Origin of the sequence: Paenarthrobacter sp. NCHU4564, assembly GCF_052156435.1 — a bacterium.
Lineage (GTDB): Bacteria > Actinomycetota > Actinomycetes > Actinomycetales > Micrococcaceae > Arthrobacter.
In genome coordinates this window covers 1-40,620 of record NZ_JBQLIS010000029.1, presented here as the reverse complement: position 1 = coordinate 40,620, position 40,620 = coordinate 1, and the positions used below count along the sequence as shown (strand labels likewise).

The 40,620-nt window shown below is 59.8% G+C and carries 30 protein-coding genes; 24 read left to right on the top strand and 6 right to left on the bottom strand.

Annotated elements, in window-relative coordinates; genetic code table 11:
• Window positions 1-89 precede the first annotated feature (89 nt).
• Complete coding sequence (locus ACSVIE_RS20105; RefSeq protein WP_442425010.1) at window positions 90-3,191, top strand: RCC1 domain-containing protein; 3,102 nt, start codon at window positions 90-92, stop codon at window positions 3,189-3,191.
• Between the two features lie 598 nt (window positions 3,192-3,789).
• Here ACSVIE_RS20105 and ACSVIE_RS20100 read toward each other — a convergent pair.
• The 3 genes from ACSVIE_RS20100 to ACSVIE_RS20090 all read right to left on the bottom strand — a co-directional run bounded on the left by ACSVIE_RS20100 (window position 3,790) and on the right by ACSVIE_RS20090 (window position 6,901).
• Window positions 3,790-4,935: an alanine racemase gene (locus ACSVIE_RS20100; RefSeq protein WP_442425009.1), complete on the bottom strand. Its 1,146-nt coding sequence runs from the start codon at window positions 4,933-4,935 to the stop codon at window positions 3,790-3,792.
• A gap of 85 nt (window positions 4,936-5,020) precedes the next feature.
• Window positions 5,021-6,439, bottom strand: a complete 1,419-nt coding sequence (locus ACSVIE_RS20095; protein ID WP_442425008.1) for a Na+/H+ antiporter NhaC family protein — start codon at window positions 6,437-6,439, stop codon at window positions 5,021-5,023.
• A 75-nt stretch (window positions 6,440-6,514) separates the two neighbouring features.
• A complete protein-coding gene (locus tag ACSVIE_RS20090) occupies window positions 6,515-6,901 on the bottom strand; it encodes a RidA family protein (protein WP_442425007.1) in 387 nt (128 codons plus the stop codon).
• Window positions 6,902-7,059: 158 nt separating this feature from the next.
• On the opposite strand from ACSVIE_RS20090, the gene ACSVIE_RS20085 reads away from it, so the two are divergent.
• A complete protein-coding gene (locus tag ACSVIE_RS20085; RefSeq protein ID WP_442425006.1) occupies window positions 7,060-8,091 on the top strand; it encodes an asparaginase in 1,032 nt (343 codons plus the stop codon).
• A 10-nt stretch (window positions 8,092-8,101) separates the two neighbouring features.
• Window positions 8,102-8,773, top strand: coding sequence for a GntR family transcriptional regulator (locus ACSVIE_RS20080; protein ID WP_442425005.1), 672 nt, complete (start codon window positions 8,102-8,104; stop codon window positions 8,771-8,773).
• Between the two features lie 475 nt (window positions 8,774-9,248).
• Here ACSVIE_RS20080 and ACSVIE_RS20075 read toward each other — a convergent pair whose 3' ends face one another.
• The gene (locus ACSVIE_RS20075; protein WP_442425004.1) at window positions 9,249-13,370 is read right to left on the bottom strand and encodes a PxKF domain-containing protein; all 4,122 of its coding nucleotides are present in this window, start codon (window positions 13,368-13,370) and stop codon (window positions 9,249-9,251) included.
• Between the two features lie 141 nt (window positions 13,371-13,511).
• On the bottom strand, window positions 13,512-14,642 hold the full coding sequence (locus ACSVIE_RS20070) for an ABC transporter substrate-binding protein (protein WP_442425003.1): 1,131 nt from the start codon (window positions 14,640-14,642) through the stop codon (window positions 13,512-13,514).
• A gap of 374 nt (window positions 14,643-15,016) precedes the next feature.
• Here ACSVIE_RS20070 and ACSVIE_RS20065 point away from each other — a divergent pair, with 374 nt between their 5' ends.
• The 8 genes from ACSVIE_RS20065 to ACSVIE_RS20030 all read left to right on the top strand — a co-directional run bounded on the left by ACSVIE_RS20065 (window position 15,017) and on the right by ACSVIE_RS20030 (window position 23,230).
• The gene (locus ACSVIE_RS20065) at window positions 15,017-16,030 is read left to right on the top strand and encodes a LacI family DNA-binding transcriptional regulator (RefSeq protein ID WP_442425002.1); all 1,014 of its coding nucleotides are present in this window, start codon (window positions 15,017-15,019) and stop codon (window positions 16,028-16,030) included.
• A gap of 284 nt (window positions 16,031-16,314) precedes the next feature.
• Window positions 16,315-17,124, top strand: a complete 810-nt coding sequence (locus tag ACSVIE_RS20060) for a MurR/RpiR family transcriptional regulator (RefSeq protein ID WP_442425001.1) — start codon at window positions 16,315-16,317, stop codon at window positions 17,122-17,124.
• A 148-nt stretch (window positions 17,125-17,272) separates the two neighbouring features.
• Entirely contained in the window at window positions 17,273-17,974 is a 702-nt protein-coding gene (locus ACSVIE_RS20055; protein WP_442425000.1) for a tyrosine-protein phosphatase, read from the top strand.
• Window positions 17,971-18,771 (top strand): metallophosphoesterase, encoded by an 801-nt coding sequence (locus ACSVIE_RS20050; protein ID WP_442424999.1) that lies wholly within the window; start codon window positions 17,971-17,973, stop codon window positions 18,769-18,771. The genes ACSVIE_RS20055 and ACSVIE_RS20050 overlap by 4 nt, the downstream gene beginning before the upstream one ends.
• A 97-nt stretch (window positions 18,772-18,868) precedes the next feature.
• Window positions 18,869-19,825 carry an ABC transporter substrate-binding protein gene (locus ACSVIE_RS20045; protein ID WP_442424998.1) on the top strand — a complete coding sequence of 319 codons (957 nt, stop codon included), beginning with the start codon at window positions 18,869-18,871 and terminating at the stop codon, window positions 19,823-19,825.
• Complete coding sequence (locus tag ACSVIE_RS20040) at window positions 19,809-21,515, top strand: ABC transporter permease (RefSeq protein WP_442424997.1); 1,707 nt, start codon at window positions 19,809-19,811, stop codon at window positions 21,513-21,515. Before ACSVIE_RS20045 ends, ACSVIE_RS20040 begins: the two co-directional genes overlap by 17 nt.
• 33 nt (window positions 21,516-21,548) lie before the next feature.
• Window positions 21,549-22,625 (top strand): ABC transporter ATP-binding protein, encoded by a 1,077-nt coding sequence (locus tag ACSVIE_RS20035; RefSeq protein WP_442424996.1) that lies wholly within the window; start codon window positions 21,549-21,551, stop codon window positions 22,623-22,625.
• Complete coding sequence (locus tag ACSVIE_RS20030; RefSeq protein ID WP_442424995.1) at window positions 22,511-23,230, top strand: histidine phosphatase family protein; 720 nt, start codon at window positions 22,511-22,513, stop codon at window positions 23,228-23,230. Before ACSVIE_RS20035 ends, ACSVIE_RS20030 begins: the two co-directional genes overlap by 115 nt.
• A 244-nt stretch (window positions 23,231-23,474) precedes the next feature.
• Here the strand turns inward: ACSVIE_RS20030 and ACSVIE_RS20025 are convergent, their stop codons facing one another.
• On the bottom strand, window positions 23,475-24,467 hold the full coding sequence (locus ACSVIE_RS20025) for an Lrp/AsnC family transcriptional regulator (RefSeq protein ID WP_442424994.1): 993 nt from the start codon (window positions 24,465-24,467) through the stop codon (window positions 23,475-23,477).
• Between the two features lie 271 nt (window positions 24,468-24,738).
• On the opposite strand from ACSVIE_RS20025, the gene ACSVIE_RS20020 reads away from it, so the two are divergent.
• From ACSVIE_RS20020 to ACSVIE_RS19960, 13 genes are all read left to right on the top strand, one after another.
• Complete coding sequence (locus tag ACSVIE_RS20020) at window positions 24,739-26,016, top strand: M20 family metallopeptidase (protein WP_442424993.1); 1,278 nt, start codon at window positions 24,739-24,741, stop codon at window positions 26,014-26,016.
• Window positions 26,017-26,097: 81 nt separating this feature from the next.
• Entirely contained in the window at window positions 26,098-27,210 is a 1,113-nt protein-coding gene (locus tag ACSVIE_RS20015) for a Gfo/Idh/MocA family protein (RefSeq protein WP_442424992.1), read from the top strand.
• 2 nt (window positions 27,211-27,212) lie between these two features.
• Window positions 27,213-28,115 (top strand): sugar phosphate isomerase/epimerase family protein, encoded by a 903-nt coding sequence (locus ACSVIE_RS20010; RefSeq protein WP_442424991.1) that lies wholly within the window; start codon window positions 27,213-27,215, stop codon window positions 28,113-28,115.
• Window positions 28,116-28,306: 191 nt separating this feature from the next.
• Window positions 28,307-29,860 (top strand): ABC transporter substrate-binding protein, encoded by a 1,554-nt coding sequence (locus ACSVIE_RS20005; RefSeq protein ID WP_442424990.1) that lies wholly within the window; start codon window positions 28,307-28,309, stop codon window positions 29,858-29,860.
• Between the two features lie 22 nt (window positions 29,861-29,882).
• Entirely contained in the window at window positions 29,883-30,944 is a 1,062-nt protein-coding gene (locus tag ACSVIE_RS20000) for an ABC transporter permease (protein WP_442424989.1), read from the top strand.
• Window positions 30,931-32,652 carry a dipeptide/oligopeptide/nickel ABC transporter permease/ATP-binding protein gene (locus tag ACSVIE_RS19995; protein ID WP_442424988.1) on the top strand — a complete coding sequence of 574 codons (1,722 nt, stop codon included), beginning with the start codon at window positions 30,931-30,933 and terminating at the stop codon, window positions 32,650-32,652. The genes ACSVIE_RS20000 and ACSVIE_RS19995 overlap by 14 nt, the downstream gene beginning before the upstream one ends.
• A complete protein-coding gene (locus ACSVIE_RS19990; protein ID WP_442424987.1) occupies window positions 32,645-33,460 on the top strand; it encodes an ABC transporter ATP-binding protein in 816 nt (271 codons plus the stop codon). The genes ACSVIE_RS19995 and ACSVIE_RS19990 overlap by 8 nt, the downstream gene beginning before the upstream one ends.
• Before the next feature lie 449 nt (window positions 33,461-33,909).
• Complete coding sequence (locus ACSVIE_RS19985) at window positions 33,910-35,091, top strand: Gfo/Idh/MocA family protein (RefSeq protein WP_442424986.1); 1,182 nt, start codon at window positions 33,910-33,912, stop codon at window positions 35,089-35,091.
• Window positions 35,092-35,093: 2 nt separating this feature from the next.
• On the top strand, window positions 35,094-36,092 hold the full coding sequence (locus ACSVIE_RS19980) for a sugar phosphate isomerase/epimerase family protein (protein ID WP_442424985.1): 999 nt from the start codon (window positions 35,094-35,096) through the stop codon (window positions 36,090-36,092).
• 70 nt (window positions 36,093-36,162) lie between these two features.
• Window positions 36,163-37,302 (top strand): thiolase family protein, encoded by a 1,140-nt coding sequence (locus ACSVIE_RS19975; protein ID WP_442424984.1) that lies wholly within the window; start codon window positions 36,163-36,165, stop codon window positions 37,300-37,302.
• Window positions 37,299-37,625 carry a zinc ribbon domain-containing protein gene (locus tag ACSVIE_RS19970; protein WP_442424983.1) on the top strand — a complete coding sequence of 109 codons (327 nt, stop codon included), beginning with the start codon at window positions 37,299-37,301 and terminating at the stop codon, window positions 37,623-37,625. The genes ACSVIE_RS19975 and ACSVIE_RS19970 overlap by 4 nt, the downstream gene beginning before the upstream one ends.
• Entirely contained in the window at window positions 37,606-39,201 is a 1,596-nt protein-coding gene (locus tag ACSVIE_RS19965) for an ATP-dependent acyl-CoA ligase (protein WP_442424982.1), read from the top strand. The genes ACSVIE_RS19970 and ACSVIE_RS19965 overlap by 20 nt, the downstream gene beginning before the upstream one ends.
• 149 nt (window positions 39,202-39,350) lie before the next feature.
• Window positions 39,351-40,292, top strand: a complete 942-nt coding sequence (locus ACSVIE_RS19960; protein ID WP_442424981.1) for an NADP-dependent oxidoreductase — start codon at window positions 39,351-39,353, stop codon at window positions 40,290-40,292.
• The last annotated feature ends 328 nt before the right edge of the window (window positions 40,293-40,620 follow it).

Genomic DNA, 40,620 nt, shown 5'->3' with positions numbered 1-40,620 from the left:
CCTGTTGCGCAGTGCCGTTAGAACAGCGGCATGAACATCCGCCACGGCAGAACATTCACCACGAACCGTGAAGAGCCTGGTTGGTTGCTGTGGTGTTGGTGGTGGTGGCTCCGGGTTTGCTGGTTGTGCCTGCGGCGGTAGCTGCGGATCCGGTGGTGGAGAATGTGGTGCGGTTTTCTGATGTGCCGGAGTCTTCGCAGTTCGCTACGGAGATTTCATGGCTGGCCGCGGAGGGGATTTCCACGGGTTGGGATGCCGGTGGCGGGGTGCGGCAGTACAGGCCGTTGGAGTCCATTGCCCGGGACGCGATGGCTGCTTTTTTGTATCGTCATGCCGGGTCTCCTGCGTTCACCGCGCCGGCGGTGTCGCCGTTCACCGATGTTCCGGCAGGAGCTGCGTTTTATAAGGAGATCACTTGGCTGGCTTCGAAGGGCATCTCGACTGGTTGGGATGTTGGTAGCGGGAAGCGGGAGTACCGGCCGTTGTCTCCCATCGCCCGTGATGCGATGGCGGCGTTCTTGTACCGGTACGCGAACAAGCCGGCCTTCACAACTCCTTCCGTTTCTCCATTCGGTGACGTCCCCGCCGGTGGCGGGTTCTACACCGAGATCACCTGGCTGGCGGCGTCCGGGATTTCCACGGGCTGGGACGTGGGTGGCGGGGTGCGGCAGTACCGGCCGTTGAACGGGATCGCCCGTGATGCGATGGCCGCGTTCCTGTACCGGTACGCCGGGCAGAAAGTGCCTGCGGATCCGGCCAACCCTGCAGCGGGGACGGTCACCATCGCCCCGGACGTGGAGGTTCTGGAACCAGCCCAGGTCCAGTCCGCACTGGTCTCCGGCGACACGGTGGTCCTGCCCTCGGACCAGGCCACCGATATCAAACCCAATGACGTCCTGGTTTCCGGTGTCACTGCTGGGACCCCGGACGGGTTGCTCGCCCGGGTGGTTCAGGTGGTGAGGGACCCGGACGGGAACACGCTGGTCAAAACAGAACCAGCCACCCTCCCCGAAGCCGTGGTCTCCACGGGTGGGTTGCTCGAAGTCACCGGCACCCCGGTGAGCTCAGAGTTCATCCCCGAAGCCGGGGTCACCGTCACAACACCGGCGGGAAGGGCTAACACGGCTGCGAGGAATCCCGAACTCGCCTCCCCCCTGTTCCAGGTTGAAGACGAAGTTTTCTCGCAGTCATTTTCCGTGAAGTCGACCTTCAAGTCCGAGGCCAGTCACGAGTCGGAAGTCCGGCCAACATCGAACACACTGAGCGGGAGCGGGTCGGTGTCGGTGGCCTCCACTGTCAGAGCATCCGCGAAGGCAAAGATGACTCTGGAGGCAGGCTTCCTGCAACTCAAAGAAGCATCGGTAGTCATGACACCGTCGTTTTCCGCTGAGCATGAAGTCAGTGTCAGCGGCGGCTTGGAAGGTAAAATCAGCACAAAACTCGGCACGTTAAAGGCCTGGCTACAGTTTTGGGCCGGCCCTGTCCCCGTCGTCGTGACGGCTGATGCGGAAGTCGCAGCGAACCTCACCGTCGCTGGGGAGGCCGAGATATCTGTAACTTCCTCCCAAACGGTCGCTGCCGATTACGGCTTCAAATACCGTGATGGGTCGTTCAACCTGGTCAACACAAAACCCCAGACGACCGGAGTCCAAAACGAAGTAAAAGCCACAGCGTCACTGACCGCCCGGCTCTCGCTGGACTTCGACGCCGACATCAAGCTCTACGGCGTCGCAGGTATCACCTTCGGCGCTGGCCCGTACATCTCGGCAACCATCGCCGTGGTCGCCGGCAACGGCGGCTCGACGTGGTCCTGCCCGATCGAACTCGGTCTCGAATCCCGGCTCGGCGTCGTCCTCGGCGTCGAAGTCATGGGCTTCAAACTCGAACAAAGCGCCGTCAACACCACCACCTGGAAACTCGCAGAACCCAACCCCTGCGAAGGACTACCCCTCACCCCACCTGAACCAAAACCCACACCCACCCCAACACCAACGCCCGATCCAGTCCCCGGTAGTGCTGTCCGCTCGATCGAACACGGTCTTAGGGCAAATTACGCAATCCGCAATGACGGAACAGTGTGGGCTTGGGGCGAGAATATGAGCGGCCAGCTCGGAATCGGCAACAGTAGCTCGTACGTTTCCGTTCCCCTTAAGGTCCAAGGACTGTCCAACATTATCTCCCTGAGCGCCGGCGGATCGTCGGCTTACGCCATCAGGAGTGATGGGACTCTTTTCGCTTGGGGAAGCAACCTCGACGGGCAGCTCGGTAACGGAACGACGACTGATTCTGTAATACCGGTGCAAGTGGTAGGGCTAAGCAATGTAAAAAAGATCCGCACCAATGGTTCCAGTGCAATTGCCCTTACGACCGACGGTTCCCTCTGGTCGTGGGGCTATGAATGGGATGCCCTGGGCTATGCCCGCCCAGCATCGCACCAGGTAAGCCCCCGAAAGATTAGCGGCCTATCAGGAATAACTGATATTGCCTACAATGAGCAGGCTTCAACGGCGTACGCACTAGGGGAGTCCGGCACTGTCTGGGCCTGGGGAGACGGTCAGCAGGGAAAGCTTGGCAACGGAAGCATGACGGGAAGTAGTGTCCCCGTGCAGGTCCTTGGCCTCACGGGAGTAGTCGAACTCGACTACTCATACTCAGCAGCCTACGCCCGGAAAGCCGATGGCTCCCTCTGGGCTTGGGGCGGGAATTGGTATGGCCAGCTTGGAAACGGCACATACACCGCCAGCGCCATTCCCACCCGCGTGATGGATCTTCCCCCAGTAACTTCAGTCAAAAGTAGAGGGCTTGAGGCGTATGCGTTATCAGCAGACGGATCCATGTGGGCTTGGGGTTACGGGTTCTCGGCCAAGGCATTCCAGGTTCCTGGTCATAACGACATAGCCCAAATTGACCCCCCTTATGCTTTGAAGCGCAATGGAACAGTATGGGCCTGGGGAGACAACAATTATGGGTCGCTGGGAGATGGGACCGGAGCGAATAGTGGCAACACATTGGTCCAAGTTAAAGGAATTACCAACATCAAAGAAGTCCGGCGCGGAAACTTCTACAATGGTTTTGCAATTGCCTCGGATGGGTCCGTGATGGCATGGGGTAATAATTGGTCCGGAACTCTTGGTGATGGAACAACTGAGGACAGATCTACGCCGGTAAGCGTCATCTTGACAATCCCTTAGATCAACGTGGCAGATCGTTTTGAAGCCACCCGCGCAGCGTATCTTCTAGGGCGACGTCTCCGCAGGCCGGTCCCAGACACAGTGTCATCGTTATTCGGGGCGCAAGAACCCTGACGATAAAAAGCCAGCCCATCGGGGCCGTCGTGCTCCCGGATGGTCAGCTGGTTAGCTGGCTCAAATTCCGTCCACCCTTGCCGATGCAAGTCCAGCAACTGGTTGCCGCGGCGTCCGTTGGGACCACCTGGCACCAGTCGCCCCGACATCGACTGATCCGGCAACCCAAACGCCGTGCGCCTGCGCCACATCATAGGCACATCCAGCTGAAACTACCCGCAGAAGTAATGATCAAGTTCGGAACGGCCTTCAACTAGGCCTGCCGCCGTCAGGTTGGGATCTATGACTCCCGCCAGGTGCCGCCCGGAAAAGCTTATCGGCACCCTATCCTGACGCCTTCCCGGCAACCACCTGACGTCAGGTTGGGGTGTACAAAATACTGACAACCCTGATTCCCCCGCTTTGGGCAGTGGATATAGATCTTCCAGAGGGAGCACAGCCCCAGGCTTTTTTGCCTGGGGCTGCGGAGGGAATGCATGTGGGGCTACCACCCGTGGGTGCGGTTCCATATCGCTTCGATGGGCCCGTCGTCCTTGCTGATGACGCGGTAGACGTCGTGTTGGGAGGCTGTGGCACAGGCGTGGATGGGCAGGATCCGGACTTCTGTTCCTACGGGGATTTCGGGCAGTGGCCGGTCGGTGCCTGGCCTCATTGCCAAGGCCCCGTGCTCCTGAGTGGCGTCGATCATGACGAGGTCAGGGATTAGGGCGCCATCGCGGGTGGCAACCAGGCCAAAGTATTGGTTCACGGGCTGGCTGGATGTGCCTTTGTCGCTGGAGGTGGCCATCCAGCCCGCGTCTGTCATGATCCAGCCTTTATCCTCGCGGTGACCAATAACTGTCGTGACGACGGAGAGTGCGAGGTCGGTTACGTCGCAGACTCCGTTGCCGGCCATGACGAGGTCGAAGAATACGAAGTTGCCGGCACGGACTTCGGTTACGCCGGTCAGGTCTTTGGTTGCGTGGGCGGTGGGGGTCGAGCCGATGCTGACAACGGGTGCAGCGTGACCGGCTGCCCTGAGTCGTTCGGCGGCCTTGACGGCTGTCTGCCGCTCGTTCTCGGCCGCTTCGGTGCGGTCGGCGTCGGTGAAGCAAGAGTAGGATTCGCCGGCGTGGGTCAGAACGCCCCGGACTTCCGCGCTTCCGTTGGTAATGAGGGTGGCCACGTGGAGCAGTTCCGGGGAGTCAGGTGCAATGCCTCCTCGGTGGCCGTCACAGTCAATCTCAATCAGGGTGGGGATGCTTGCTCGGTTGCTGGTGCAGAACTGGGCGAGTGCTTCAGCCTGTTCTGCGCTGTCCAGCAAGACCACCAGGTCAACGCCTTCGCTCCGCAACTGTGCCACGCGGTTTAGCTTGTTGGGTGCGATTCCCACGGCGTAGAGGATGTCCTTGTAGCCTGCAGCGGCAAAGAATTCGGCTTCTGCCAGCGTGGACACGGTGATGGGGCCTGGTCCGTCCGGAAAGAGCATTTGTGCCACTTCGAGGGATTTTGCCGTCTTGACGTGCGGGCGCAGGGGAACATCGAGGTCGTTGAGATGGCGCTTGAGGCGGTTGATGTTGTGCTCAGATTTCGAGCGGTTCAGCAGCAGGTATGGGGTCTCGGGCTTTGAGTCCATCAGGGGGTGGTTCATTTTGTTTTCCTTAGTTCATGGCCGGGTTTACCGGCCGTTACCGCATGGAGCCCGCACCTTGGGGCAGGTCGTGACGCCCCGTTTGTTAGAGGGCTGTCGTTGCGTGCTTGCGGACGTCTGACTCGGTCGTGTTTTTCTCCCAATTCCAAGGATCCTTGCGGACTGCACCGTCGGCAAAGGGGATGAAAATCGAGAGTATTGCGAGGGCGCCGAGCACCATCGGATACCACATGAAGGGGATGACTTCGACGGGGGAAACGAGGGCACCGCCGATTCCTACGAGCAGCAGGATCTGGTTGCCGTACGGGATCAGGCCTTGGCCAACGCAACAGAAGATGTCCATGAGGGAGGCAGTTCGGCGTGGGTCTACCTTGTACTGTCTCGCGATCTGTTTGCAAACGTCGTTGGTCGCGATGAGGGCTGCTGTGTTATTGGCGATGGCGACATCGACGAGGCCCACAATGGCGGCGATGCCTATTTCGGCAGACTTCCGTCCTCGGATGAGTTTCTGGATGCGGACGACAATGAATTCCAGCCCTCCGGCCCGGGACATCATCTCGGACAGTCCGCCAATGAAGACGGCCAGGACAATGATTCCGATCATTCCTTCAAAGCCTTCAAAGATGGCCTCATTGAACGAGCTGAAATTCAGTTCCCCGAAGGCCATGCCGACGATGCCTGATGCCAGGATGCCCACGGTCAGGACGACGAAAACGTTGATTCCGATGATGGCGGTGATGAGGACCAGAAAGTAGGGCAGTACCTTGACGAGGTTGAAGTCTCCCGTCTCGGGGGATGCGGCCTGATCGGCGGAGCCGAAGGCCACAAACAGACCCAGAGTTACGAGCATGGAAGGGAAAGCGATTTTCCAGTTAAGTCGAAACTTGTCCTTCATCTTCACGCCCTGGCCACGGGTCACCACGATGGTGGTGTCCGAGACGAAGGACAGACCATCTCCTACAAACGCCCCGGACAATACGGCCGCGAATACCATTGCAAGGTTCAGGTCGGCGGCTTGGGCGACGCTGAGCGCGATCGGCCCCATGGCTGCTGTCGTGCCTGTGGAGGAACCGGTGGCCAGTGACATGATGCCCGCGGCCAGAAAGATGCCTGGGACCAGGAAGGTAGCCGGTACCAGGGTGAGGGTGAGGTTGACGAAGGATTCCACACCTCCAGAGGCCGAGGCGACGGATGCGAAACCACCCGCGAGCAGCACGGTGAGCACCATGATGACGATGTTGTTGTGACCGGCGCCCTGGACGAAAGTTTCAAACTTCTCAGCCAAGGATCCACGGTAGATCAGGAAAGCTACAACGACGGCGAAGAATAGTGCCACGGCCGCGGGCAGGTGACCGAATGGTTTCGCCTCGCCCATGGCCGTCATGACGATCGCCGTAACCAGAATCAGTCCTATGAAGACGAGAAACGGTATCAGCGCTGTTGCGCTGGGCTTCGGTTTTACAGGAACTGCAAGTACTTCCGAATCTGCTTCGGTGCTTTGCATGGCTTGGTCCTTAGATAAGTCTTTGGGGAGATGAAGCGGTCTGGAGTCCGTTCTTGAACGAATCGAGTAGTGGAATCACGTACGGGCGGTGGCGTCGGCTACAGCTTCTATCTCCACAAGGCAGCCGCCGTAGAGGTTGTTGGACGGGACGACTACTCGGGCTGGTTTGTGGGTACCGAAGAATTCCGAATACGCGGTGTTGATCTCGGGCCAGTTGGCAACGTCCGGGGTGTACAGCCGGCACTGGATGACGTCGTCCCGGGTCAGTCCGGCCGTATTGAGCACGAGTTCGAGGTTGGCCAGGGCCTGGCGGGTCTCGTTCGCAACCCCACCCACAGGGATTTCGCCGGTCGCGGGGTTGATGGAGAGCTGACCCGAAACGTACAGCACCCCGTTGTGTTCCATTCCCGGCACATAGTGGCCTCCGTCGCGGGTAGAAAATTCGGTCACGATCGCCTTCATGTGGTGCTCCTCTGGGTTTATTGCGGCCTGTGGCCGCGTCGAATGTGTCTTTCACCTGTCCGTGCCATCGCTATTTGCAGTGTGACACGCAACATATATGAGGTAATATATATATTGTAAGTTGTGTGAGTCAAGCAACAGAGAAGCAAAGGAGCATCATGGCCAAGCCGCTGGTAGCAGTCGCCTCACTAGGGGGGACCATCACAATGACGTCATCAACCGGCACGAATGTGCAGCCAACCCTGTCCGCTGACGACTTGATTCTTGGCGTGCCGGGGCTCAGCGCCGTGGCGGACTTGAAGGCCAGGACCGTGGCCACCAAACCCGGCGCTTCTCTGGGTGTCGACGACCTGGAAGAAGCCATGCGGTGGATTCGCGAAGCCGTTGATGCTGGAGCGGCCGGCGCGGTCGTGATCCAAGGCACCGACACCATCGAGGAGAGCGCGTATCTACTCGATTTGCATTGGGACCGCGAAGAGCCTCTGATTGTGACCGGCGCCATGCGCCACCCCGGTTCGGCTGGGGCGGACGGGCCAGGTAATCTACTCGCTGCCGTCACGGCGGCAGCCTCACCTCGCAGCAGCTCGCGCGGGGTAATGGTCGTCCTCAACGACACCATCCACGCTGCATCGCGGGTGCAGAAGGGCCAAGGGAGTGGTCTCGATGCCTTTGTATCGCGTCCTTTTGGGCCATTGGGCGTCGTCGTAGAAGGACAAACGCATTTCACGGCGCCGGCAGGACGCTACCCGGCGTTGACCGGAGCGATGAAGCGTCCTATCGCCAAAGTCGCACTTCTGGAAACTCACTTCGGGGACGATGGTTCATTGGTGGATCTCGCCGTCGCGGCTGGCTACCAGGGAATCATCATCGGCGCTTTCGGAGTCGGTCACGTATCCGCGGCCGTCGCAGAGTCAATTAGTCGAGCAGTGGCGTCGGTTCCGGTTGTCTTCGCAACCCGAACAGGTGCCGGAACCACCTTCACGCAGACCTATGGGTTCAATGGATCCGAAAGTGATCTTCTTCATCGCGGGGCCATCGGTGCCGGGTGGCTTCTTCCACGCCAGGCGAGAATGCTCCTTGAACGGCTGATTGCAGGCGGCAGCGACCGTTCGGTCATCTTGGAAGAGTTCGCACGGCGGGGCGCGCTTCCGGATTCTGCTAACCTTCACCTCATCCCGGAAACAGTTTAAGGAAGCCGCCGTGAGTCTCCAGATCGCCAAAGGGCATCGAAGCATGACCGCCCAGGAGTTCGTTCTCAAGACGCTCCGTGACGCCCTGATGGATGGGACACTCGCGGCAGGCACCCGCCTTGTGCAATCGGAACTAGCTGCCCAGCTTGAAGTCAGCATCACCCCGGTCCGGGAAGCCTTGCGCGATCTGGCAGCCGAAGGCCTGGTCGTCATAACCCCTAACCGGGGAACGCTGGTCAAAGCACTGGACGTGGATGAAGTCCGCGAAATCTACGAACTGCGCTGCACCCTTGAGCCCCTGATGGTCCGCAGGATCATGGATCAGGTGACAGTACGCGATCTTGCACGAGCCCAGGAACTCCACGACGAGATGGACAAGACTAAAGACCTGGGTGTCTGGGCAGAGCTGAACAGGGAGTTCCACTCACTCTTCAGCCAGCAACGCGACGAGAGCAGGCTCGCCGGGATCCTCGACCAGCTGCGCGTCAGCTCCGCCAATTACGTCAGGCTCTCCCTGGAAGCACATCCTGAACGCATAGCCGCCTCCAACGACGAGCATGCAGAACTGATCCAGTTCTATCGGGACAAGAACCTCGTCAGCGCCATCGACCTCACCGTCCGCCACCTGCAGTCAACGATTACTGCCCTCGAGGACTCGTACTCGCAGAAACCCACTGCCTGAGCCCGGTCCTCGGGAGTCCTTTGCGACGCGCCCCTCTGCGCGGAGTCGAACTATACCGATGCGGCCGAAGCGATGGCAGGCGCCCCCTCACATCCCTGGAAAGGCGGCCATCTACGACCACCTAATGCGGCTGCCCACAAGCGAAAATTAGGCCGATTCCCCGATTTTACTTCCGCCGCAGTTTGTATAGGATGCTGCGTCGGACGTGGCATCAAAAGCTACGACACTGCTGTGGGGCGAACCATGGCCGCGGGCTCCGTCCAGCCAAGCACACGACAGGTTTTAGGCCGCACCTGGTAAGACGCCTCTGCGGCTATTTCAAACCTCCGAAGGTCTTGCCAAAGTTCTGTACGTAAAGCCCACCGCCGTTCTGATCGAGTGCAGTCACTTGGAGTGGCTGAATTACATGGGGAAGTCCTGGCCCATCATCGAGGAAGAGCGGCCCAGGATGTCTTCCTGGGCCGCTGGGCTTCTGCTATTTGAGGACGAAGTTCGCCTTCAGCTGTGATCCGTCAGCTGCTGTCATTGTCACTTGGATGCAGCTTCCGGGTTTCTTGGGTGTTTGCCATTTTTGGATGAATTGTCCGTCGGTGTAGGTGAGTTGGGTTCCGCCGGTGGTGAGGAATTCGACGTCGGCCGTTGCGGCCCCGGTACCGGGGCATTGGACGGAGGTGGCTGTGAAGCCTTTGACCTTGGCGGTGTCTTTGATCTCCACGCCGCGATCGAACATCCTGAACTTCAGCGGTACGGTGCTGCCGCCTTTGACGGTGTTCCAAACCCCGCCCATGTCCACCGGGGCGGTGAAACCTTGCAGGGTCCAAGGGGCTGCTTTCCGGGTGAGTTTGATGATGTAGGTACCGAAGTCTCCCGGGTAGGAACTGGTTGAGACCTCGATGATGTTTTCGCCGTCCTTGAGGCCAACGATTGTTTCGCTGGCCCCGGCGGGCATTGAGGTGCCGTTGACCAGGATTTGTTGCCCGGCCCATCCGGCCTCCCAAGCCAATGTCACGGAGGAAACGTTTGAGTCCATTTCATTCATCACCTGGTAGGGGGCTTCTGCGCCTTGACGATCCGGACTGAAGCCTGGGCTGAGTGCGTATCCGTTTAGGGACAGGTTCCGTAGATGCGTGGACTGGTTTGGGTTGGTGCGGGAGATTGCCACAGTGTAGGTAGTGGCAGTGCCGTCTTCTGCGGTGATGACCACGGGGATGTTGGTCACGATGAGAGCATCGTCCGGTGATCCTTGGTCAAGTGCGACAACCACGGCATTGCTGCTGGGGGTGCCGTTGATTGTTGCGCTGGCGAAGGTGCTGCCGGGGACTCCGGAAAGGGTCACCGACGTCGCATAGGGGGCGACAGTGCCTGAGTACGTCAGTCCGTCTGCCGAGGCACTGAGTTGAACGTCGCCGCCGTCGGCTGTTGCGGTTACAGAGCCGAGCGAGGCGTCGTTGTAGTCATACGGGGTCCCAGTGTTGACGCGGAAGTAGTCAACCAGCATGTTCCCTGTGTTGGTGCTGTTGATGAAGAAACTGAAGTAGTCCAGATCGTCCACCAGAGTGCGCAGTGGCTGGTTGGTGAGGACCGGCGTCGTCATGTTGTCGATGTAGAAGTCGAAGGTTCCTGCGTCGAGGTTAACCACGTTCCGGACGGTGTACCACTGGCCGGTCTTGTAGTCGGCAATGTTTTTGATGGAGCTTGAGCCGGTGACGTTGTGGGTGATGATCTTGCCGTTGGAGAGCCCGAACGTGGCGGCAGGGTTGGTGGATGCTCCGGGGTTGGAGGAATTCCAGGTGGATTCCGTGAAGGAGTACATGCCCAGCTGGTTGGGGGTCCCGTTCGTGGAAGTGCGCTGGATCCGGGCTTCGATGGTGACGGTGCCGTCGAGGTTCGCCTCGATGGCATTGTGCACGGCGAGCGTGGCAGAGGTGCTGCTGGTCTTGTTGATCTTGAGGTATTTATTGCCCGGTTTGGTGGGGTCGTCGTCGATGGTGATGGTTCCGGCGGCATCGGCTGTTCGGGCCACGAGCGCCCCGTCGGCTGTTCCTGTGAAGGGGCCGGTGTTCTCGGTGTTGAAGGTTTCATTGATGGCGTAGTGGGTGTTGCCCGGGGTGGCGGAAAGGATGAGGTCGATGGTGGCGGTGCGTGCTGCCTGGATGGTGACGTCGGTGCGGGTGGTGGGGTCGTAGCCTGCTTTGCTGGCAGTGACGGTGTAGCCGGTGCCGGCGGCAAGGTTGGGGATGGTGTAGGCACCGTTGGTGTCGGTGGTTGCGTGGGCCACGCTGGTTGTTCCCTGGGTGACCGTGACGGCGGCGCCGCCGATTCCAGCCCGCGAGGTTTTTACGGTGCCGGTCAGTGTGCCGGTGGTGGCTGTTGTTGCACCGAGGGTCAGGGGAGTGCTGAGTATCTGGGCGTCGGTCAGGGTGACCGTGACGGCGTTACCTGCTGCGTAGCCGTTGGCTGACGGGGTCAGTGTGTAGGTGCCGGCGGTTGTTTCGATGGAGTAGCGGCCGCGGTTGTCAGTGCTGGTGTTGGTGGATCCGTAGCTGACCGTGGCGCCGGGTACGGCTTGTCCGTAGCTGTCCGAAACGAGGCCGGTGATCACGCCGAAGCCCGGCTTCGGGAGGTAAGAGGCTGGGCCAACGGACGGTGTGGTAGTGATGGTCCGGCCGAGGAAGTCGGGGCCGAGGGGGAGTTGGCTGGTGCTTGCGTTGCCGGTGATGGTGAAGCCCTTCGCAATGGTTGCCAGGTCCACGGTGGTGCCTGTACCGATCAAAGGTGAAGTGCCGGCTGTAGGTGCTGCGTTGGTGACATTATCAGCGGGGTTTCCGCCAAGGAGTGGGTCAGCAATGGTGGCGTACGCATCCGCTGATGGGGCCATGACCTTGGGGCCGTAGTAGCTGTTGTTGCTGAAGTGTACGCCCGGGAATTCGGTACGGAAAGCGGCGCCGCTGACGTCTTGCCTGGTGTTGTAGAAGATGTTGTTGAAGACGTAGTGCGGGTTCTTTGCCACGAGGTACGTGGCGGCGCTGCCGGAAGACTCGAAGAAGCCGATGGTGTTGTTCTTGGCAGGCTGTTGAGTGTTGTACATCAGGTTGTTGTAGATCAGGTTCACCCCTGAGTCGCCGTGCGGGTTGATGTAGTTCTTGTCCACGTCCTTGATGATGTTGTATCGCACGATGGCGGTGCTGAAGCTGAAACCGCACAGCAGGATGCCTTCGCCGGAGTTGTGCACGTAGTTTCCCTGGATGAGGATGTTTGAGGTGCCCCTGTCGGGGTCGATGCCGTTGGAGTCGGCGGCGTTGGCACGCATTTCAACTTCGGCGACCTCGTTGTTTTCCACCACGACGTTATCGGCGTAGTACATCTCGATGCCTGAAACACCCGTGCCGTCGATCAGGTTGTTGCTGACAGTAGCCCGTTGGACGCTGGTCAGGTACAGGGAGTCCCAACCGTACTGGGTGTTGCGGTTGGTCAGGTAGTTCCCGGAAACGTCGATGTTCGTGTGTGGCCGCCAGTCCGGGTCCTCTGTGAGGGTACCGTCGGCGGCTACCTTTCCGGCGGCGCGATCGCCCCAGCCGGGCTCGACGTCCTTGTAGCGGTTCTCTCCCATTCCCGAGAACTGCTTGAACATGACGTTGGCGAAGGCTGTGTTGGCGATGTAGTTGTTCCTGATGCTGACATCGGTGAATTGCGAGGCGGTGCTTGCATCGCCTTTGAGTCCTTCAAAGAGGATGCCGCCGGTCCGCTTGGAGCGGTCAAGCCCGGAGTTGCCAATCGACCACATGACACCACTGACGTCATGAATAAAGACGTTGTGGATGTCGTAGCCACTAAGGACGCCTGCGTTCTCTGCTTGGACGTGGATGCCGCGGAGGTCGCCTGTCTTGGGGTTCTCTTCGCCGGGTTTCAGGCCCTCGTTGGCGCCCGGTTCAAACTTCGAGGGGTTGAACCCGTCGGTGACGTTGCTGATCTCGAGATTGGAGATGCTCCAGTGCTGCTGGTTGGTCAGCTGGACCGTATCGTTGACCACGCCTCGGCCGCTGAGTTCAGGCGCGGCACCGGTGCCGTAACTGGAGAGGACAATTGGGTTCGCCGCGGTACCCGAACCCCTGGGCGCGAGGAGGAAGCTTGGATCGGCGCCGGTGACGTCAGACGGCGCGCCGTTGTTCCATTGGGTGTAGTCGAAGGCTTCCTTCGCTACCTGGGTTCCTTCAGCAGACCAGGAACTTCCCGCTTTGAGCAGGATCCGGTCACCGGGTGCAAAGGTTTTTCCGTTGACCTTGGCGAAAGTCTTCCACGCGGTCCCGGCAGTGGTTCCGTTGGCTGCGTCGTTTCCTGCCGCCGAGTCCACGAAATAGGTGGTGCCGCTACTGGCCGGGGCGCTGCCGTCTGCCACCGCGAGTTCGTTGCCAGCGACGATGCTCCTGCCCTCTGTTTGCAGCAGTGCTTTGCTGGTGAAGCCGGTGAACGACGGCGGCGCTGACGTGCCGCCGTCGGCCTGCCCGGGCGGGGCGATGGCCATCAGACCGCCGGCCAGGATGACTGTTGTGGCTGCGGCGGCGCTGCACCGTTTGAGAACCGTGAGTGGGGACTTCATTGTTCCTCCGGGGGTCGAGTGGCTTTGGTCTGGTTGCTGGGGATTGAGGTTCGACGGCGGTTGCCGGCAAAGGGCGGACCTCCGCCTTGGCAGGTAGTCAAGACGGAGGTCCGGTTTGTGAAACTTTTGGGTGGCGGGACGTCAGGTGAGCGAGCTCTTGGCCTCCTCGAAAGCCTTCTTGGCGGCGTCGGCAGGCGACATGCGCTGGAAGTGGACCTCGGCGGTATACCGGGTGAGGACTTCAGTTACTGCGCTGGATCCCGCCGGGGGTACAGGCACAGCGTCGCCGAGCTCGCTGGAGATTTCATCGATGAATTTTGCAGTTGCCGCATCGGCCGGGCTGAGCTTGCTGGTGATTGCTGTCCGGACCTCGGAGTTGGCCGGAATGCCGCGGTCCGCGAGGCTGATTTCTCCTGCCTTGGTGCTGTTGACCAGGAAATCGATGAGCTTCTGCGCCTCGGCCGGGTGCTTGCTGCGGGAGCTGGCGGACCAGAACTGGCTGGACTTGTAGTACTGCTCAGCGTCGGCGGCGTTGCCCTTCGTGCTCGGGGGCCGGAGGATTTCCAGGTTCTGGCCCGACGCTTTGCTGAGCGCGCCCAGCTGATTCGACCAGTAGAAGGCCATGGCGAAACGGTTGGTGGCGAGACCCTGCTGGTCTACAGAAGCGCTGGCGTCCTCTGTCATGACCGATGCCGGCGGTACAGCCTTGGAGTCGCGCAGCTTCGCCTGGTAGTCGAACCATTCCCTGAGATCTGACTCCTCGAAGCCGAGCTTTCCCTCGCCGTTGAACAAAGCCTTGCCGTGCTGACGAAGCCACAAATTCGCCTGGGCATCCAGGCTCAATGACCCTGACCCGTACACGTTCCCGCCGCTCTTTGCAGTGATCTCAGCTGCGATCTTGTCGTAGTCGTCCCAGGTCCAGGTCTTGTCGTCCGGGAGACCCACCCCGCCGGCCGTGAAGAGTGAAGGGTTCGCTAGAACTACTTGTGCGTTGATTCCGCCCGTAATGGCATATTGCTTGTCCTCGATCTTGCCCGCATCGGCGACGGCCTGGTCGAACTTGGACTGGTCTACGTTCTTGAGTTCGAGAAGGGCGCCGCGGTCTGCGTATTCGCCCAGGTACGAGGCATCCATCTGGATCACGTCAGGGGCAGCCTGGGAAGCGACCTGGGTGGCCAGCTTGTCCCAGTAGCCGGACCAGTCACCGTATTCACCCTCGACCTTGATGTTGGGGTTCTCGGCTTCGAACTCCTCAATGAGCTTTTGGGTCATCTTATGGCGGGAATCCGAACCCCACCACGACATCCGCAAAGTCACTGGCCCGTCCGAGGAGGCTTGGGGCGAAGCTCCTCCACATCCGGTCAGCGTGATGGCCGCTGCAATTGCCGCGGCAGCTAGCTTGGGAACTGATTTTCGGGCGCGAAACACCATTGTTTTGTCCTGTGTCTTGGTGGAATAGAGATGCTAGAAAGCGATTTCTCACAGCGTAAATGTGATCTGATACACCCGTCAAGCGCACGTTCACTATTTCTTGAGCGCACGTGCGCTTCTACTGAAAATGCAAGGTTTTCGACTTGGTCCTCAACTTGGTAAATCAGTGGCAGAATGGGGCTTGGGTTGATGAAAGCGAAGGGGGGTGCTGTTGGATGGGAGAGACCCGGACCAAGCGGCGGTCAACCATTCTGGAGGTTGCCCAGATGGCCGGGGTGTCGCACCAAACAGTGTCGCGCTACTTCCGCTCGGACGCCGGCATGAAGGCTGCCACGCGGGAACGCATCAAGGTTGCCGTTACTGCCCTGAACTACCGGCCCAATCTCGCGGCCCGGGCCATGCGGGGCGGCCGGACCGGACGTTTGGGAGTGCTGCTGCCCAGCGGAACGTCCATCAGTTCACTCGAGGTCCTGCACGGAGCCACCGCCGCCGCCCACGCTGCAGGATTCGTGGCCGAAGTCATCTTCCTCGACGGTTCCCCCGAGATGCGCAGTCTCCGGGCTATGGAGCTGTCACAGTCACGACTGTTTGACGGCCTCGTTTCGTTCACGTCCCTGGATCTCGATGACGATGATGACGCCCGAAGCCTCATCACGGTGCTGCCCGTCTACGACCATGAGCTCAGAAGTATCGGCGGCCTCGCCGACGGATCAACAATTGCGGAGATCGTCCGCGAGCTGGCCTTGATGGGCCACAAGAAATTCCTGCACCTCGCCGGCGACTACCGCCACACCTCAGCACGCAGCCGACGCGAAGTGTACGAGGCGACTATTGAAGACCTTGGCGTTGAAAGCGCCGGTGTGATCGACTGCGATTGGTCATCCGAAGCCGCCCGGGCTGCTGTGCTGGGCCTAGGAGAGCGGAGTGGTGTCACCGCCATCATCGCAGCCGACGACGTCCTGGCCGCAGGAGCTATCCGCGGGGCACTCGACCGAGGATGGCGTGTACCCGAAGACGTCAGCATCACCGGCTGGGACAACAATCGCGTGGCCGCCGCCATGGCCCCTTCTCTCACCAGCGTGGCCGTCGACCATGAACGTCTGGGCCGGCATGGGATGGCTTGCCTCTTGGCGGCCATGCGCAACGAGGAACCTCCAAGTGCAGAAGGATCCTTGACAACCATCATTTGGCGAGAATCCACGGCCCCACCGCCGCCCACGCCCAAGTAACCGCAGTCGAGGCCCTCGTCCGGCACCCTAGAACCCCTGTAGCACAGCAGATTGAGCAACCCACTGCTTCATCGGTTGTGAACAAGCAGACGAATGCCCGGTGGGGCACTCACTTCAGGCAAAGTCCTCTCATGTCAGCGTCTGTGGCGAGACAAAGCGAGCCTGCCGTCGCGCCCAGGACATCTGGGTTCGCTATGCTTTCCCGCACACGAACAAACAGACCTACCTGAGAGAGCCGAATGGTCATTAGCGAGAGGCAACCTATACACGCGAAAGATGGGGGAGTGTGGGCGCAACTGCGTTCCTCAATGCCGCTTCTCGGCCCCAGCGAACGCAGGGTAATCGACACTGTTCTGCGCAACTCCGGTGATGTCGCTGAATGGTCGACGGGGGAACTTGCCTCGGCTGCTGAAACATCTGCGGCAACAGTCGTTCGGGCCTGTCAAACCGTCGGCTTCCGTGGCTTCCAGCACCTGAGGCTGGAAATTGCCCGCGCGACGCCGTCCATCCAGTCTCAAATAGGTGAAGGCGATCCCACGCTTCAAGTATTCAGCGATGCTGCCGACGCAGTCCTTGTTGCGAAGGACAGCCTCAATATTGCCACTCTCAATGCAACGGTGCTGGCAATCGCAGGAGCCCAACGCCTGGTTCTGGTTGGAAGTGGATTTTCTGGGCCGCCACTTCAAGATGCTGCAATGAGATTTGCTACGGTCGGCCGCTCGGCCGAAGCCCCGAGTGATGTACTGGCCCAACAGTTCGCAGCGTCTTCCCTTACGGCTAACGATGTCTGCCTGGCCGTTAGTTACTCCGGTGCAAACGTTCACACACTACACGCATGCCGGGCAGCCGCGGACGGGGGCGCGCAAGTAATTGCGATCACGAGCTTCGAGCGATCTCCTCTGACGAGGCTGGCGACCATGTCTCTAATCACCGGACAGGTGCGACGTGCTCATGATGTCGACCCTTTTCTGAGTCGACTCGGTCACCAGCTGGTCCTCCATGCGCTTCACTTGGGCTTAGCGGCGCGAACCCGTTCCGGTACTGAGCAGATGCGTGAAGTGGTCGCGGATGCTCTGATAACTGGTGACGAGTGACAGATCCGCCGCTGAAGTAGCCGCCGTTCGTTCAACTTAGTTCCAGAGACTGGCTACCCCGCGTTCACTTTCGTCCACGACGGTATCGATGTAACAACGTTTCGCTTGTTATGTAACGCCGTAACAGTGGAATGAGGGCGAGTAATCCGTGAGCCACCGAAGTACTCAAGTATCGAAGCCAGTCCGCGTTGAAGGCGCATATAACGTCCGGAGTTTTGGGCCTAGTCCGTGGCTGCTGCGGTCGGCCGCCATTGACGACCTGACACCCGCTGGCGAGACGACTCTTGCACAACTAAACGTGGCAAAGATACTGGATCTCCGTGAAGACAACGAACAGACTTCGAGCGGAAACCACAGGTTTGACGTTGAACGCCTTCCTCTCTACCGCTCTCCAGACGGCCCCCCTCAGCTAGGTTCTCTGGAAGGCGTCTACGCCATGCTTCTGACGAATCGCGGCACGGAACTTGCCCGTGCAGTAGCCGCCCTCGCGGACGCCCCAGGCCCTGTATTGATTCATTGCACCGCAGGAAAAGACCGCACGGGACTGGTAGTGGCCTTGGCCCTCAGCGCTGGGGGTTGGAGCAGGGAGGCCATAGTGGCTGACTACGTACGTTCGGCATCTGAGGTTCGCCCGCACCGGCAGGACACGGTGCGGGGGATTCTTCGAGATTTCGACCTGGACGAGGCTGGGTACCGTACTGCTTTGCGGCTCCATCTCGACAGCCCTCCCGAGGCTATCGAATACGCCCTTGACAAGGTGGCCGAAAACGGCGGAGCCCGGAATTACCTGCTCGCTCACGGGCTGACCGAGGAACAGCTTGATCACCTTCGCAGCAAGGCATCTTCGTGAGTGCCACCAGCGGTCGATTCACCGTGCTGCATTTGAGTGACGTCCACGCCATCAAGGATGACTTGTTGTACGGCCAGGTCGATGGGTTGGATCGTCTACTTCAGGTCGCGGACTACGCAGCGGCAGCAGGCATCACACCTGAAGTCGTTGTCGTTACCGGCGATCTCGTCCAGCGGGGCCACCCCGATGCGTACCCCTCCCTGAAAAGCGCCTTGAATCGGCTCGGAGAGGCCGTGAATGCGCCCGTTTTCACTGTCCTAGGAAACCATGACGACGTGATCGCGGCCCGCCAATTACCGGGTCACGGTGCTGCTCACTTTCGAGTGGTACACGTAAATCAGTATCGCTTCATACTCCTTGACTCCAGCTCAGGGATTCTCGACCCAGTGCAATTGGCATGGTTGAAAAGTGTCCTGAGACGCCCGTTTGGTATGGGCACAGTCATAGCTCTGCACCATGCTCCCGTGCCTTCGCCCATGCCCACCTTGTCAAAAACCGGCCTACGCAACTCACAAGAACTCGGCGACGCTGTTGAGGGGTCCGATGTCCTCCTCATCCTGGCCGGCCACTACCACCACGCACTCTTCGCCTCGTTTGGCACGATCCCGGTCTATGTGGGCCCCTCCCTCGCTTACCACCAAGTCATGAACGCCGGTCCGGACACTGTCAGCGGCCATGATGCGGGGATGTTTTCTCTTATCCACTTGCAGGGCGCCACCGTAACTGCCGTGCCGGTAAGCCTTGGCGCGGCCGACCATCCATTGTTCTCGATTCCTGCCCCCTTCCGTTCCGCATAACCCTCTTCTAAGGAAAAACATGAACCCCAAAAAATCCGTTACATCGCTGGCCGCGTTCGCAGTGTTTGGCCTCGCATTGGCAGGTTGCTCAAGCACTGTGCAGGCCGCACCGCAATCATCCGCGGCAGGCCCCCAGCTCGAGGCTTCCACACTGACGGTTTATACCTCCGAACCGCAGGCAAAAATCGATGAAGTCGTTGCCGCCTTCAACAAGGTCCAGCCCAACGTGAAAGTCCAGGTCTTCCGCGCAGGTACTGGTGACCTGACTGCCCGCATCGAAGCTGAACGGCTTAGTGGCGACGTTAAGGCGGACGTCCTGTTGGCTGCTGACTCGGGCACCTTCGAGGGATACAAGAAGAAGAACCTCCTTCTGCAGTACTCTCCGGCGGATGTCACGTCGCTAAACAAAGACGTTGTGGATCCTGATGGGTTTTACACCGGAACGCGCGTCATTCCTACTGTGATCGCGTACAACACCGAAGCCGTGAAATCGGCGCCGACGTCATGGGCGAGCCTTACTGATAGCGACTTCGCGGGAAAGATCACGATGCCCAATCCCGACGTTTCCGGCGCGGCCGCCTATAACGCCGCAGTCTGGCTAAACGAGCCAGCGCTCGGTGACTCTTGGCTGACCGCCTTGGCCGCCAACAAACCTGTGGTGGCAGAAAGCAACGGCCCCGTGGCGCAGGCGGTGGCGGCAGGAACCCAGCCAATAGGCATCGTCGTCGATTACTTGGTTCGTGAACTCAAGGCCGCTGGCTCACCGGTGGATGTTGCCTACCCAAGCGAGGGCGTTCCGTACGTTTCGGAACCGGTCGGAATTTTCTCCGACACCAAGGTGAAGGATGCCGCCGAGGCCTTCGTTGACTTCCTCGTCAGCAGCGATGGACAAAAACTAGCCGTCGAGCAGTCCTACCTTCCGGTACGTAATGACGTGGGGACACCTGCCGGTGCCCCGTCGATGAACGACATCAAGATCCTTTCACCAGACCTGGACACGATTACGAACACAAAGGCCAGCGCCGTCAAGCGGTTCAATGAGCTTGTCAAATAAACTGCGTCAGGCTGGCCCGGCCGAAACGAGCCGGGCCAGCCCCTCACCGCTCGTCAGTTCGCCGGCAATATCACGCAGCAGACGCAACCTGGACGGGATCGACCTCGTCCGGGTGTCGCTATGGCTCGCCACAAGCGCTGTCGTTTTAGGCCCACTCGCCGCAATCACAGTGCTAGCGTTCTCCAGCAACCATCTCCCACTATTGCTCGGCGACGACGTCATCGAAGCGGGATTCAACAGCCTGGCCTCAGCCGTCGTTTCCGCCGTCGGCGCAGTGGTGGGCGGAACACTCCTGGCACTGCTGCTGGATCGTACTGATCTGCCAGGACGCCACATCGTGCGCCTCTTCGCTCTGAGCCCATTGCTTGTGCCGCCGTTTGTTGGAGCGATCGCATGGATCGGTCTTGCGGGGCCTACGAGTCCACTCAATAGATGGTGGATGGCACTAACCGGGACTCAATTTTGGAGTATCTATGGCGGGGATGGTGTGACCTTCCTCCTGATGATCCACTCCTACCCGGTCGCTTACATCGTCGTTTCCGCGGCTCTGCGAAGGTTACCCAGCGATTTGGAACAGGCAGCCCGCATCAGCGGGGCTTCCGCCTCTGTTGCTGTCTGGGGGATAACACTGCCTCTATTAAGGCCCGCCATGTTGTCCGCGTTCACCCTCATCGCCGTGTCGAACCTCGCCGACTTCGGCATACCGTCGATCGTGGGACTTCCTGAGCGGTTTGTGACCCTCTCCACCCTTGTCTATCGTTACATCCAGTCAGGCACAGTTGATGCGCCGCTCGAAGTCTTGGCGACCATCGGCGTCGTACTCCTGGTGCTGGCAATATTCGCGATGATCGCAGAAACGGGTCTGGGACGTCGTCGGTGGGAAGTTGATGCCCCGGCGACAGCCCCGCAGCTCCTGGCTTTGGGTCGATGGCGTGGAGCTCTCGGCGTGTCCACCTGGCTCATCGTTCTCGGCATTACGTTGCTGCCTTTGCTGGCCCTGCTGAGCCAGGCGCTATTGCCGGCACCGGGAGTGCCGCTGACGTGGCAAAATCTCACTCTCAACAATGTCATCCGCGCCGTGTCAGCGCCTGGCACCCTGTCCGGAGCTACGAACTCGCTCGTGCTTTCTGTGTTGTCTGCCGGGATCTGCACCATGCTGGGGCTTGCCATTGGCACTATCGTGACACGAACACGGGCCGCCTCGAACCCTCTGCTCCGCACGGTCGCCATGCTGCCACAGGCTGTACCCGGCCTGGTGATCGCCTTGGGATGGCTGATTATTGCCCCCGGAATAGGGCTGTTCAACACACCTCAACTGATCCTTTGCGCCTACGTCACCGCTTTCACCGCGATGGTTGTCCAGTCCGTTACTGCGCCCCTCGCTTCGACCCCCCTCGCCATAGAAGAAGCGGCCCGGATTGCTGGCGCCACCCGGCTCCGCGCGTTCTGGGACATCTCCATGAGGATGGCACTACCGGCCGCCCTTGCCGGCGGAGCACTTGTCGCACTGACCGCTGTCCGCGAACTAACGATCTCGGTGTTGCTTCTAGCTCCAGGGGCACAGACCCTGGGGGTGAACATCTTCAGTCTCCAGCAGGCCGGGGCCTACAACGCGGCCTCGGCCCTGTCTCTGGTTATCACTCTCGTGGGGCTGGCCGGGATCAGTCTAGCCGCGCGGCGAAAGAACTAAAGGCGTCCATCACACTTTCCTGAAAGGCCTCCCATGGCATCCGTTTCTTTTCAGTCACTTGACTATGTCTATCCCGATGGCACACAAGGTCTCAAGGATATTAATCTCGACATCTCCGACGGGGAGTTCGTGGCCCTGGTTGGCCCTTCAGGATCCGGAAAAACCACACTTCTGAGAGCTCTTGCCGGTTTCCTCCAGCCCACCGCGGGCTCGATAAATATCGGCGGTGGTCCTGTCGCCTCCGCGTCACTCATGGTCCCTCCCGAAGAGCGCAGTCTGGGCATGGTTTTTCAGCAGCATGCCATCTGGCCACACTGGGACGTAGCCCAAAATATCGCCTACCCCCTTAGCCGGAGAGGCATCAAGGCCGCCGAGCGCACCAGGCGAGTGGCAGACGTTCTGGAACTCGTAGGGCTGCCCGGTGCTGGGAAACGAAACCCAGGAACCCTATCCGGAGGCCAGAGGCAGAGGGTGGCGCTGGCTCGTGCGATTGTGAGCCAGCCTCGTGTGCTACTGCTCGATGAAGCACTCTCAGCATTGGACGAACCACTGCGTGACGCACTCCGGCTCGAGTTGCAGTCACTGACCCGGTCCGTTGGACTGACTGTTGTCCATGTGACTCACGATCGTGAAGAAGCGCTAGCTCTCGCCGATCGTGTCGTTGTGCTCGAACACGGTCGCATCCAACAGGTCGGAACTCCGCCTGAACTCGTCGCATTCCCTGCCAACCCAGGGATAGCGCAATTCCTATCCGACGCCAACGTGATTCTCGGTGAACTGAACGACCACACCTTCCTGGTCCACAACCAACCTTGCACGATCGACCGAGAGTCCCTGGAAGTCAGAGACGAAGCCCCGGGCCCCGGTCAACTGGCGGTGATGCCCGAAGACATCGATCTGATCCCTGACGCTTCGGGCGCAGCCACGGTCCGATCCTCTCTCTACGGGCGTTCAGGTAATGACGTCATCGTCGACTGGCAGGGAATGACTCTTCGATGCAAAGTGCGCGGCAGACGACCACTTGTAGGAGAACGAACGAACGTCGTGATCCGGCGCGGACTCTTCTACCGGGTTCCTACGAGGCCAACCCTTGCTGTTTCAGCCGCCTGATGGCCGAGGCAAGAACCATAGCGTTTGTTCGGCACGGTCAAACTGACTGGAATGCCCAACGTCGCATCCAAGGCTTGACGGACGTTCCCCTGAACCAAACAGGTCAACAACAGGCCACGCAACTCGGACTTAAATTCGCGTCCGGCGACTGGCACACGATCATCAGTTCACCCCTGTCGCGTGCCAAGGAAACAGCGGCTTTGCTCGCCAAAGCGGCAGGAATCCGAACAACCACAATATTTCCGGCACTCACTGAAAGGTCCTACGGTCTAGCGGAAGGGCTACCGGTTGCCGAAGCAAACGCGCAGTGGCCCGATGGAGCCTTTCCGTGCGGTGAGAGTTTGTCCGAGGTTACGGATAGAGGGCTTGAAGCCGTCCACGCCGTAATCCTGGAACACCCCGGCAATCTCATCCTGGTAAGCCACGGAGGAGTGCTCCGGTCAACACTGGCCGCCCTCACGGGTGTGCCGTGGCCCCGGGTACTCAACGGCACACGCGTACTGCTGCAGACGTGCACCGACTGTAAACGGTGGTGGCAAAGCGGCAATCCCAGCTCGGCCCGGTCTCGCCAAAACTCCTGCTGCAGCAGGAATGGGGGCACCTGACACCGATAATTCCAGGGGTGACTGCATGGAGCCGAGCCTCTACAGGGTTATCTGTGGGTATCCCGTCCTCCATGCCCTCAGGACATCCAAAAGCGAAGGGGCATCCAGCGCCCAGGCCGAGCTCAGTACCTCCCTTGTCTAATTACTCACATCGTGGTTACAGCGGGGTTCGGTCGTGGTGATTCCGGGCCGCTGGTGTACGTCTTCCCGGAAAAGTCTCCTGGCCGGAGTTGGTCTCTGGAGGCTAGAGGGGGACATAGCCCCTATGTCGCCCCGTCTCATCGAGGAGGTGGCCCTGCATCTTTGCGATGCGCGGTACGATCCAGCGGTCGCGGACCTGCAGTCCCGGGAAAGCGGTCTGGAGTTTGGCTTCCACGACGTCCAATTCCTCAAGGTCTTTCAACCGCATAGAGGCGACTAGGTTTGATTCGCCACTAGTGGATGCACACCATCGCACCGGTGGAAGTGAGGTCAAAGCTGACGCTACCTTCCTGATTTGAGTCTGCTCGATGCTCATCCACAGCATTGCGGTACAAGACCAGCCAGCATAGGTGTAGGCGAAGTCAACCCGCCATTTGACCCATGGTACGGATAACAATGCGTCAATGCTGCGCGAAACTGACGAGAGTGAAACCCCAAGCCTCTTTTGCAGAGCAGAGACCGGCATCCTGATTTCTTCATGCAGCGCTTCCAGCAGGGCCAGATGGTCTTCGCTTGGCAGCTTTGGACCCGCCCTTCTGGGAAGTGTCTCCTCTAGGGCGCTCACCTGGGCAGGAGTGAGTACAGGAACCCTCCAGCTCGATCCCTCCTTGAACAGGCTCCGGACGATATGTGTGCGCGTCGACGACACTCCCGGAATAACAGCAATGTGCCTCTGAACGTAGTCGTCGATCTCCAGGAATGTCCGTGCCCGGAAGATCACGTAGAGATCTCTGGTTCCTGACGTGCATAACACAGAAACGGCCTGTGTTTGCTGCGCGAGGACCTCGATGACGCCATCACGTGTACCAGGAACACAACCAACTTCAACGAAGGCCCCTATTCTTGTCTCGCTTAAGTTGGCCATTTCAGGCATGAAGAAGCACGAAGTCCAAGCCAAACGCTCCTCCAGCAGACGGTTCCACCGCCGAGAGAGCGTGGACGCATCGACGTTTAGTATCCCGCCCAATTTTGCCCACGAGATTCGGGGGGTGGTCTGCAGTGCGGTAATAAGTTGAAGATCGAGATGGTCTATCATCCGCTAATCGTGCAAGAGAACCGGAAAAATCGCAATAACCATGAGGGTTTTACGATTCTGATGCAAATTCCGGACCGGGAACACCATACTGGATGCAAGTTCTTCCGTAGAGATACAGGTCACAGACACCTGTCCGATCACATCCGTTGCCCGCGGACCCAAGGCAGTCCAAGAGCGGCCGGTGGCCCGTCGGCAGGGGAACCCGCATCCGAGACTGAGGTACTGGACCTTTTCACAAGGCCACAGCCGCACGAGAAAGATCAATACACACATGACTAGCACTACGCAGGGCGCAAAGCCACAGCACCACATACCGGCAGCGGACGAAGAATTCCTTCGGTCAGCGGTCGCTAGGTCTGCTGACTCGATGCTGCACATCAGCCACGCAATCCATGCACACCCCGAGGTTCGGTTCGAAGAGCGCTTTGCGTGCGGACTTCTGACAGACGTCCTGCGATCTGAAGGGTTCGAGGTCCAATCAGGCGTCGGTGGACTCGAGACAGCGTTCCTTGCGGAGCGCAGCTTCGGTGACGGTGGACCGACTATTGCCTTCTTCTGTGAGTACGACGCCTTGGAGGAAATCGGGCACGGGTGCGGTCATAACGTCATTGCGGCAGTCGGCATTGGGGCCGCCCTCGCCACCAAGGAGTGGATGGCAGAGAACCCTGCAGTCCGCGGACGCATCGTGGTTGTAGGAAGCCCCGCCGAGGAGGGCGGCGGGGGGAAGATGTTCCTCATCGACAGCGGTGCGCTCGATGGCATTGATGCTGCTCTGATGATCCACCCCTCAGGAGAAAACCTGACTTGCATGACCACCTTGGCTCGTATGCTGCTGGAGTTCGAGTTCACCGGAAAGGCGGCCCATGCTGCTGTCAGCCCTGAACGAGGCGTAAACGCCCTCGATGCCGCGGTCTTGACGCTGAACGCCATTGGCCTCCTTCGGCAGCAGATGCCCTCCGACGCGCGGGTGCATGCGGTGATAACTGATGGGGGAGAGGTTCCGAACATCATCCCAGAGAAGGCGGCCATCCGGGCCTTCGTCCGTTCACCCGACACCGAGTTCCTATTGTCCGACCTCGTTCCCCGGGTTGAAAACTGTGCTCGTGGGGCGGCGCTTTCCACCGGAACGAGTGTTGACATTAAAACACCGGTCCCGCTGTACGCCTCGTTGCAGCCCAACGAGATGCTGGGTCAACTTGTCGAGGAGAATTTCCACCGCATCGGTCGGCGTACCGAGCCACCCCGCACCGAGGTCTTTCCCGGGTCGACAGACATGGGGAACGTCAGCCAAATTCTGCCTGTAATTCACGCAAACGTTGAACTGGTTCCTGGTCTCGGCATGCATAGCAGAGACGCGGCCGCACTGGCCGGAGGAGAAGCGGGCGATCGCGCAGTCCTGGACGGGGCACTGCTGCTGTCCATGACAGCCGTACAACTGCTGTCCTCTACCGATCTTCTCCAAGGCGTGAAGGACACGTTCGTTGAGGGCTTCCGATTGCCTCCCCGTGACGCAGCAGATGCGCTCAACGGCGAACACGTTTCCTCATGACTGGCCCAACTCTACGACGGAACCGTTGCCGTACATCGGCCGGCTCACCAAGCCAAACGTCAATTGAACTAAGGAAATAGCTTGTCTCACACTATCGGAATTATCGGCGCAGGTAACATCTCCGGCCGTTATCTGCTGGGCCTCCGGCGCAGATTCCCTCATCTTGAGCTCCGTCGCATCGCGGACATCGACCTCTCACGGGCCGAAGCCCTGGCGACGCAATTTGAGGTTCCTGCCTCTGGCAATGTGGCCGATCTGCTGGCCGACGACGAGATCGACATTGTCGTGAATCTGACCCCGCCCATGCTGCACGCACGGACTGTAATAGAGGCGCTCTCGGCAGGCAAAAATGTCTACGTCGAGAAGCCCCTGGCGACTTCTCTGCAGGACGGTGCTCAGATGCTCGAAACCGCCCAGCGCAACGGTGTGTTGCTCGGTTCAGCCCCGGACACCTTTCTTGGAAGTGCCGGGCAAACGGCTCGTCACGCAGTCGACACGGGAATGATCGGTGAACCCATCGGCGCCAGTGCATTCGTCAGGTCCTCTCGTGCAGAACGGTGGCACCCGGATCCCAGGTTCCTGTTCCAGCCTGGCGGTGGACCCGTCATGGATATGGGTCCGTATTACATCTCCGCGCTGGTGAACTGCCTCGGTCCCGTCGAACGGGTATCAGCAGACACACGGATCGGTGCCCGGACGCGGAAGCTGACGGCAGAAAACCGGGTTGCCGATTCGATAGAGGTCAGCGTGGACACCCACGCGTCGGCAGTCCTGAGCTTCTCATCCGGTGCCATCGGAACAGTGATGATGAGCTTCGACGTGCAGGACACAGCACTTCCGCGCATCGAGATCTACGGAACGGAGGGTACGCTCAGCCTCCCCGATCCGAATACTTTCGACGGGCCCGTCCTCCTCAAACGTCCCGATGATGAAGTCTGGAAAGAGCTTGAACCTGTTATTCCAGTGTTCGGGGAAAAAAATGAACAAAACCAACGCGGGCTCGGAGTTGATGATCTCGCGTCGGCAATTGACGGCGGAGCACACCGCGCATCCGGAGATCTCGCCTTCCACGTCTTGGATGTCATGCTCAGCATCGAGAAAGCATCGCGCCAACGCCAAGTAATCACGTTGGAATCCTCAATTACTCGTCCCGCGGCCGTCGAGATCGAACAACTGTCAAACAAGGGAAACTAGAAATGGCACTTACACAGGCAAAGTTCGCACTGAACCCACTGCAGTACTTCGCAACCGCCGACGGTTGGTTGGACCCCTCTCTGGCTCCTCCGCTGGAGGCGCGTCTCGAACAAATCGCCAGTGCTGGCTTCACCGCCGTTCATTCTGAGGTTCCGGCCTCGATGACCACGGAGACGTATGGCTCGTTACTCACCCGCTACGGGCTCCAGCCTGGACCTGGTTACGTAGGCATCAGATGGTCTGAGGACCCGGAGGTGCGGAAGCAGAGCCTCGAGCGGGCATCGAAGAAAGCACAGGAGAACGCGGCACTCGGCAATCCGCTCCTGTTCCTGGCTGTAGCCATGACCGCTGACGCTCCCCGCGTTGCACATCCCGCGGTAGGCTTTGATGCTTCCACCGAACGCCTGTCCTTGGTCAGGGACTACCTGGCACAGGCGGCAGAACTTATCGTTTCCGAGGGCGCGGTGCCCGCGTTGCATCCCCATGTTGGTACGTGGGTAGAAACCGCTGACGAAGCACGCTTCGTTCTCGATAGCGTTGACCCAGCCATCCTGAAATTCGGCCCCGACGCCGGACACTTCGCATGGACGGGCGTCGATCCTGCAGCCGTTATAACTGAGTACGCCGACCGCGTAGCCGGCGTACACATCAAGGATTATCGCGCTGACATCGCCCAACGCGGCCGCGAAGAAGGATGGGACTACAGGAAGTCTTCCCGCGCCGGAATCTGGACCGAACTGGGCACCGGCGACATGGATATGGACGCACTCGCCAATTCCCTGCCCGCCGACTTCGACGGTTGGATCGTTGTCGAAGTCGATCGCGGCACCACACCGACACCGCAGGAAAGCATCAACATTTGCGGGGACTGGGTCAAGTCCGCCGCTCGATTGCTGCCTGCGTAGGAAGTCTCCTGGGGGAAGGTGGCCAGAGGGCCACCTTCCCCCAGGAGACCTCCATCCCGGCTCGGCCGAATTCACATCCTCGAGGCCCAATAGGTCAAAGCAACCGCGTTCGCTCACGAACACAACCGCAGCCGTTGTGCAGATTCAACGCTAAGACACCCAGCCTCTTCAGTTCATTTTTTGGAGTTCGCATGTACCACCGTTCGCTTGTCACGGTTTCACTTCTTGCGGCCGCAGCAGCCGCGCTGTCGGGTTGCGGGAGCACCGACACCACAGGCCCGGGTTCCACCGACACCCTGAACATGTCGCTGAGCACTGACCCGTCATCTCTTGATCCGACGCTTGCACGCTCCGGAGACGACTACACAATGGCTCCACTGTTGTTCGACACCATCCTTCGCAAGGACGAGAACGGCGCCGTGGTCGGCGGTCTCGCTACAGAATGGGAAGCTAAGGATGCGGCAAACTACTCCCTCAAAATCCGGACCGACGCTACATGCTCCGACGGAAAGCCCATTACGCCGACAGTGGTAGCTAATTCCCTGACCCGCTTCCTCGCACCCGAGACCGGGTCCACAGGACGATTCCTCACCATAGGTTCGGCCAAGGCTACAGTCACGCCCGACGACGTCGCCGGCACCGTGACGGTGTCTCTGACACAAGGATGGTCCGACTTCCTTCAGGGCCTGACGCTCCCGCAGTCAGCGATCATTTGTCCCGCCGGACTCGCTGACGTCAAGGCGCTCGGCTCGGGGTCAGTTCCTGGTGCCTTCTCAGGCCCGTACACGTTGGCTTCGTCCCAGGCCGGAACGTCGTACAACCTGGCACTGCGCGATGACTATAACGCCTGGCCAAAATTCGCCAAACCCCTTCAGGGTAAGCCAGCGAAGAACCTCGTCCTCCGCCCAATCAGTGACTATTCCACCCTCGCAACACAGTTGTTGGCCGGTAGCTTGGACGTCGGCGTGCTTACGGACGAAAACGTCGACCGGTTCGCCAACAACGACCAGTTCACAACGACCAGTACCGCCAACACCACAACCTATCTCATCTTCAACGAGCGCCCCGGGGCCGTTTTCGCTAACCGTCCCGACCTTCGCAAAGCAGTTGCGCAGGCCGTGAATCCCCAGACCTACAGTGACATCATCAGTGGTTCGCGAGGTCAGCAACTGCTCTCGTTGGGGTCTCCGCAGATTCCCTGCGTGAATACCGATACTTCCCTGCTCCCAGCTTCGGATAGCAGCGCAGCAAGCAAGGTCCTCAACGGAGTCAAAATCCGCATCGTAGGGACGAACCTGCTCGCCAAAGGAAATGAGTACGTTGCGGAGGTCCTGCGGAATGCCGGTGCAGAAGTTGCACTCAGCAACCTTGACAACGCCAACTGGTCAGCCCTGACGGGCAAGGGCGGCACCGATTGGGACATCAACGTCCAGGGGGACAACAACCTTATGGGAACCCTCACCTCGTCCCTGCTCCGGGTAATGGGCCCGCCAGCAGAGAGTGGAGGACGCAATAAGACTGGGGTCGTTCATGAGGACGGCTATGCTGCCTTGACTGCCGCATTGAACGCCGTGGATAGCAACGAAAAGTGTGCTGCCTTCCAAACAGCTCAGGCTTCCTTCCTGAAACAAGTGGACGCTGTCCCGCTCTCGACTCTCCCTGTCACCATCGTCACCGCAAAGGGTTTCAGTGTTCGCACCTTCGGCGACTACCAGGACCCTGCCACCCTGCGTATCGATCAATAACTGACCAACCGAAAGTATTCCGATGACCGACTACCCAGTCGCGAACCTGGCCACCAAACGAGGGGGCCGACCCCCTGAAGGCGGCCCCCGCCGTCGAACCCTCCTCGGATCAAAATCTCCGTGGCTAGCCTTCGCAATCCGCCGGACGATCAGCCTTGCCGCCACTTTCCTGGCGCTCGTGTGTCTTTCGTTCCTTATTGTCCAGCTGATACCTGGCGACCCCGCGTACGCACTGGCCGGTGCCAACGCTGCTGAAGAAGACATTGAACGCATCAGGCACCAGCTCGGCCTCGATTTGCCACTGGCCCAACGATTCTTCGATTACGTAGGAAATGTATTGACCGGTGACCTCGGCTCATCATTCATGTACGGGCAACCGGTAATGACCATCATCATGAACAGGCTGCCCTTTACCGCCACAATTGCTATCGCAGGGATCATTGTTGTCCTGCTCATCTCGGTCCCGCTGGGAATGCTTATCGGTCTACTGACCCGAGGGGGTCGGCGAAGCTGGCTCGACGCGGCCTTCGGTGCAATTACCGGATTCTTGGATTCAGTTCCTGGCTACGTGGCCGCATCATTCCTGGTCGTGATGTTCGCGCTGGGTGTTGGTCTTTTCCCGATATTGCCCCCTGCATATGCGCCGAGACTCGGAATGGCGTCATTTATCCTGCCAGTTGCCGCGCTTGCACTCGGACCAATCTGCACAATCTCACGCGTTGTCAGACGGGAAACGGCCGTCGTCCTGGAAAACGACTATATGCGCACCGCTCGGGGTTGGCGGTTGCCGGCCCTCAAGACGTACATGAAGTGGGCCTTGCCCAACCTTGTCACCACCACGCTTACTCTGAGCGGTCTCATCCTTACGGGGATGATCGGCGGGGCCATCATTATTGAGTCCGTCTTCGCACTCCCAGGACTGGGAACGGGCATTATCAAAGCGATTCTGGACAGGGACTACCCCGTGATTCAGGGAATGGTCATCGTCATCGGCATGATCGCAACCCTCATCAACTTACTGGTCGACCTCGTACTCGGCCTCATTGACCAGCGCAACCTCGGAGGTGCCCATGCGTCCTCATAATCGTCGACTCCGGTGGAACCTCGGACTGGCAATCGGACTGGCTTTGTTTGTGGTCGTTGTGCTGATCGCCGTCTTCGCCCCTGTCCTCTTCAGCGAGGCCGCAGACGAGCTGGGACCACGTCAGGCGCCTTCATCGACTCACTGGTTGGGCACAGATGCTGCAGGCCACGACATGCTGCTCCGCAGTCTCGTCGCGACCCGTCTGACCCTGATCATGACGGCTGGAGCGACAGCCATCGCCGTGATAGTCGGAGTCCTCGTAGGCACCGGCGTCTGGCTGATGCCTCCTCGTCTAAGGGAGCTCAGCCTTCGAGTAATCGACGGCATGGTAGCCTTCCCCGGCCTACTGCTGGCGTTGGTGGTGGCAGCCATCTTGGGCGCCGGCGGCACATCGGCCGTGATAGCCATCGGCGTTGCTGTCGTGCCTTACTTCGCCCGGCTTACCGCAAATCTTGCTGCTAAGGTCTCACACCAGGAATACATCACCACGGCCATGCTGCTTGGGGTCAAAAGCCATCAAATTGCCCTCAGGCACATGCTTCCAAACATGGCCGAGCCACTTCTGGTGCTTTCTGCCTCCACCTTTGCGCAAACCCTGACCGCTATCTCAGCACTGTCATTCGTTGGCCTTGGTGTTCAATCCCCTGCATATGACTGGGGAAAGCTGCTGAACGAGTCTCTTCCATCGCTGCTCGCCGGACGGCCCTACCAAATGATGGGTCCAGCCATGATGATCATTCTCACCGGACTCGCAGCGATTCTGATTGGAGACGGCCTGGCTGCCGCCGCAAACCCTCGAACGTCGGGGAAGAGGGCCCATGAAACTGTTTCTCGGCGGTCCGGTCAGAAGCCTCCCCAGCAGACTGGATATGTCGCCAGCGTCAGCAATCTATCGATCTCAGCAGGAACTGTGCCCTTGGTAAAGGGCATCTCCTTCGGAGTCCAAGAAGGAGAAATCGTTGGCATCGTCGGTGAAAGCGGCTCCGGAAAGACCCTAACCGCAATGGCGCTTGCGCGGCTACTCCCCGATGGATTGTCCTCATCAGCATCACAGCTATCGGTGGGCGGACTCGACCTTCTCGGTACCATTCCGGCGCGGCAAATGGCCGAGGCAGTGGCGTTGGTCTATCAAGATCCAGGTTCAACCTTCAATCCGGCCCTCCGCATGGGAACCCAACTCGGTGAAGTGCTCGTAACTCATAAAGGGTTCACCCGCGCAAAAGCACGGCAACGCATAGTGGAAGCCCTGCGACTTGTCCATATGACCAAGCCTGAGGTGCGATACAGGCAACTTCCGCACGAACTGTCCGGTGGCATGCGACAACGAGCCATGATTGCCGCAGCAATTGCCACGGCCCCCCGGCTGATAATCGCCGACGAACCAACGACTGCGCTGGATGTGACTGTTCAGGCGGAGATCCTACGGGAACTGAAACGCGTCAATAGGAACTATGGCACCGCCATGGTCTTCATTTCCCATGATATTGGAGTCGTCCGAGCTCTCTGCGACAGGGTTCTCGTGATGTACCACGGCGAAATCGTCGAGGAAGTACCCGCCGCGGAACTCACCGTCGAGCATGCCAGGCACCCCTACACCAAGTCCTTGCTCGCCGCCACACCCGACATCAACGCACCGCTGCCGGAGCGACAGAATCCGACAGCATCAAGGACCCGCAAGACAGCCACCCTTGGAGAAATCAATGCCTGAACTATCAAATGCCATTGAGATTCGGGACTTGGAAGTCCGATACGGTTCCGGACACAAGGCGGTGCGGATTCTGCACGGTATCTCCATGGATGTCCCCACAGGTCGAACCTTGGGAATCGTTGGCGAGTCAGGGTCCGGCAAATCAACACTTGCGAAGACATTGGTCGGCGTTCTGCGCCCCTCGTCCGGCACAGTCACCATCGGCGGAGTCGGTGTAACAGCTGCACGTGGGGCACAGAGATCGCAACTACGACGTGCTGTACAGATGATTCCCCAAGACCCTTTTTCGTCACTTGATCCCAGGTGTACGATCGGGCAGGCCTTAGCCGAAGCGATAGACCCGCGCGGGGCTAACGTGAAAAAACATCAGGAACGCATCGTCCAGTGGCTCGAAACCGTGAAGATGCCTGCCGATTCCATGTACCGGTATCCTCATGAATTTTCGGGAGGCCAGCGTCAGAGGGTAGCAATCGCCCGAGGCTTGATCCTATCGCCAGCTGTCGTCATCGCAGACGAAATAACTTCCGCACTTGACGTCTCTGTGCAGGCCGAAATTCTTGCTCTTATTTCGCGCCTCCGACTGGAACTTGGACTAACGATGGTATTTATCTCACACAACCTTGCAGTCGTTCGTGAAGTCAGTGATGAGGTTGCGGTCCTTTATCAAGGTGAAGTGGTGGAGCACCGGCCCACTGCGGAGCTATTTGATAATCCCGAGCACGAATACACACGGAAACTGCTTTCCGCAGTCCCTGGCGTTCCTGGTTTTTCCATCGAACCCGAAACAAGCCCACTCGCCGCATCCTGATTGACCTGGCCTGGTGACCGCCATCAATGGCGGTCACCAGTCTGAATTGCAAGGGGCCCAGGTCGGACCATTCTAAGGATGCTAAATGAAAAACAGAAAGCACACATTCATTTCCCTTGATCAACGCGAAGATGCGGACGACCGCGATCCCGGAGTTGTGTCACAGACTTCCCCGGTTGCCGTGACGGGGCACCACTGCCCTGTGTCCGGCCTTTGGTCGGCGCTATCCACGCCGTGTGTCACCGTCGAACTCATCCGCGGGGAACTGATGCCCCCACTAAATGGCAAAGCCACGAGGTGGCTAAGGCCAGACAGCCGTACCTAGCTCGACCTCAATGGCGCTCTTATTGTCCACGCCAGGTCTATTAGGGGCCATGTACGTGTGGGGCTGGGCTTGACCCTACGTGCTCCCATGATTCACAGAGCCAACATCTCAAGAGAAGACAAGTATGAAGCTCAACCCTACCCACTCGTCCCTGCCTTCTGACCGTCCACTCGGCGTGGCCGCCATCGGCTATGCCTTCATGGGGAAGGCCCACTCGAATGCGTGGCGGAATGTGGCCAGTTTCTTCGACGTCCCGGCCTTCGAGCAGAAAGTGCTCGTGGGCCGGGACACAACCCAAGTGGCCTTCGCAGCCGGCAAATATGGCTGGGAGGAGTGGGCCACGGACTGGCGGGACGTGATCCACCGGGATGACATCGACATCATCGATATCTGCGCGCCGGGCTGGATGCACGCCGAAATCGCCATCGCCGCCCTCGAGGCAGGCAAGCACGTCCTGGTCGAGAAACCCCTCGCCAACACCCTGGCCGAGGCCGAACTCATGACCGCCGCCGCTGCCAAGGCCCGCGCCCGGGGCGTGCAGTCCATGATCGGCTTTAACTACCGGCGCGTCCCCGCCTTGGCCCTCGCCCGCGAATTCATCGCCGAAGGACGGCTCGGCACCATCCGCCACATCCGCGCCGCGTACCTGCAGGACTGGCTCTCCGACGCCGAATCGCCCATGACCTGGCGGCTCCGCAAGGAAACCGCCGGCTCCGGCGCCCTGGGCGACATCGCCTCCCACGCCATCGACCAGATTCAGAACCTCACAGGCGAAACGGTCACGGAAGTGACCGGAACACTACGGACCTTCGTCAATGACCGCCCGGGCCCGGCGGGGTTGGAAGAAGTTAGCGTAGACGATGCAGTATGGGCCACCCTTGGATTGACGGGAAATATCAGCGCCTCTATCGAGGCGTCCCGCGTAGCCACGGGACAAAAGAACAGCCTTCGGATCGAAATCTACGGCTCTGCCGGGTCGTTGACCTTTGACCTCGAAAACCTCAACGAACTGATGTTCCTCGACGCCACCCTTCCGGTCCGGGAGCAGGGCTTCCGGCGGATCCTGGTCAACGAACCCGGGCACCCCTACCTTGAAGCGTGGTGGCCGCAAGGGCACATCATCGGCTGGGAACACACCTTCACCCACCAGGTCCGGGACTTCCTGACCGCCATCGGAGCCGGTGAGTCGCCGTCGCCGTCGTTCGAAGACGGGCTCCAAATCCAGCGCGTCCTGGCCGCCGTCGAAGAGTCCGCCGCCGCCAAAAGCTCACTGATCCAGCTGTCCAACACCACCGAAGGAGCCTGACCATGCCCCGCCCGTACACCCTGTTCACCGGCCAGTGGGCCGACCTCCCCCTCGAGGAAGTCGCGCGCCTCGCCTCGGGCTGGGGCTACGACGGTCTGGAAATCGCCGTCTCCGGAGACCACCTGGACGCCTGGCGCTGGGACGAACCCGGCTACGTCGACTCCAAACTTGCCATCCTGGAGAAGTACAACCTCAAGGTCTGGGCGATCTCCAACCACCTCAAGGGCCAGGCCGTCTGCGATGATCCCATCGACTTCCGCCACGAAGCCATCGTCGGCTCGAAAGTGTGGGGCGACGGGGACCCCGAAGGCGTCCGGCAACGCGCCGCCGAAGAAATGAAGCACACCGCCCGCCTCGCCCGCGCCCTGGGCGTGGACACCGTGGTCGGGTTCACCGGCTCCTCCATCTGGCAGTACGTTGCGATGTTCCCTCCCGTGCCGGAAAAAGTCATCGACGCCGGCTACCAGGACTTCGCGGACCGCTGGAACCCCATCCTGGACGTCTTCGACGAACAGGGTGTCCGCTTCGCCCACGAAGTCCACCCGAGTGAAATCGCCTACGACTACTGGACCACCGTCCGCACCCTCGAAGCGATCGGCCACCGCGAAGCCTTTGGCCTGAACTGGGACCCGTCCCACATGATGTGGCAAGGCATCGACCCCGTCTCCTTCATCTGGGACTTCAAGGACCGGATCTACCACGTGGACTGCAAGGACACCAAGGTCCGCCAGACCGGACGGAACACCGTGATGGGCTCCCACTTGGCCTGGGGCGACCCGCGCCGGGGCTGGGACTTTGTCTCCGCCGGCCGCGGCGACGTGCCCTGGGAAGCGTCCTTCCGCGCCCTCACCGCCATCGGCTATAACGGCCCCATTTCCGTCGAATGGGAGGACGCCGGCATGGACCGCCTCCACGGCGCCCCCGAAGCCCTCGCCGCCCTCAAGAAATACGACTTCCCCGCCTCCCAAACCAGCTTCGACGCCGCCTTCAGCCAGGACTAAATAGACCCGAACGGGTCCCTACCCGACTCGCTAAACAGGGAAGTTCGGAACCTCCCATGAAAGGAATGATGTGACGGTCTCCATCGTCGGTACGGGGCAATCGCCTTATACCCGCCATGTGCGTGCAGGTACCGATACGTCGCGAGTGATCGCGCGCGCTGTCCAAGACGCCTTATTCGATGCCGGCCTTCGGCCTGCCGATGTTGATGGGTTCGCCGTCTCAAGCTTCACGATGGGCCCTGACCATGCGATAGACCTTGCTTGGCGTATGGGTCTGCGTCTGAGTTGGCTGATGCAGGATACGAATGGTGGTGCAAGCGCGGGCGGGATGCTTCAGCATGCAGTCCGCGCTATAGAAGCCGGAGACGCGAGCGTAATCGTCCTCGCGGCTGGGGATGTCATGGACGGGGCAGCGTTCGCTCATTTGGTGGCGAACTATAACCGTGCGACGAAGGAGCATTTGGCGCCGCTTCCCATGCGAGGCCCTAACGGCCTGTTTGCAATGCTCACTATCCGCCAAATGGAAGCCTTGGGACTGACGAGGGAAGATTATGGCCACATCGCCATCGCCCAGCGCCGGTGGGCGGCCGAAAACCCTGGTGCCGTGTATCGGGGCCCCCTCACCATGGACGATTATCTCAATGCTCCTCTCGTCGCTGAACCGCTGGGTCGGTACGATTGTGTGCCCCCGGTAACCGGGGCTGATGCCGTGGTCCTTATTGCTGACCCCCGCGACGGCACCGCGCGGGCGAGGGTCCTGAGTGTGCGTTCCTCGTACAACAGCGACCAGCAGGCAGGGGACGGACTTGCAACAGGGCTGCGGTCATGTGCTGAGGCCGGCTGGGAAGAGGCTGGCATTGGTCCTGCAGAGGTGGATTTGGCTTGCGTCTACGACGACTACCCATCCATGGTGGTAGCCCAACTAGCAGATTTAGGCATGATACCGGCCTTGGAGGACACTTCGGCGTTCATCCGGCGGCGAATATACACGCGCGAATTGCCAGTTAACACTTCCGGTGGCCAGCTCTCAGCAGGTCAGGCAGGCGCTGCCGGCGGCATGCACGGGCTGGTGGAGGCGTCCCGCCAGCTCATGGGACTCGCAGGACCTCGGCAAGTCCCCGCCCGCCATGCCGTTGTTAGCGGATACGGGATGGTTCTTTACCGATTTGGCGCGTGCGCCTCAATGACCGTACTTGAGGCTGCGGAATGAGCGCTCGAGTACAGGAATGCCGTAATTGCCGGTGCTTGCTCTTTCCTGAACGTCTGTTATGCCCGCACTGCGGAGACGCGAACTTTTCGACAACATATGCGGAAGAGGGAGTCATTGAGCAGAAGACGATGCTTGCCGATGGGACGATCCTTGCAACCGTGCTTATCGATCGCGGACCAAGGGTGATTGCCCGCTTGCGCGGTCCTCGTATGGAGCCTGGTCAAAGCGTCCTCCTAACCAATGACCGGAACACCGTTTCCGGCGCGTACGTACCTGCCCACTCCCACGTACTTGAGGATAGCCATGACTACAAAACTTGCTGAACGGTTCTTGCGACCACTGACGATTCCTCAAATGCTGATGGAGCGTGCACACAACATTCCCTCGGCTGCCCTCTTTCGATGCGGAGAGGTGCGGCGGGACAGCCAGGCCATGGTCGAGGCCGTATCGCGCGCTGCCGGGACGCTCGTTGCGGCCGGAATCCAGCGAGGCCAGACCGTCGCACTAATGTCTTCTAATCGACCTGAACTGCTGGACCTGGTCCTGGGGTGCGCTTGGATGGGCGCCATTGCCGTTCCCATCAACACTGCCAGCCGGGGCGAGCAGCTTCGTCATGTGCTGGATAACTCGCAGGCTTCGCTGCTGGTCGCCGAAGCCGCGCTCTTGCCTCATCTCGCCGCGGTCGCACCAGCCAGCCTCCGGACCGTTTGGGTCTTGGACGAGCCGCCTCTGGAGCTTGATGCTTCCTTCACGGTCATTCGGTTGCCTGACCCCGGTCCTGCCATGGATCCGGTGGATACGGAACCGGCGGAGACCGCCGCAATTCTGTACACATCGGGAACAACCGGGGTGTCGAAAGGTGTGCTCTGCCCTCAAGGTCAGTTCTACTGGTGGGCCGTCAACATGTCTGACCAGTTGGGTCTGGGTCCGAACGATGTGCTGTACACATGTTTGCCTCTCTTCCACACGAACGCACTGAACGCGTTTATGCAAGCAGTAGTATGTGGCGGCGAGTACGTGCTGGGACCTCGGTTTTCCGCTTCTCGCTTCTGGACGGACGCAGGTTCGACAGGTGCCACGGTCACGTACCTATTGGGAGCTATGGTTGGGATCTTGGCAGGAAAGGACGCAACTCCCGGCGAACGCGATCACGGCATTCGTCTAGCCTTATCGCCGGCAACACCTTCCCGGTTGGTAGAGCCTTTTCGTGAACGGTTTGGAGTACTCCTGCTCGACGGCTACGGATCTACCGAGACCAATTCCGTCATAGGATCGACGCCTTATCAATGGCGTCCCGGATACATGGGCCAAGTCAGGCCGGGGTTTTCCATCCGCGTAGTCGACGAGCAAGGAATACCCGTCCCTGCTGGTGTGCCTGGTGAACTGTTGATTCGCAGTGAACAGGCTCATGCCATTGCCAGCGGCTATCACGCTATGCCCGAGGCGACTACCAAGGCATGGCGGGATCTCTGGTTCCACAGCGGGGACCGTGTGGTCATAGATGCTGACGGCTGGGTTCGTTTCATGGATCGGATCAAAGACGTCATTCGACGTAGAGGAGAGAACATCTCCTCAGTCGAAGTAGAGCAAGTACTGCGACAGCACCCTGACGTTCAGGACGCCGCGGTCTATGCCGTGGATTCCGAGCTAGGGGAGGATGAAGTCATGGCGGCCCTTGTTCTACGCCGACCTATAGACTTTGCCGAACTGCGACGATTCTGTTCGCCTCGGCTGGCATCATTCGCCCTGCCTCGTTTCCTCCGGACGGTCGATCAGCTTCCTCAGACCGAGAACGGCAAGGTACGCAAGCAGGTTTTGAAGGCTGCGGGAAGGGCCGCAGCTCAGTGGGACTATGAAGTGGAGTTTCCCCGCCACATCAATACTTCCGAAGCCCGTTAGCTTCTACGAGTGATGAGAGCCTGCAACCCGAGCAGTGCTTCTAGGGCTAAATCTGCACAACAACAGTTGGCTGTCCTTCCGGCACAATCGCAGCGTCGCACGGTCGCTGGGCTCGTTCAACCCAAAGACATACCACTGACAGATGGGCCATGGCCGTGAGCAGACAAGCAGTACAGGACAGATTCGGCGGCAGCGAAGTCCTCCATGTACGACACCTTCCGGAGCCACACGCTGGCCGAGGCGAAATCCGTGTCCGTGTCAGCGCGGCCGGGCTCAACCCGGTAGACGTGAAAATGTCGGAAAATGCGGAGGTTGCGGCAATATTTGGCATCACCGTCCCAACAGGGTTTGGTCATGACTTCGCTGGTACCGTCGACGAGGTAGGGGAGGGCGTAACTGGTTTCGCCCTCGGGGACCGCGTTTTCGGTGGAGCACGTGGGCGAGCCGTTGCTGAGCATCTTGTCATCAGCGCCGCTGCAGGCGTGCTTGAACACACTCCGGTTGGTCTCGATGACGTGCGGGCCAGCGCACTGGCCATCACGGCTAGGACGGCCTCCGCTGTCGTTGAAGCCGTAAATCTTTCAGGCTCAGACACTTTTTTGGTCGGAGGCGCGTCGGGCGGCGTAGGAGTGTTGACCATCCAGTTGGCCGCGCGGGTTGGAGCCAGGGTCGTTGGCACTGCATCGGACCGCCATCATGCGCACCTACATAAGCTGGGCATCGATGAGGTGGTCACCCATGGCCCGGGGCTGGTTGAGCGAATACTTGCCGTGGCTCCACATGGAATCACAGCAGCGGCCGACCTTCACGGGACTGACACGGTCCAGACAGCACTGCAACTCTCGGTTCCTCCGAATCGCATTGCAGCGATTTCAGCAGGCCCCACGCCTCCGGGGGGAGCAATCGCCACCTCCGGAAGGGACAGCGCACCCGGAGCCTTGAGTCACATCGCCAATCTCGTTGCGAGCGGTGACATCGACCTTCCCATAGCGGCAACTTACCGATTCGACTCCATTCGGCAGGCTGTGGAGATGCAACGACGCGGGCAGCAATTCGGGAAAATCGTTGTCAATCTCTCCGAACCGCATTAGGAGCACGAGCAGTTGGCCTGGTGCATTAGGCTGCCGAGTCTTCGGCGACGACCGGTGTGGCGCGGGGAGTGGGATTTCTTCCCACCGACAAGTCACCACTCATGCTCCGTTGGCACGCAAGAGGGTTGCCACAAGCACGCCAACAACTTCAACGAGGCCGGGGAACTCCCTGTTCACTGTCAACTCGTCAGAAACGAGTGAAGCCAGGACCTGACGGATTGGGTCCTGGCTTCACTGCGATGGTTGCGGCTTGTCGCCGGTCTGGGTTTTATTGGTGGGTGAGTTGGGGTTCGGGTGTGGTGGTGGGGGTGTAGCGGTTTCCTCGGTG

What these genes read in the sequence shown, in the direction of transcription:
- ACSVIE_RS20085 (WP_442425006.1), top strand. Translation starts at nt 7,060, where the DNA reads ATGGCCAAGCCGCTGGTAGCAGTCGCCTCACTAGGGGGGACCATCACA.
- ACSVIE_RS19995 (WP_442424988.1), top strand. Translation starts at nt 30,931, where the DNA reads ATGCGTCCTCATAATCGTCGACTCCGGTGGAACCTCGGACTGGCAATC.
- ACSVIE_RS19960 (WP_442424981.1), top strand. Translation starts at nt 39,351, where the DNA reads ATGGCCGTGAGCAGACAAGCAGTACAGGACAGATTCGGCGGCAGCGAA.
- ACSVIE_RS20035 (WP_442424996.1), top strand. Translation starts at nt 21,549, where the DNA reads ATGGCATCCGTTTCTTTTCAGTCACTTGACTATGTCTATCCCGATGGC.
- ACSVIE_RS20065 (WP_442425002.1), top strand. Translation starts at nt 15,017, where the DNA reads ATGGGAGAGACCCGGACCAAGCGGCGGTCAACCATTCTGGAGGTTGCC.
- ACSVIE_RS20020 (WP_442424993.1), top strand. Translation starts at nt 24,739, where the DNA reads ATGACTAGCACTACGCAGGGCGCAAAGCCACAGCACCACATACCGGCA.
- ACSVIE_RS20075 (WP_442425004.1), bottom strand. Translation starts at nt 13,370, where the DNA reads ATGAAGTCCCCACTCACGGTTCTCAAACGGTGCAGCGCCGCCGCAGCC.
- ACSVIE_RS19965 (WP_442424982.1), top strand. Translation starts at nt 37,606, where the DNA reads ATGACTACAAAACTTGCTGAACGGTTCTTGCGACCACTGACGATTCCT.
- ACSVIE_RS20070 (WP_442425003.1), bottom strand. Translation starts at nt 14,642, where the DNA reads ATGACCCAAAAGCTCATTGAGGAGTTCGAAGCCGAGAACCCCAACATC.
- ACSVIE_RS19985 (WP_442424986.1), top strand. Translation starts at nt 33,910, where the DNA reads ATGAAGCTCAACCCTACCCACTCGTCCCTGCCTTCTGACCGTCCACTC.
- ACSVIE_RS20100 (WP_442425009.1), bottom strand. Translation starts at nt 4,935, where the DNA reads ATGAACCACCCCCTGATGGACTCAAAGCCCGAGACCCCATACCTGCTG.
- ACSVIE_RS20090 (WP_442425007.1), bottom strand. Translation starts at nt 6,901, where the DNA reads ATGAAGGCGATCGTGACCGAATTTTCTACCCGCGACGGAGGCCACTAT.
- ACSVIE_RS20010 (WP_442424991.1), top strand. Translation starts at nt 27,213, where the DNA reads ATGGCACTTACACAGGCAAAGTTCGCACTGAACCCACTGCAGTACTTC.
- ACSVIE_RS19990 (WP_442424987.1), top strand. Translation starts at nt 32,645, where the DNA reads ATGCCTGAACTATCAAATGCCATTGAGATTCGGGACTTGGAAGTCCGA.
- ACSVIE_RS19980 (WP_442424985.1), top strand. Translation starts at nt 35,094, where the DNA reads ATGCCCCGCCCGTACACCCTGTTCACCGGCCAGTGGGCCGACCTCCCC.
- ACSVIE_RS20005 (WP_442424990.1), top strand. Translation starts at nt 28,307, where the DNA reads ATGTACCACCGTTCGCTTGTCACGGTTTCACTTCTTGCGGCCGCAGCA.
- ACSVIE_RS19970 (WP_442424983.1), top strand. Translation starts at nt 37,299, where the DNA reads ATGAGCGCTCGAGTACAGGAATGCCGTAATTGCCGGTGCTTGCTCTTT.
- ACSVIE_RS20095 (WP_442425008.1), bottom strand. Translation starts at nt 6,439, where the DNA reads ATGCAAAGCACCGAAGCAGATTCGGAAGTACTTGCAGTTCCTGTAAAA.
- ACSVIE_RS20025 (WP_442424994.1), bottom strand. Translation starts at nt 24,467, where the DNA reads ATGATAGACCATCTCGATCTTCAACTTATTACCGCACTGCAGACCACC.
- ACSVIE_RS20000 (WP_442424989.1), top strand. Translation starts at nt 29,883, where the DNA reads ATGACCGACTACCCAGTCGCGAACCTGGCCACCAAACGAGGGGGCCGA.
- ACSVIE_RS20040 (WP_442424997.1), top strand. Translation starts at nt 19,809, where the DNA reads ATGAGCTTGTCAAATAAACTGCGTCAGGCTGGCCCGGCCGAAACGAGC.
- ACSVIE_RS20030 (WP_442424995.1), top strand. Translation starts at nt 22,511, where the DNA reads ATGCAAAGTGCGCGGCAGACGACCACTTGTAGGAGAACGAACGAACGT.